Below are 57,671 nucleotides of genomic sequence, written 5' to 3' on the forward strand. Positions count from 1 at the left end.
TCATCATTTGGTTCATATTGTTCATTGTTCATTCACCTCTAATTTAGAATTAGTGTTCATCTTTAATGACAACCAGATCTTCGCCAAAAAGCTTTACCGCTTCTTCCACCCAAGGAGGGCGTGAAGCTTCGGATGCGCCTCCCGGATCCTCCGGCTGCAGCTGGAACGGCTCGCCGCTGCCGGACTGGTCTTTAGCAGCGCCAGACGGCGCCGCGTGCCACTCCTTCATTAACGTTGTGGCCAGCTTATACGGCGCACCAAGCACCTCTTGCATTACCCGCTCGATAATTTCGCGGTTAGCAGGCTTTTCGGTCGTTTCCCGGTGCATCGTGTTTTTGAACGCGACGAGCACCGTTCCATCGGCAGATGAGACGGGCTCTCCGTCAACGAGCCAAGCATGGACGGTGATTTTCGCTTCTTTGACGCGGTGGAGCACTTCGCCCCACTTGGCTCGTATCCTCGACGTGTCCTGGCTGTTCGCAGCGGCCAGAAACGGCTCCAGCTTCACAGCGGCGCGCATCATGCCTCCGCCGGAACCAAAAGCGCCGCCCCTGCTGGAAATGGCGCTCCGCTGCGCCCCGCCGCGGGCCGATGCGCCTCCTGATGGGGCAGGAGCTGCCTGGCCGCCTTGCACGGCAGTTCCGCTTTGGGCGAGCTGCTCCAGCTTCCGCTCCAGCGCATCCACCTGCTGCCGCAGCCGCTGCACTTCGCCGGAAGGCACTCCCGCCGCCGCGGAAGCCGCTGCCGCTTCCACCCGTGATGCCTCAACCGCTTCTCCGCTATCGGCGCATAACTTCATTAGCGCTACTTCAAACAGCGTCTGCGGCTGAAGGGCATGCTTCATCTCCGTCTGGTAACGGTTAAGCGTATCGATTAAGCGGAACAGCCTGTCGGCGCTAAACGCATCGGCCATGGCGCGGAAGCGCCCTTCATCCACTACGCGCTCAGTCATTGCGCCGCTGGACGGGGCAAGCTTGAGCACAAGCAAATCGCGAAAATAATAAATTAAGTTTTCCATACATTTGTCGGCACTTTTGCCGGCTTGCATCAGTTTCTCCACAAGCGGGAGCGCCTGGCCGACATTCCGGTCTTTGACCGCTTCCGCCAATTCATAAAACTGGTCCGCCGCAAGGCCGCCGGTTACTTCGACAGCACCCTCCAGCGTAATACGGCTGCCGCCAAAAGCAGAAACCTGCTCCAGCAGGCTGATCGCATCACGCATGCCCCCTTCGGACAAACGGGCGATATACTGAATGGCATCCTCATCGGCATCAATATGCTCATCCTCGCATATTTCAAGCAGGCGGGATGTTTGCTCAGGCAGCGAAACCTGCCGGAAGTCAAAGCGCTGGCAGCGGGAAATAATAGTTGCCGGAAGTTTGTGGGGCTCCGTCGTAGCCAATATAAAAATGACATGGCCCGGCGGCTCCTCCAGCGTCTTCAGCAGCGCGTTAAACGCTTCCGACGTGAGCATATGAACTTCATCTATTATATATACTTTATACCGAACTTCGGAAGGAGCATACCTGACCTTCTCCCGAATATCGCGGATTTCGTCAATCCCCCGGTTAGAAGCGGCATCTATTTCGATAACGTCCATCAGATGGCCGGCTGTAATTCCGCGGCAGGCATCGCATTCATTACACGGCTCTACAGCAGGGCCGTGCACGCAGTTGACAGCTTTGGCCATAATTTTGGCTGCAGTCGTCTTGCCCGTTCCTCTCGGACCGTTGAACAAATAAGCGTGCGCAATGCGCTGCTCCCGAATTGCGTTCTGCAACGTCTGAATAATATGCTGCTGGCCGACCATATCCTGAAACGTCTGCGGACGCCAGGCACGATATAATGCGATATGTGTCACGCGGACCGTTCCCCTCAACTCTTGTTATTGGCGGGCCTGAACCCTCATTGTTCTATTATACAATAGATAGGTATTGTTATAAAAACATTAGTTTCGAAATGAAACCGGCGTACAACAGCGGCATAAGCAATCACGGTGTAAAACAATAAAAAAACGTCTGGCAGCATCCCGATCATATGATCCCGGCGCTCCAAACGTTATCTTTGTGTGTACTCTTAATACCGTGCACCTGCTCTTGATTCAAGCGATCCAGGCGGCATCTTTGCACCCTAGCTCGAGTCAGGCACTCCCCCGGCACATGAACTAACTTGCTTACGGCTGCTTCCTTCCGGACCTGACCGGGTTCACAAGCGTCCATTGCGGAGGACCCGACTGTCAACACTATTCGCAAATGCCAGACCCTACATCGGCATGACCTCAAGCAGGAATTCAACCTCGCTACAGCGGATTGCGAGTTACAGGGCACCGCTACCTCCCCATCTAGCACGGCACAGATAAGTATAGCGGATTCAGGACGAATTCGCAACCAAAGGAAAGAAATAACCGGACAAGCCGTATTTTTACTTCTTGGCGGTTACATGCACATGATAGCGCGGCATGTTGAACTGCACGATCTTGTGCACCTTTTCCCCGAGCAAGCGGACGTTCTCGTCAGACATAGACGGGTCGGCTTTGACGTTCACATAAAGATCGGCGCCGTTGAAGTTTAATCCGAGATGCTTAATGCCTTGAACCGGCTCCAATACTTGACGGACCATTTTCCCGTCGCTTTTTATATTCAAATACGAAAAGCTATTGGGCAAATTCGGATTACTGTTCGAAAGCCCCAAATAGCCGTCATGCCCGTAATTGTTTGCATGCGGATGTGAAGCGTCTTTGCCGCAGCCGATTATGGATACAAGAAGCACCGCTGAAAAGCCCCACAGCAGGAAGCGCAGCTTCCAGCGGCTTCTCCGCTGCATTCGTTTGGTGTTAAACATATAAAAAACCTCCCTTTAACCATAGGATGGCTAAGGAAGGTTCTTGTATTCTGCCAATTGAAGGCAAAATATCGTTTGTAACTATTAGATGCCGTATTTCTTTTTGAAACGATCGACACGGCCGCCAACGTCCACAAATTTTTGCTTACCCGTAAAGAACGGATGGCAAGCGGAGCAAATTTCGACACGCAGGTCTTTTTTGATCGAACCTGTTTCGAAAGTGTTGCCGCAAGCGCAAGTAATCGTGGAAATGTGGTATGTCGGATGAATAGCTTCTTTCATCTCGTTCACCTCTTTCTGCCCTGAATCACATGCGGACCCAGAGTTCAAATAACACATAAACGGATTATAGCATGCCCTGCTCTGCAAATGCAATGACATAATCCATTGGAAAAACAGGGATTTGACGCCTGCAAACAGCGCCTGATTCGGTTATTTCCGGCCGGCTCCGGCCGCAAAGGACGGCGGCAAATGCGTAAACGAGCCAATAACAACATCCGGAAGCTCCTGGCGGTAAATGTCCAGCATTTGCTTCATGCCGTAAATTTCGCCCTGCGCTTTCGGAATAAGGGACAGATAGCTTTCCGGGTCAATGTTCAAGTTCCGCATTTGAATCATTCGCAGCCCGGTCCGCTTGGCAAAGCCAATCATCGCTTCAATCTCTTCTTCACGGTCGGTTACGCCCGGGAAGATCAAATAGTTGATCGATGTGTATACCCCTTTGTCTGTGGCATATTTCAGCGAACGCTCCACATTGGACAGGTTGTACGCTCTTGGCTTGTAATAGGCATTGTAATGCTCGTCAATCGCACTGATGGTGCTGACGCGCATCAGGTCCAGCCCGGCATCTACGATAGCGCGGATAAAATCGGTCAAACCCGCGTTCGTGTTAATGTTGATGAATCCCATATCCGTCTGGCTGCGGACACGGCGCATCGCTTCCACAATGATCTTCACCTGCGTAGACGGCTCGCCTTCGCAGCCTTGTCCAAAGCTGATAATGGCGTCCGGCGTCTGCAAATGCTCCAGCATAATTTCGGTCACTTCATCCACCGTCGGCTTAAAATTCATCCGCGTCTGCGGCGCCGGGAATCCGCTGTCGTCCGGCTGCTCCGAAATACAGCCAAAGCAACCGGCGTTGCAGGAGTACGATACCGGAACGCCGCCTTCCCACCGCTGCAGGAACGTATTCGAGGAGGTCAGGCATTCGTAGCCAAGCGCACAGTTGGACAAATGTTTATACAGCCGGTTCTCCGGATATTTGTTCAAAAGCCGTTCTACTTGCAGCCGGACTTCATTGCGGTCGCAGTTCAGCGGATCCCATTTGTCCGGGTTGTCGCTTTGTTCCGCCGCCACATAAAACCGGCCGTCTTTCCAAACTACCGAAGTGTAGCCAAACAGCGGGAATTTTTCATTTTTATCCGTTTTGACGTAACTTGGCAAAGCAAGCCGGGTAAAGCCTTGCGGCAGCAAAGCGCCAACCGCCTGCACATTGCCCGGGAGCACTTGCATCTCGCCGGTGTCCGGATTCAGGCCAACCGGCCGCGTATGCGGCAATCCGACCAGCGTTGCACCGCTCGGAAGCGGTATAAGCTCCTCATCCATCAGTTCGATAATCATGTCGCCGCTCCGGCCAAGGGCGATCATATCGGGATGATCAAATACGTTGCCGTTTTCGTCGGCATATACGAGGTTCATGCTGCTTGTTCTCCTTCCAATACGGCGCCTGTCCGCATTATTTCGTGCGAGGAGCCGTACGCCGCCCTTGGGTTCCGCTGCTGCTGCTGCTTCGAACCGCTGGACGTTCTGTTTTTTGTTCTTCCGATGTGTCAAGTGACATCAAAAATTCCTGATTATCTTTTGTTTCTTTCATTTTCTTCAAAAATCCGTCAACAAATTCAATCGAGTCGTTCATGCTTTTGCGAACGGCCCATAGTTTATCCAGCTCTTCTTTGGTCAGCAGCATCTCTTCCCGGCGCGTGCCGGATCTGCGGATATCAATCGAAGGGAATATACGGCGTTCCGCCAGCTTGCGGTCCAAATGAAGCTCCATATTGCCCGTGCCTTTAAATTCTTCATAAATAATGTCATCCATCCGCGAACCCGTCTCAATAAGCGCAGTAGCCAGAATGGTCAAGCTGCCGCCTTCCTCTACGTTGCGGGCTGCGCCAAAAAAGCGCTTCGGACGATGAAATGCCGCCGGATCGATACCGCCGCTAAGCGTACGTCCCGATGCCGGTACGACCAGGTTGTAGGCTCTTGCCAAACGTGTAATGCTGTCGAGCAGAATAACGACATCCTTCTTATGCTCCACAAGGCGCAAAGCGCGCTCCAGCACAAGTTCGGCCACTTTGATATGATTTTCCGGCAGCTCGTCAAAAGTGGAAGCCACCACTTCGCCTTTTACCGAACGCTGCATATCCGTTACTTCCTCCGGACGTTCGTCAATAAGCAGCACAAACAGCTCAATATCCGGGTTATTCGTCGAAATGCTGTTGGCGATTTCTTTGAGAAGCAATGTTTTGCCCGCTTTAGGCGGTGCAACGATAAGCCCGCGTTGTCCTAACCCTACCGGGGCCAGCAAATCCATAATTCTCGTGGAAAGTTTGGAAGAAGCCGTTTCAAGTACAAGTTTCTTTTGCGGATATAGAGGAGTTAATGCGGGAAAATGTAACCGTTCTGCAGCTAAATCAGGATTGGTGCCGTTAACCGCGTTTACTTGCAGCAAGCCGAAATATTTTTCATTTTCTTTCGGGGCACGGCATTTGCCGGAAACAAGATCGCCTGTACGCAAATCAAATCGCCTGATTTGGGAAGCGGAAATATAAATGTCCTCTTTGCTCGGCAAATAGTTGATAGGCCTCAGGAATCCAAATCCTTCCGGAAGAATGTCCAGCACGCCTTCCATAAACATAAGGCCGCCTTGCTCAGCCTGGGCTCGCAAAATAGCAAAAATCAGTTCTTTTTTCTTCAATTGACCGTAATAAGGGATCTGGTGCTGCTTCGCCAGCTTATACAATTCGGTCAACTTCATCTCTTCCAGATCACTGATCTGAAGATCCGTCATGTTCTCACCACTTTATTCAGTTTTCAAAGCTAATCGATTCATTCATTGTCAACAGCTTTGCCGGAATTGGCGCCGCCTATTCGTCCATAGACGGCGCTGCCGGCGCATAAATGTTACCCTTCGCGCCAAACCTCGGCTCCGAGCAGCTGCAAGTTTTCGACCAAATTATCGTAACCGCGGTCGATATATTCGACGCCGCTCACTTCGGTAACGCCTTCTTTCACTGTAAGGCCCGCTACAACAAGCGCAGCTCCGGCTCTTAAGTCGGATGCGCGTACCGCCGCCGCGTTCAGCCGGCTGCCTTCCACAATAGCGGAACGGCCTTCCACGCGAATGTTGGCGCCCATGCGCACAAGCTCCGGCACATGCTTAAACCGGTTGCTGTATACATAATCGGTCAAAATGCTGACGCCGTTTGCTTGAGTAAGCAGGCTCGTCATCGGCGATTGCAGATCCGTCGCAAAACCCGGATAAACAAGCGCCTTTACGTCGATTGCCGAATATTCCGGCCGGCCGATAATCCGAATCGCCTCATCCAGCTCCTCGACATGGACACCCATCTCGATCAGCTTGGCGGTCATGGCCTCCATATGCTTCGGAATGACATTGTCAATCAGCACGTTGCCGCGGGTAGCCGCTGCTGCGATCATATATGTGCCTGCCTGAATCCGGTCCGGAATAATGGAATGGCGGCAGCCATGCAGGCTGTCGACGCCTTCAATCCGGATCGTCTCGGTACCGGCGCCTTTAATTTTTGCTCCCATTGCATTAAGAAGTGTCGCTACATCTATGATTTCAGGCTCTTTTGCCGCATTTTCAATAATTGTGGAGCCTTTGGCTCTGGAAGCCGCCAGCATAATGTTAATCGTTGCGCCTACACTGACAACGTCCAAATAAATTTTGGCGCCGCGCAGCTGCTTGGCAGAAATATGAATGGACCCATGGTCGTTCTTGACCGTAGCGCCAAGCGCTTCAAATCCTTTAATATGCTGATCAATCGGACGCGGTTCAAAATTACAGCCGCCGGGCATGCCGATGGTCGCTTCACCGAAACGTCCAAGCATAGCGCCCATTAAATAGTAGGAAGCGCGAAGCAGCTTCACTTTGCCGTTAGGCATTGGCCTTGACTGCAGGTCGGACGGGTCGATGCGCATGACATCTCCATCCCATTTGACGACTGCTCCAAGCTCTTGCAAAATCTCGCTGTAGACCGCCACATCGCTTAGATGAGGCAAATTATCGAGCACAACTTCCGACTCCGCCAATAACGCAGCCGGAACGAGCGCAACCGCGCTGTTTTTGGCACCGCTGATTTGAACGGTCCCCTGCAAAGGCCGTCCGCCTCGAATCATCAATTTCTCCATCAGTATATATCCTCTCGTGTTTTGGAAGAGAAGATAGGAAAAACCGCCGCGGCGATCAGGCTTGGCCCGTTCGCCGGCAAGTGGCGGTTTGCTATCCTGCGCTCCGTATGTTACGCCTGGTTGCTGCTTCCGAACAGACGGATTTTTTCTTGAACGACCGCTTTCATCGCTTCGCGTGCCGGAACCATATATTTACGGGGATCGTAAACATTGCTGTCCGCCGAAAGTATTTCGCGAATCGCATTCGTGCAAGCGACCTGATTCTCCGTGTTCACGTTGATTTTGCCTACGCCTGCTGCAATGGACAGGCGAATCGCTTCGTCAGGAACGCCGGAGCCGCCGTGAAGAACAACCGGTACCGGAATAGCATCCGTTACTTTTTGAATAATGTCATAATGGATTTTGGGCTCGCCTTTATACATGCCGTGAGCTGTGCCTACTGCGATAGCAAGACAGTCTACACCGGTTTCTTCATAGAAACGGATAGCTTCTTCCGGTTTCGCCAGAGCCGCATGCTCCTCATCCACACTAATATCATCTTCTACGCCACCGATCGTACCGAGCTCGCCTTCAACCGATACGCCCATTGCATGTGCCGCTTTAACCACTTGTTTCGTAATCGCAATGTTCTCTTCGAGACTGTAATGCGATCCGTCAAACATAACGGAAGAAAAGCCGGCACGAATACATTTCATCGCCATTTCATAGCTGCTGCCGTGATCCAAATGCAACGCAATCGGAAGCCCGGATTGTTTAGCCGCCGCTTCGGCAATTGCAACCGTATATTCGATACCCATGTACTTCAAAGCGCCTTCGCTGACACCAAAAATAAACGGCGATTTCTCTGCAATAGCCGCTTCTGTGATCGCTTGAGCAAATTCCAGGTTGTTCATGTTGAACTGGCCCACTGCAAATTTACCTGCTTTGGCTTTTGGCAAAAACTCATTCATAGATACGAGTGGCATAGTTGGTCCCCCTAGTAATCTTAAATATCAAGCCTGTCTCGGACTTGTCATTCTGAGTCATTATACCACATCGGTCCATACAATGGTAAAGCTGTTTTACCCGTTCCAAATGCAGTGCGGGCAGGCCTTAAGGAGCTTTTGTGAAAAGGAAACTATGCCCGAAATTATACCTTGCTTCCGTTCTTCAGCAGGCGGTTATGAGCCAATTCTAACGAAAGACTAACGATCCTCATAATCAAAAAAGCGGGGTCCTTCAGGACCCCACTGCAAAGCGATTATTCGAGCTGTCTCCGCCAAGCTGCATATTTACGGCAATACGCATCTCGTCAATATCGAACGGTTTTGTAAAATGCATCAAAGCGCCTAAATCCGTCGCTTCTTTGATCATATCCAGCTCGCCGTAAGCCGTCATCATAATGACTTTGATATCACGGTTGATCGCTTTGATATGCTTCAAAATCTCCAATCCGTCCATTCCCGGGATTTTCATGTCAAGCAAGACGAGGTCCGGAGAATGCTCCTTGACGATCTCGAGCGCAAGCCTGCCATTTGCTGCTTGAAAAGTATTGTACCCTTCGCTGCTGAACACTTCCATCAACAGCACGCGGATCCCGTTCTGATCGTCAACAATCAAAACTTTTTTCTTATCCAACAGTTCATACCTCCCGAGAACCGGCCCGGCCATATGTGCGCAGGCCCGCTTCTTCCATAATCATTTATTTATTCGCGAAAAGAGGGTTCGAATCCTTCTTCTTCCAAATAAAAAATGATAATCGAAAGAAATTCGTTTAAACGCCGGCGATGCTACTCGGATAAAGTAAGCGCCGCGCGGACAAAACCACGGAACAGCGACTGCGGACGGTTCGGACGCGATGTAAACTCCGGATGGAATTGAACGGCAAGGAACCAAGGATGTTCCGGAAGCTCAACCATCTCGACAAGACGTCCATCCGGGCTTGTACCGGAAATGCGAAGGCCGGCTTTTTCCACTTGCTCGCGGTATTCGTTGTTGAACTCATACCGATGGCGATGGCGTTCGTACACCAGCTCGCTGCCGTATTCGGTAGCAGCCAGCGAACCCGGTACGAGCTTGCACGGGTACAGGCCAAGGCGCATCGTGCCGCCCAAGTCTTCGATGTCCTTCTGCTCCGGAAGCAGGTCGATCACCGGATACGGCGTCGACGGGTTAATTTCCGAACTGTTGGCGTTGCCCAGGCCAACGACGTTGCGGGCGTATTCGATAACGGCAACCTGCATGCCAAGGCAAATGCCGAAGAACGGAATTTTGTTCTCGCGGGCATAACGGATCGCCGATACTTTGCCTTCGATACCGCGGTCGCCGAAGCCGCCCGGAACAAGCACGCCTTGCACGCCTTGCAGCATTTCGCTTACGTTGTCGTCCGTCAGCTCTTCCGCGTTCACCCAGCGGATCTGAATATCGGTATCATTGTCGATGCCGGCATGGCCAAGCGATTCGACAATACTGAGATAAGCGTCATGGAGCGCTACATATTTGCCTACAATGGCAATTTCCACCGTTTTGTGCAGCGATTTGACGCGCTCGACCATTTTGGTCCATTCGGTCATATCGGCCACAGCTTGCGGCAGCTTCAAATGATTGCAGACGATATCGTCCAGCCCTTGCGCCTGCAGCAGAAGGGGCACATCGTACAACGTCGAAGCGTCGATGCATTCCACAACCGCATTCGCGTCAATATCGCAGAACAAGCCGATTTTGCGTTTCAAATCTTCCGACAGCGGGTATTCGGTACGGCATACGATAACGTTCGGCTGAATGCCGATGCTGCGAAGCTCTTTTACGCTGTGCTGCGTCGGTTTCGTTTTCACCTCGCCGGCCGCTTTAATAAACGGAACCAGCGTTACGTGAATGTACATCACGTTGTCGCGGCCTACGTCGCTTTTAATTTGGCGGATGGCTTCAAGGAACGGCAAGCTTTCAATATCGCCCACTGTTCCGCCGATTTCCGTAATGACAACGTCAGAGCCCGCTTCTTTGCCTGCACGGTATACGCGTTCTTTAATTTCATTTGTAATGTGAGGAATAACTTGAACCGTTCCGCCCAAATATTCGCCGCGGCGCTCTTTGGAAATAACGTGCGAGTACACTTTGCCAGTTGTAACGCTGCTGTTTTTGGAAAGATTGATATCAATAAAACGTTCATAGTGACCAAGGTCAAGGTCGGTTTCCGCACCATCATCCGTTACAAAAACTTCGCCATGCTGGTAAGGGCTCATCGTCCCCGGGTCAACGTTAATGTAAGGGTCGAATTTCTGAATCGTTACTTTCAAGCCTCTGTTCTTGAGCAAACGTCCAAGCGAAGCCGCCGTTATTCCCTTGCCTAAGGAAGATACAACGCCTCCAGTTACAAAGATATATTTCGTCACTGTGCAGAAAACCTCCATGCTTCTATAATTAATGTTTAGGTTTGCCCATTTGTATCGCAAACATGGATCTATTCACGCAGAATACAGTGTCCATATTATGGATAATTACCGGCCAACATAGGCCATACAAACAAAAAAAGTGACACCCGTATTGAGATACGGGGCACTTTCGTAAGTCGCCTATATCATACTATTTGTTAACCGAATCTTAAGCCCATGCTATAGTTTACCCTCGGCCAGCAGGTCGTGTCAAGCATGAAACGGCGTACTTCTTTAGCAGAAATGGACGCCGTTTCCTGTCTTATCCGTAAAAAAGGTTACCGTTCCAGTTCTTCGTCTTCGTCGGTATCTTCTTCATCCTCTTCGTCCGAATCAGCGTCCTCTGCATCCTCGTCGTCCTCGATGTCTTCATCATCAATGACAACCTCTTCGTCCACTTCTTCTTCCTCTTCGGCATCTTCGAAGATATCTTCGCTGTCTTCGTCGTAAGAATCGTAATCTTCTTCATCCGCCGTGTACGTTTCTTCTTCATCATCCGCGTACAGATCTTCATCATCGTCTTCATCGTTAATGATACGCGGACGCTTGGAGTTCGCGATCGGATCTTCGGAGCGTTCTACCGGATACCAGCGTTTCAAGCCCCACATATTCGACCCGACGCAGGCAAAACGGCCGTCGATATTAATTTCAGTATATACGTGGGCAATCACATCATTAAATTGCGCTTCGCTCAGCCCGCGTATTTTAGCGATTTCCTTAATGAGATCGCGGTAATAAAATGGTGTATTCGCTGCTTTAAGCACCTCGAACGCCAGGTCAACCATCGGCATCTCTTTCACTCGTTCAGGATCGAGCTTCAGTGCATAATTGCTGCTGCTCATACGGACACTTCCTCTCTTGCCAATTATGGTGGCGTACAGTTCCATCATTCACTTTTTCACCATATAGTAAAACCTATTTCTATTGAAAAAGCAAGCCGGACAGCCCTACTTTCCAAAAGAAAACGGACAGTTGCTGAAGCCCCGGACAAACGCCAAACCGGCGCCTCCATCCGCATGAAAAAAAGCGAAGGGTCGTCCCTTCGCTTTGACTGTATCCGCCCGGGTAGGGCATTTGCATGCCTCCGGGAATGTAAGAACCCCTAAGAGCTCTTAATCCATCGTATGTATATATGCCCTTTTTGACACGGTTTCACGCCTAATTATTGAAAAAAAGGCAAGTTGCTCATACCGGCTCGTCGACCCTCTCATACAATACTGAAGCAATGTCCGTCGGGAGGGAACGACAACTTGGATATGCACGCTTTTCTCCGCTGGCTGCAGGATACCGTTGCACAAACCCTGCCCAATACGCAGAGGCGCATTATTCGTTTCCAGCATACTGGCGACTACCGACGCTTCCTGCAGGATTGGGCGGACATGAAGTCGAACCGCAAAGACTTAGAACGGTCTCTCGCTTCCATTAAAGCTATGCCTATTATTCGCGGAATTTCCTGCCCTTGCCCGGCCTGGAAACGCCCAGCCCGTTCCAAGGGGACATCGTTGTTGAGCAAGACAGGCGGATTGCCGTCCATTCATCGCCGCAAAAATCGTTAGCAACCCTCGACAGAGGCATTCCTTGGGGAATCCAGCAAATTAAAGCGCCTCAAGTATGGGGAACCACGACCGGCCACCGCGTCAAAGTCGGAGTGATCGACACCGGCGTGGATTTTAACCATCCGGACCTTAAGCATTCGCTGTCCAGGGGCATTAACTTGCTGAACCGCAGTATGCTTCCCCATGATGACAACGGCCACGGCACGCATATATCCGGCACAATTGCTGCGGCCAACCAGCTGAACGGCATGATTGGAGTAGCGCCCCGCTCGCTTATTTATCCGGTAAAAGCTTTTGACCATAACGGCAGTGCTTATGTTTCCGATATTATTCTCGGCATCGAATGGTGCGTTCGCAACCGCGTGGATGTCATCAATATGAGCTTTGGCATGAAAACCCGCAGCAAAGCTTTGCTGAACGCGGTTACGAACGCCCACACCGCCGGGGTTATTATCGTCGCATCGTCCGGCAATGACGGCAAACGCCGTTCCATCGATTATCCCGCCCGTTATCCGTATACCATATCCGTCGGCGCTACGAACCGCCTGCGCCGCATCGCCCCGTTCAGCAATAGAGGAAGTTATATTGATATGTATGCTCCGGGCGATAAAATCACTTCCGCCTGGCTGCACGGCAAATACCATGAAATGAGCGGAACGTCGATGGCCACCTCGCATGTATCCGGCGCCATCGCTCTGCTGCTCTCCTATAAGCCGGGGCTGACGCCCAACGAAATCAAAGCGATTCTGAAACGTTCGCTTGTCCCGCTCCGCGGCGCCAAAAGCAGGCGAAGCGAAGGAGAAATCGACGTTGTTCGTATGATACAAGCTGCAGACCGTTATTAGGCTGCAGCTTGTTTATTGTGAACTGCCGCTAATCAATGGCGCGAATCCTTTTGGCAAACAGCAGTAAAACCACAAAGTAAGCGATAACGATAAAGCCACATACGAGCAGCAGCTGCGTAATGGCAACGCCTTGCGACAGCAAGAAGGAGGAACAGGCGAAGGACAGCGGGACAAGCCCGCCGGAAACCGCCGACATCATGGACATGACACGCCCCATCATATGCGGCTCCGTCTGCTGCTGGATCATCGCCGAGACCGGAATGCTTCCGAACGTAATAATAGAACCAAGGACGGCAAACAGCACAACATGCTGCCATAACTGGACGGCGCCGCTTAACAGCACCATTACTGCGCCAAGCAGCAGCAGCTGGCCTAATATAATAACGCCGCGCCTTCTTTTAGGATTAAGGAGGCCTACCGCAACCGCACCGGCAATCATACCGATAGAAATCGCGCTTTCCAGAAAGCTCAAGTCAACGGAACTGCCCTGAAGCACATCGCTCGCGATAAGAGGAATAGACAAGCTTCCGGGACCCGCAATAACAAAGTTGGTCACAACATTCATCAGCCCCAGCGACAGCAGCACAGGGGCCGCCTTGACATAACGGAAGCCTTCCGCCAAGTCACGCAGCGGCGATGAGGAAACTTCCCTCGATGCATCCGCCCCGGGATACGTATCCGCACAAGCAGCAAACCGCCCAGCAAAATCATACCGCCCGATAGCAGAAACATAACCGGATAGGACAGCCAGCTCAGCAGCAGTCCGCCAATCATGGGGCCGATAACGACAACAGCCTGATTGCCTGTCTGGATGAGCGAGTTGCCCCGGAGCAGCTGCTCCTTGCCCAGCAATGCCGGTATAAGCGACTGCATAGCCGGCCCGAACAAAGCATCGGCGACGCCGAATAAAAAGGCGAACCCAAGCAGCGGGTAAATCTTTAAATAACCGGCGTAAGCAAGCCCTGCCATCATAAGCAGCAGCACCGATTTAGCCATTATCGACAGTGCGAGAAGGCGCGTTTTGCTCATCCGGTCCGCAAGCGCCCCGCCAACCAGCATAAATATAAACCGGGGCAGCGTTGTCGCCATCATCACGATGCCCAGCCAGGAGCGCTGATGAAGCTCGTTGAGGACATACCAGCTCTCGGCCAGCATATAAGCAGAGAAAAACAAACCGGATAATAAACTGCACAGCCAAATTTGCACAAACGCCGTGTTGGCGAACAGACTTGGCTTGGCATAACGTACACTTGCAGCGGGTTGAGGCGCGGAAGCTGTCATTCTTTCTCATCCTCCCTGAACGGAACGGCTGCCTGGCGGCTGCAAGCTATCGCTTGGAATGGTCCGCGCCGCCTAGTTTCCGGTTTTCTTCAAAATAAGGTTCGTCAATCTCGAACGCAACGGAAGACATATAGTAGAAGCGCCCATCCGGCTCTTCTTCCATATCTTCCAGCTCCTTAAGCAGCTCCCGGTATTTCATCAGCCACCGGATAAAGGTATCCTCCGACACTCTAGCCTCCAATTGCATCGTAAGGCGCGGCTGATGCTGAACTTCGGCGCGGTTGATAAACGCTTCCTCCGGCGCTGTCATGGCACGGGTTGCAGCACGAGACAACGTATTCAGCATCATGTTCCGGTTATAGTTCTCGATCGATTCCGATTGCGGAATCAGATGCTCGCCGGGACGGAAGCTGTACGCCACCGCTTTGTAAAACTTCTGTACGATGCCGCCCAGCTCTTCTTTCCTTGCAACACGTATAAATCCGGTGTTCTCCAGCTCCGTCAGCGCATAGTGCACCTTGGACCGCGGCACCTCCAGCAGCCTGGCGAGCTGCTGCCCGGTATACGACTGCTCGATCAGCAGCGTCAGCAGCTTCGAGCGGAACGGGTCGCTTACTGCTTTCAGCTGCTCGAATGATTCCATCACCATAACCGCCTGCTGCTTAAAATCCAGTTCCTCTGCTTCGCTCATCCCAATACCTCTCCTTCGTTTATATCCGTCACTCGAGTTAATTTTTTAACTTGAGTATATTAAATCACCTGAGTCCGCAAATGTCAACCATTTAATGGCAATGTGCATAAAAAAGGCGGGCGCCACTTTGCAACGGGCAGCAAAAAAAGCCCGCCTGCCGGTTAAACCGGCAAAGCGGGCTTTTCAAACATATCTTTTATAAAATAAAATGCTGCGCATTACATCCGTTCAGGGGCGGATACGCCGATCAGGCGAAGCACGTTCGCAATCGTGATGCGGACTGCAGCGAGCAGCGCCAGACGGGCACTCGTCTGCGCCTCGTCTTCGGTAATGACGCGTTCCGCTCTATAGTAGCTGTGGAACTGCGAAGCCAGCTCGTATACGTAGCGGATGATCCGGTGAGGCGCATATTGAGCCGCTGCATCTGCAATTTCCTGCGGCAGCTCGCCGAGCTTGCGAAGCAGGTCGAATTCCATCTCCGACGACAGCTTGCTGAAGTCGATGGCCGACACATCGGCAAGCCGGATGCCCTGCTCTTCCGCTTGGCGGAATACGCTGCAAATGCGGGCATGCGCATATTGCACGTAAAACACCGGATTTTCGTTCGATGTCGAAATCGCCAGGTCCATATCGAAATCAAGATGCGAGTCCATGCTGCGCATCGTAAAGAAGTAACGAATGGCATCGACGCCAACCTCTTCCATCAGATCCTGCATCGTTACCGCTTTGCCGGTCCGTTTCGACATTTTTACCTTTTCGCCGTCCTGGAACAGGCTGACCATTTGCGCAATAAGCACAACCAGCTTGTCCGGGTCATTCCCAAGCGCTTCCATCGCCGCTTTCACACGCGGAATATAGCCGTGATGGTCGGCGCCCCAAATGTTGATCATCCGGTCGTAGCCGCGGGCGTATTTATCGCGGTGGTAAGCAATGTCCGGCGTCAAATACGTATACGATCCGTCATTTTTCACAAGGACGCGGTTTTTGTCATCGCCGTAAGGCATCGTCGACAGCCATGTTGCGCCTTCTTCCTCGTATACCTGCCCTTTCGCCTTCAGCGCGTCCAGAGCGGCTGTCACTTGTCCGTTCTCGTACAGCGACGTCTCGCTGAACCATACGTCAAACGCAACGCGGAACTTGCCGAGGTCGCGTTTGATTTTGTCCAGCTCCCTCTCCAGCCCGTACTGGCGGAAATACGTAAACCGCTCGTCGTCCGGCAGCTCCAGCAGCTTGTCGCCTTGCTCTTCTACGAGCTGCTTGGCAAAACCGATGATGTCTTCGCCGTAATAGCCGTCCTCCGGCATGTCCACCTGCTGGCCAAGCGCCTGGCGGTAACGGGCTTCGATCGAACGGGCCAGATTCGCCACCTGGTTGCCGGCATCATTAATATAATATTCACGGGTCACCTCATACCCGGCAAAATCAAGCACATTGCATAGCGCGTCGCCAACAGCTGCGCCGCGGGCATGTCCAAGATGGAGGTTGCCCGTCGGGTTCGCGCTGACGAATTCGACCTGAACGCGTTCCCCTTTGCCGGCGTTTATACGGCCATAGTTATCGCCTGCCGCAAGCACTTGCCCGATTACCGGATACAGGTAGCTTTTGTCCAGGCGGAAGTTAATAAAGCCAGGGCCGGCGATTTCAGCCGACGTAATGCCCGCTTTGTCCTTGTCCAAATGGGCAATAATCGTCTCCGCAATTTGGCGCGGGTTGCGTTTCGCCAGCTTCGTCAGCTGCATCGCCGCGTTTGTTGCCAGATCGCCGTGCGCTTTATCTTTCGGCACTTCCAGCACAAAGCTTGGCAGCTCTTCACGTGCGGCAAGCCCTCCGGCCACAGCCGCCTCCGCAATGGCTTCCTTCAGCTTCTCGTATAGTTGATCCAGTACACTTGTCGTCATTGTAATTCGGTTCCTCCTTGAATGTCCTTTTCCTGTAAAGGTTCGATGTGAAGCCGGAGTTCAAATCGACCCGACAACGTTTCCCCTACCCAAAGCTTATATTTCCAATCCAGCGTAAAAGGCGGCGACGGCAGCTCTTCCTTCCCGGAAGGCGTCACCGCAAGGCGGCTTGTTGCCGTCTCCATCTCAAACGCAGTAAATGGCGAACGGTAAAAGCCCCTTGTCCTTACGCCCCGCACAAACAGCTGCTCCGATTGAAGCGCTCCTCTTCGGACAAGCGACAGCTCGCCCGGCCGGTAACGGATGAGCGAACGGACGCTCTCCACCGGCGCGCCGCTGTCCGCCGCTTCTGCAGGCTCCTCGTAACGGATATAAACCGACTTGTCCTTGCGAAACCATTCGCCCGTATAGGTCTGTACGTTAGCCGCACCGTCCGCTTTGCTGATCAGCTTGATGCGGACTTGTTCTCTGTCAGACATTGCTCCTGCTCCCAATCGTCGTTCGTTATTGTTCTGTACTAACTATATACAGGTAGCACCGTAATTTCAACGATTGCCGCCGCTTTCCCGCTAATCCATTAAATAAGGAAGAACCTGTTTCCATACTTCCAGCCGGTCTTCGAGCGAACGCATCGCCGGTGTCGGAATAGGGCTTGTCGACGGCAGCTTAAGCAGCGCCAAATGGCTTAAAGCCGCTTCGTTCTTGAAATATTTGCGGTACGTGTCATACGCCTTGCTTCCATTAAATGCGAAACAGCGCAAGCCGGGATACTGCCGGACAAGACCCGGCAAGTCATTAGGCCGTTCTTCACGGATATTCATATCGAGGCTGCCTTCGCGGACGCATGATTCGATGACATCAAATACAGCCAGCCGGTGCTCCTGCAAAAAAGCAAGCCGTTCCTCGTATACCGGACTCGGCTCCCCGGCGCCAAACAGCGCGTACACAAGCGGCCATAAATAATTGCGCGGATGCCCGTAAAATTGCTTGTGTTCCAGCGATTTGACGCTTGGAGCCGTCCCTAAAATGAGCACCTTGGCACGATCGTCAATAACCGGCTCGAAGGAATGAATGCGCACAGCCAATCCAGCTCCTTATTCGATAACAGATCTCCTGCCTGTTTCTACTATATAGTGTGGTCACGAATGTACAGCCCAAATCCCGGCTGGCCAAATAAATAGCCAAAGCCGCCTCGGCTTGCATCGCCCGGCGGCTTGGCTATATTAGGACTTCACGAGATTTTCCACAAATCTCGGGAGCACAAAAGCCGCTTTATGCAGTCGCGGCGTATAATAGTTCGTTTCTATTTCCGGAATAGCCGTTTCATCGACTTCAAGCGGATCATATTTTTTACTGCCCATTGTAAACGTCCAGAGGCCGCTTGGGTATGTCGGGATATTGGCGCAGTAAACGCGTACGATCGGAAATACTTCCTTCACATCGCGGTTAACCGTCTGGATCAGATCCGCTTTGAACCACGGATTGTCCGTCTGCGCGACAAAAATGCCGTCATCCTTCAGCGCTTCGTAAATGCCCTGGTAGAAGCCCCGGGTAAACAGGTTCACGGCCGGGCCAACCGGTTCGGTGGAATCCACCATAATGACATCGTATGTATGCTTATGGTCATGAATATGCATAAAGCCGTCGCCTACCAGCACTTCAACCCGCGGATTGTCCAATTCGCCTGCAATACTCGGCAAATATTTTTTGGAGTATTCGATGACTTTTCCGTCGATATCAACAAGTACCGCCTTCTTCACGCCCGGATGCTTCATAATTTCGCGGATGACACCGCCGTCGCCGCCGCCGACTACCAGCACATGCTCCGGATGGGGATGAGTGAACAAAACCGGATGGGCGACCATCTCGTGGTAGACGAATTCATCCTTGACCGTGGTCATCACCATACCGTCCAGTACCAGCATCGTGCCGAACTGCTCGGTTTCGATCACATCCAGCTGCTGAAATTCCGTCTGCTCATGCACATACGTTTTTGTAATCTTCGCCGTAATGCCGAAGGTGTCGGTTTGTTTTTCGGTATACCACAGTTCCATCTCGATAATCCCCTTTCGGTCAATCGTTCAACCTGTATTATAGTCAAACGAAAGTTAAAAAGCCAAGCGCGGGCTAAAATCCGGCGCAAATAAAGCATATGCAGCTGCCGCACGGAACAACTTCGCCGAATAAACTCAACCACCTTTTTCCATACTACTAACAACGAAGGTTTATTAAGCGAAGGGAGCCGCTGCCGATATGAACAAAAAGCCGAAATGGCCCAAATTGCGCCGCGCTTATCGATTCCCCCTCATGGCCGAGCATCTGCTGCCGCAGCTGTACCGGCTTAAAAAATGGTCGATTCGCGCTTCCGTTCTGCTGGTTGCGGTTATGGCCGCTTTTGCCGGACTGCTGCTCTTTCTGAAGCTGCAGTCGCTGCCTGCCGCTTCCATCAGCCAGACATCGCAGATGCTCGATCTGCAAGGGCAAGTGATCGACTCCTTCCATTCCGCCGAAAACCGCCGCTCCGTGGAGCTGTCCGCCGTCTCGCCGTATGTCGTTCAGGCGACGCTCGCTATCGAGGACAAACGGTTCTACGACCATAACGGCTTCGATATGAAAGGGCTGGCCCGCGCCATTCTGGTCGATCTGAAAAGCGGCGCCGCCACGCAAGGAGCCAGCACGCTGACCCAGCAGCTCGCCCGCAATTTGTATTTGTCGCATGAGAAAACATGGCAGCGCAAGCTGAAGGAAGCGATGTACACCGTTCAGCTTGAAATGAACTATTCCAAAGATGAAATTATGGGTATGTATTTAAACCAAATTTATTACGGCCACGGCTCTTACGGCATTGAAGCCGCCTCGGATATGTATTTCGGCAAGCATGCCTCCGAGCTGACGCTGGCGGAAAGCGCCATGCTGGCCGGCATCCCGAAAGGCCCGAAATATTATTCGCCTTATTTCGATATGAAAAACGCCAAGGACCGCCAGCGTACGATACTGAACGCGATGGCCGAGCAAGGCGATATAACAAAAGCGCAGGCGGACGCGGCGTATGCGGAGCTGCTCCGCTTCAAGCCGCTGCATCAGGACAGCCAGGACGGCTTTGCTCCTTATTTTCGCGACTATGTGCGGAATTATGCTGTCGAGAAGCTGGGGATAGATGAGAATTTATTGAATGAAGGCGGGCTGCGCATTTATACAACGCTGGATTACGATATCCAGAAGGCGGCTGAAGAGGCCGTGTTAAACGGCATTCCCGGCAATTCGGAGCAGCAGGCGGCGCTCGTTGCCATTGATCCGCGCAACGGCTACATTAAAGCGATGGTCGGCGGCCGCAATTATACGGCCAACCAATACAACCGGGCGCTCGCCAGTACGCGCCAGCCCGGCTCCTCCTTTAAGCCTGTGCTTTATTTGACCGCCCTTCAGCAGCAGGGCATCACGCCGCTCACGCGCATTAAAAGCGAACCGACCACCTTCACGTACGATGAAGGGCGGTCAACGTATGAGCCATCGAATTACAACGATAAATACGCCAATGATCTCATTGATATGCGGGAAGCGATCAGCAGCTCGGACAATATTTACGCCGTCAGCACGTTGATGAATGTCGGCGCGGACAAAGTGATCGAAACTGCACGCAAGCTGGGAATGACAAGCCCGATGCAGGCTGTGCCGTCCCTGGCGCTAGGCACGTTTCCGGTCAGCCCGTTCGAGATGGCTTCGGCGTTTGCCGTATTCGCCAACGGCGGCCAGCGTTACGAGCCGGCGGCGATTCTTCGCATCGAGGACCGGGACGGGCATATATTATATGAAGCGAAACACCAGGACCCGGTGCAGGCCGTTGATGCGGCACATGCCTATGTGCTGACCAATCTAATGCAGAGCGTGTTCGAGGAAGGCGGCACCGGCTCGCGTGTAGCGGGGCTGATTCACCGCCCGGTAGCCGGCAAGACGGGCACAACCGCCACCGATGCATGGCTCGTAGGCTATACGCCGGAGCTGGCGACAGCTGTATGGGTCGGCTACGATAAGAACCGCAAGCTAAGCGTCGCCGAAGCGCATCGCGCCGCACCGATTTTTGCCCGGTTTACGGAACAGGCGCTGGCGAATGTGCCGCCCAAAATGTTCCCGATGCCGGAAGGCGTCATTTATACCTATGTCGATCCGGCAAGCGGCAAGCTGGCGGCAGAGGACTGCCCGAACCGGCGGCTGGAAGCTTTTGTGCAAGGAACCGAGCCGACGGAAGTATGCGGCAGCGCAAGCAGCAGCGGAACCGGGGATTCCGGCACGGACGAAGCCCGTGAAAGCCAGAAGCGTACCTGGTGGAACCAGCTCAAAAATTGGTGGAGCCGCTAGGCAATGAAGACACTTCTGTCAATGCCAACACCCAATTTTGTCTTTTTTTTGAGCAAAATATGAAAATTCTTTGAACAAACGAGCCATATTGTGATATGATATGGATAAGAAAGCACTTACAAACATTTGTTAGGAGTGTTCCAAATGGCTGACAAAACTGTATCCATAAGCAGCAAGCAATCCGCAAAGCCTAATGTCAAACGGCTTGTCACAATGACAACGATTGCCGCGTGGACGGTTCTAAGCGTCGGCATCGTACTCTGCTTATTCAACCTACATGACTTTAACGATCGCAATGTCGGGCTGATGATCGGGATCGGGTTTCTAATAGCAAGCGTATTTATTTATACGCTGGGCATGGGTGTTAATATGGTTGACGCTTACGCAACTAATAAAAAGAAAGAAGACGACGGCACAGAGGAATAAGCCAATATTTCCTGTTTTGTCAAGTCTATTTTTTCCAAAGTCAAGACGATTTCATGTCAGCCCTCCAACATGCAATCAAAAGAATCTGGTTATGGCAAAACATCCTTATAATGACATGAAACCAGGAAAAGCAATTTGCACGGTTATTGCCTGAATATTACGACAAACACCGCCATTTTTTTAAAAATGGACGGTGTTTTTTTCTTTAAATAGGGTAAACTTCCTTATATTTTCTATGCTAAATTTTACAGTTGTCTAACCGGTGAACTTTCTTTTACGGAATTAGGAACAATTGTTGACGTAATTGTTAATCAGGCAGTTTTACGGTTAAGATTCTGCTATCGTAGTGTTAAGAGTTCAACAAGGAGTTGAGGAAATTGTGAGACGGTATTTACGTGTGTTGACACCACTGCTCATTATGGTTATGGCTGTTATGCTTTCGGGCTGCAGCGGGCAGTACCTTGTTCTTGATCCAAAAGGTCCAATTGGGGAGTCACAAAGAGACTTGATTTACATCTCCGCTATACTTTGCGCTGTTATTCTGGTCCCGGTATTAATTATGACCGCCGTCATTGTTTGGCGTTATCGGGAGAATAATAAAAAGGTAGCGTACAAACCGAAATGGGAGCACAGCACGAAGCTGGAAACACTCGTGTGGGGCGTTCCGACGGTTATTATCATCATCCTGGCAGCTTTCACGATCAAATACACGTATGATTTGGAGCCTTCCAAAGCGATCGCTTCCGAACATGAGCCTGTAACGATCGAAGTCACTTCGCTGGATTGGAAATGGCTTTTTACGTATCCGGATGAAGGCATTGCGACAGTGAACTACTTGAAATTCCCTGAAGGCGTACCGATTCGGTTCCATCTGACGTCAGACCAGGCGATGAACTCGTTCTGGATTCCGCAATTGGGCGGCCAGATCTATACGATGTCCGGCATGGCGATGACGCTTTACCTGCAAGCCGACGAAGCTGGGGAATATTATGGTTCCGGCGCTAACTTCACAGGCGAAGATTTCTCCAAAATGACGTTTAAAGCTGATGCCGTTTCGAACGAAGATTACAACGCTTGGGTACAACAAGTGAAGAGCAGCTCCCCAGAGCTGACCATGGACGGCTACCACAAGCTTGCTGAAAAAGGAACATCGGATGAGCAATCGTTCTCCTCGTTCCCGAAAGGCCTGTTCCAACAAATCGTCATGCAATATATGAACGGCAGCGACATGCCGATGCATCATGGCAATTCCGAATCCGCCGGCTCCGACAAAGACATGGGCGACATGGATATGGACGGAATGGATAAAGACATGGACATGGGCTCATCCGAGCACGCAAACCATTAATTAAATATGGAAGGGAGGCCCTGAACTGTGAATGATTTTTGGAACTTTATGTTCGGCACGTTTTTCATCACCGGCGATCCGCTCATTCTCGGGGCTCAAGTATCTATTGGGTTAGTAAGCTTGGCGGCTATTTTCATCGTCACTTACTTCAAAAAATGGAAATGGTTATGGACGGAATGGATTACAACCGTTGACCATAAAAAAATCGGGATTATGTACATCCTGGCAGCTATTCTGATGTTGTTCCGCGGCGGCGTTGACGCCTTGCTGATCCGTACGCAGCTGGCATTGCCGCATCTGGAATTTCTGCATGCGGGCCACTATAACGCGATTTTCACGACTCACGGCGTTATTATGATCCTGTTTATGGCGATGCCGTTTATGTTTGGTCTCTTTAACATCGCCGTACCGCTTCAGATCGGCGCACGCGACGTTGCGTACCCGTACCTGAACTCCCTTAGCTTCTGGCTGTTCTTTATCGGTGCGATGCTCTTCAACATCTCGTTCGTAATCGGCGGTTCGCCGGATGCGGGCTGGCTCGCTTATCCGCCGCTCTCCGAGCTTTCGGGCAGCCCTGGCATCGGCCAAAACTTCTACATCTGGGGTATTCAGATTTCCGGTATCGGTTCCTTGGCTTCGGGTATCAACTTCGTAGCTACGATCCTGAAAATGCGTGCTCCAGGCATGAAACTGATGAGAATGCCGATGTTTACTTGGTCCGTTCTGGCTTCGAGCCTTACGATCATGTTCGCATTCCCGATCTTGACGGTAACCATGGCTATGCTGTTCCTTGACCGCTTCCTCGGCGCGCATTTCTTTACGCTTGACGGCGGCGGCAATCCGATGATGTATGTCAACCTGATCTGGATGTGGGGTCACCCTGAGGTGTACATCGTTATCCTGCCGGCGTTTGGCATATTCTCGGATATCGTTTCAACCTTTGCGAAGAAAAAGCTGTTCGGCTACAAATCCATGGTATTTGCGCTCATGTCGATCAGTATTTTGTCATTCTTTACATGGCTTCACCACTTCTTCACGATGGGCTCCGGCGCCGACGTCAACGCGTTCTTTGCAATTACGACGATGGTTATCGCGATCCCGACCGGTGTCAAAGTGTTCAACTGGCTCTTTACGCTGTACAAAGGACGCATTAACTTCTCGCAGCCGATGCTGTGGACGATTGCGTTTATCCCATGTTTCGTTATCGGCGGCATGACCGGCGTTATGCTTGCCGTTGCGCCGGCTGACTTCCAGTTCCACAACAGTTACTTCCTGATCGCCCACTTCCACCAAGTGCTGATCGGCGGCGTCGTATTCGGCTACTTCGCCGGCATGTACTACTGGTGGCCAAAAATGTTCGGCTTCAAGCTGGACGAAAAAATCGGCAAATGGGCTTTCTGGTTCTGGAATATCGGTTTCTATGTGTGCTTTATGCCGCAATACGCGCTTGGCCTTATGGGTATGACCCGTCGTTTCAACAACTACGATACCGATCTTGGCTGGCTGCCGCTTAACATCGTTTCGACGGTGGGCGCCTTCATTATGGGCCTCGGCTTCCTGTTCCAAATTTGGCAAATCGTATATAGCCTTAGAAACCATAAGAAAGAAAAAACCGGCGATGCTTGGGATGGCCGCTCGCTGGAATGGTCGATTCCATCTCCGGCTCCAATGTACAACTTTGCTCGCTTGCCGCAAGTAAGCAGCCAAGACGAGTGGTGGGAAGAGAAAGAACGCAGAGCTGCAGGCGTACCTGTAGAACCTGCGCAACCGCTCGAGCCTATCCATATGCCGAAAAACTCCGGAATTCCGTTTATCGCGTCCATCTTCTGGTTCATCTTTGGCTTCGGTCTTGTATGGGACTGGTTATGGATGGCAATTCCTGGCTTCATCGGTATCGTTGTTACCTTGTTCGCCCGTTCCTTCAGCTTCGACACGGATTATTACATCCCTGTAGATGAAGTACGGCGTTCGGAAGAAGCCGCGTTAAAGGGGGCTAAATAGAATGTCACAAGCTGTATCTCATGGCTCGCACGGCCATGGTCATGACGACCACGGGCATCACGATCAAGAGTCTTTGAAAGTATTTGGTTTCTGGCTGTTCCTGATTACCGACGTTCTGTTGTTCGGTACTGTATTCGCAACATATATCGTCCTCCATCACAATACTAATGGAGGACCAACGCCTAAAGAGCTGTTTGAAATGCCGGGCGTTATTTGGGAGACATTTATCCTCCTGACTTCCAGCTTCACCAGCGGTCTTGCTGTGCTGCAAATGCATAAAGGCAACAAAAAAGGGCTGATCGGCTGGCTGATCATTACCGTTCTGCTTGGTCTTTCGTTCTTGACGCTGGAAATTACCGAGTTCGTCAACATGGCGAATGAAGGTGCTACGATCTCGACAAGTGCGTTCCTGTCTTCGTTCTTTACGCTGGTCGGAACCCACGGTCTTCACGTAACGGTAGGTTCGTTCTGGATTATCGGCGTTATTATCCAGCTGGCCCGCCATGGCATTACGGACGTAACGAAACGTAAAGTCACCATTACAAGCTTGTACTGGCACTTCTTGGACGTTGTCTGGATCTTCGTCCTGACGATCGTCTATCTGTGGGGGTGATGTAGGATGTCGAACCATAACGCGCACTCGAACCATGGGCATGACGCTCACGACGAAGGCCACGGCTCTCTGAAATCCTACGTTTTTGGTTTCGTGCTTTCGATTGTTTTGACGATTATCCCGCTTGTTGTCGTCATGAACGACCTGATGAGCCACGATGCAACGTTCGTGCTCATCCTGATCATGGCGGTACTGCAGTTTGTCGTACAGCTGTTCTTCTTCATGCATTTGCGCGAAGAGAAGAAACCGGCTTGGAACGTTATGGCGCTTATTCTCGGCCTGATCATCGTCATTACGATCGTTGTAGGCTCGGTCTGGATTATGCACAACAACTACATGGGCTAATCAGCCGCTGTAACATAAGGAGCAGTTCTCCGCCATTGCTATGGCGCGGGGCTGCTCCTTTTTTGGATACGAACTAGTCGGAAGTAATCCGGCTAAAGCGGAGAAGAGCGTAATGCGGCTCCAGGCAAGCAGAACGATGCACCAACGCAGAAAAGCCTCACACCAGCTGCAATGAGCTGATGCGAGGCTTTTCTGCGTTGGTTCTACCGCTGTTCGACTTTCATGCCTTCCGGAACCATCAAGCTGAGCATGGAGCGCAGCCCGCTGTCCGACAAACGGCCGCCGTCATGTGCAATAGTTCCGACCGTAACATACATAGCCGAGCCAATTACGTTTGCTTGCCATAATGGCTGGCTGGACGGATCAAAAGGCTTCCCGGAACGGTATTGCACTTGCCCCAGCAGCTGCACCTGCCGAAGCTGCGAAGTTTCGACCTGTAAAGGAATAAAAGATTGCACAATAATCTTCGTAACCCCTTCCGGTACCTGTACCGGTTTGGATTCAATCATAGCCGAACGTTCTGTCGCCATCACCTCGTTGCGGATTTCATCCAGTATCCCTGTTGACGACAAAGCCGCCGCAAATAAGCTGCCCGCTCCTAATACCGCTACAAAAAATATGCTAAGCCAGTCAAACCGGATCATCGTCTGCGCGCGGCCCGACAGCTTCACATAAACAAGCAGCTCAATGCCCAGCATTATAAATACCAAAGGCGCTACCCACAGCAGCATATCGTATGCCTCGGCATCAATCACGAGCGACAGAGCAAGGGCGGTGCCGATTAACAGCAGCGTCACCCCCATCGACAAGGAGCCTACCCGCCAGCTGCGCGCCTGCATCTGCGCCGTCTGCGCCTGCACCTCATCCATTCGCTTCTTCCTCCTCCTGGCTGCGATAAGCCGCATCGTCCGTTTTGCCTCCCAGCAGCAGGCGCAGCCCGATCACAATCATCAAAAAGGCTGCAACCGCCGTCGGGATCATATATTTGATCTCCAAGTAATAATGAATCCAGCTGACATCATATTTGGCTGCAATTTCAGCCGCTACGCGGTCCAGCAAATAGTACAGGCCAAAACCAAGCAAGCCGATGCCCAGCCATTTCTGGTAAGGCACCAAAGCCGACACAAGCGGCTCATCCACCTGCGCATTCCGCTCATAACGGGAGATTTGCTGAATAGCGTCAAAGAAAGCGAAGCAGATAATTAGCGGAATCATAAACAGAAACAATGTCAGCCGCAGCGAATCCATTAAATATACGGCAATGAGAAACCCTGCCATAAGCTGCAATCCCCGTTTTTGCAATCCCAAATACAGATGGCCGGCGCCGGGAAAAAAGGACAGCATAAGCGCCAGCACCCTGTTTTTGCGGCCGGATGAAATATGCTCCTCCAAATCGGCGAATATCGCCCGATCCTCCACCGGTTCGCCGCGCTGCTTGCGGTCCAGCTGCTGTACGGCATCAAAGATGCTGTAAATCCACAAAATCGGCAGCACAAGCAGAAACACAAGCAATGCGCCGGCGTCCATCACAACCGCCAAAAACACAATGACCGCAAACAAGCCAAAAAATGAAATCATAAAGGTGATGCCGCGCTGCGTCAAACCGTTCGCCATATGGCCAAGCCCCGGGATAAACGACAGCATTATAGTGTTTGATTTCTCCCGCTGCCGGGCAGCCGAATAATACGGATCCGCTGCTGCCGGGTCGTCCGCCATCGGCCCTGCAGCCGGCATATGCCGGTTATCGTTTCTCGTAAGGGCGTTGCCTGAAACCAAGCTAATGATCATATCCAGCATATTGATGCCCCAGATCATACAGGCGAACAGAAACAATAATCCTTCCGGCTCATTAAAGCCGTGCCCGGAAAAAACAAGCAGCACGAGCAGCCCAAGCGGAAAAAAGAATCCGCCGCCGTAAAATAATGTCCGGACCGGGCGGCCTAAATAAGCATGGCCGGCCCCCGGAATAAACGCGAGTAAAAACGCGACAAGAGGGTTTTTATACATAGGTATTCCTTCCTTTCTTTAGTTACCGCTTATTAAACCGGGCGGCTTCGATGCCGTCCAGCCAAGATACTGTGCGATCCATCAGCTGCGAGGACAAGGATGAGCCGGATGGGGCAATCGGCGTTTGCTCCGTCAGCTTTTGAGCCGACTGCCGGTCGATGCTGGCGAGCCGGCTGGAAAATCCGCTCATCAGGCCTGCGCCGACGAGCAGCAGCGTCACAACGGCAGCCGCCGAATACTGCACGGCCGGCAGCTGCCACCATGCCGAGCGGCGGCGCGGCTTGCGCCTTGCCGCACCGGTGCTGCGCTTGCCGCCGCGTGCCGCCGGTGCGGCCGGCTTCGCCGCGGCTGCGGCACGTTGCTGCGCCGCAAGCCCGGCTTCGCGCTCCAGCTGCCGCACCACGCGGCGCGCCATCGCGGCCATGTCCGGCAGCGCAGCGCCGCCGCGGCGCGCCTCTTCGCCCGCGCCAGCCGCGCCGCGCCTGATGTGCAGCTCCGCGTTCGCGCCCGCCGCTCCGCCGCTGCGCGCCTCTTCGCCCGCTCCTGCCGCGCCGCGCCCGATGTGCAGCTCCGCGTTCGCGTTCGCGCTCGCCGCGCTGCCGCTCGCCGCGTCCAGCGCAGCAGCCTCTACCGCTTCGCCGTACTGCATCAAGCATCCTTCGCAGGCCGCCAAATGGCGCTCAACGGCATCGCGTTCGGTTTCCGTCAGCCGGTCCGCCACATAATCGGCCATTCTGGCCGGGTCCACATGGGCTTCGTATAAACCATCGCGTTCGGTTCCGCTCATTCAAAGTCCTCCTTCTGCCAATGCTTCTTCATCCAGCTACGTGCGCGGTACAGCCTCGACTCTACGCTTTTTCGCTCAAGTCCGGTTTCGCCCGCGATCTGCTCGTACGATTTATCTTCTATATAATAGGCCACAACAACTTCCTTGTACGTTTCCGGCAGCTCTGCAATCCGAAGCCTCATCCGGTCCCGCTTCTCCCGCTCCAGCACCTGCTCTTCCGTTGTTGGCAGCAAACCGTGCCTGTATGCAGCGGATTCCTCCTGGGCAGCCTCATCCCCCGCGTCCATATCCGGCCTGCGGGCTTTATAACGTTTGTAATCAATCGCTTTGTTAACGGCAATGCGGGTCATCCACGTCTTCAGCCCTTCATTGCGGTATGCCGGGAGGGAGCGATAAATTTGCAGCAGCACTTCCTGCGTCACATCTTCGGCATCCTGCGGTGTGCGCAGCACTGCAAATACCGTTCGATAAATATACGGCCCATATTCCAGCACAAACGGCTCATACGCCGCCGGCCCGCCTTCCAATATTGACCGTACCAGCTGTTCCTCTCGAATCTCGCTCCCCTCCCTTCCACATCAATAGACGTCTCTTTTCCGCCTTTACCCTGCACCTTCGCGCAAAAAATATTTTCCCGCTTATGGATAACCCCTATTCGAACGCAAAAAAAGACGCCCACAAGCGGTCTCAACTGCTCATGAAGCGTCTTTATATGAAGCTAATTTGCGGATGCTGCTATTCGGCCTAAAGCTTAAACCTCCAATGCCTGCTTCAGCTCATCCGTAGAGTTGTCCCACCACTCCGGGTTATGCTCGACAAGCAGCTTGCGCAAAGCGGCTTTCTCGCCCGCATCGAGATCGTTCAATAGAATACGGCGTTTCAGCGAGTAATCCAGCTTGTTCACATGATCCGCAAGAATTTTCCATCCGCGGCGCGCTTCCGTATCGATCAGCATTTCGCACGCGGTTGCGCCGGCATAATACGAGCCGTTCTCATTGCGGTCGACCGCCACCCATACGATCCAGCATTTGCGGCCGTTTGGCGTGTCCTCTTTGTTCGGGCTGAACTTGATGCCGCGTTCGATTTTGCTTTTGGCATGCATAGCGCCTACATCAATGTAAGCTTCGCCGTTGTCGATCATGACGCAGGCGACCTGGCTAAGGTCGATCGAGCCGGCCCCGAAGCCTTTATGTTGTTTGTTGCTCACGACGTTGAGCGACAATGATCTTTTTTTCTCCGGCTGTGCCGGTTCTTGTCCTTGCTGTTCCATGGATTCACACCTTCCCCATACAATAATTCCATTTTAGCTAATAATCTTGGAAAAGCAAACATATACATGCTGTAGATGCTTGTCAACGGGAGGGAATCGTTCAATGACTCCACGCTACGTCAAACGAATCGTGTTCATAGCGCTTTTGGTCTTTCTGCTCGGCCTATCGCTCCAGCAAGGCTTCAAACAGGCTTGGCAATCCCAGTATACGTATGCTTTCTCTCCTGATGCCGCGCCCGCTGCGAAGACTGCTGCCTCCGAACCGGCCAAGCCCCCGGCGGTCCCTGCTCCAGAGCCGATCTCTCAGCCACAGCCGGTTGCGCTGAGCAAACGGGTGACGGAATACCACATCAATGTCAATCTGCAGGAGGACCCGATGCTGCTTACCGGGGAGCAGGATGTGACTTGGACAAACCCGGGCAAAAAAACGGTGTCCGAGCTATATTTTCACCTGTATCCGAACGCCTTCGAATCGGACAACACCACCTTTATGAAGGAAACCGGAGGCATTTTGCGCGAGGATCACGCCACACCAAACAGCTATGGCTATATGAAGATGCTCACATTAACAACCGAGCAGGGCGAAAGCCTGCTGCCCCGCCTCCATTATGTGCAGCCGGACGACGGCAACAAGGACGATCATACGTTGGCCAAGCTTAAGCTGCCCGATCCTGTAGCGCCCGGCAAGTCGGTCACGCTCAAAATGAGCTTTGAGGTGAAGCTGCCGGAAGTTTTCGCGCGGATGGGCTACTCCGGCGATTTCGTCATGGCCGGTCAATGGTTCCCTAAGGTGGCCGTTTATGAGACAGCCGGCACTCGGGGCCGGACAAGCGAAGGCTGGAACGTCCACCAGTACCACGGCAATTCGGAGTTTTACAGCGATTTCGGCATTTACAGCGTACGGATCGGCGTTCCGGAAAATTACAAAGTAGCGGCAACCGGCTTCCAGACCAAAACTTCCGAGACAGCTAACGGACGGAAGTATTACCAGTATTACGCCGACGATGTTCATGATTTCGGATGGTCGGCTTCGCCCGACTTCGTATATGCCGAAGACTCCTTATCCACTCCGAACATTCCCGGCGTCAAAATCAAGCTTTATTTGGACCCGTCGCAAGCGGGCCTCCAGGACCGGTACATGCATGCCGCTAAGTCGGCGCTGACGAAATATGCGCAGTGGTACGGGGAATATCCGTATACGACGCTGTCGGTTGTCGTGCCGCCGGCCGGAGCCGGAGGCGCGGGGGGCATGGAGTACCCGACGCTCGTGACTGGGCTCGCAGCGGATCAAACAAATCCCGGCTATGAGCTGGAACGCACTGTCGTCCATGAGATCGGTCATCAATATTGGTACGGCATGGTCGCGTCCAACGAGTTTGAAGAAGCGTGGCTCGACGAAGGTTTTACGTCCTATGCCGAAGACAAAGTAATGGAGAGCGAATACGGCGTTATCCCGAATACGCCGCTGGAAGCCAGCTATATGACTTCTCCGGCTTCGCTTACGCAGCCTTCCTGGGATTATAAAGGCAGCGATCAATATGCGGAGAACGTCTACATGCGCGGCAAGCTGGTGCTGCGCGGCATCGAACAGCAGGTTGGCGATAAAACGATGCAAAAAATTATGCGCACTTATTTTCAAAAATTTAAGTTCAAGCATCCTTCTACCGGCGATTTCGAACGGGTTGTCGAACAGGTGACCAAGCAGAACTGGGGCAATTATTTCAGCCATTATGTACAAGGCAGCCAAATGGCCGACTACGCCATCGCATCCGTCTCGACACGGCCGATAGCGCAAAACGGCAAAACAATGTATGAGTCGTCCGTCCTGATTAAAAACAACGGCGGCATCGGCGGGCAGATCCCGGTGATCCTCCAGTTTGCCGACGGCACGGTCATGCCGAAGGTGTGGACCGGCGAAGAATCGCATATTCAATACGATGTAGTCCAAAGCGCTCCGCTCGTCTGGGCTGCCCTCGATCCGCAAAATACGAACGTGCTGGACAACAAGCATATCAACAATTTTATGCTGGCCGATGTCTCGGATAAAACCCGCACCCGATGGGATCTCGGGACTGCCAAGGTGATTGAAGGCATCATCCATCTATTAGGCTGGTAAGGGAGGCGGCAGACCAAATGAAAACCTACTTGAAGCAAGGCTGGCGGCTGGCTGTCAAACATATGTATATCATCGTTTTTCTGTTCATCTATCAGCTGATTTGGGGGTTTTTCCTGTACCGGTACCTGGATTCCGCCATATCCCCGCTGCTGCAGCGCTGGCCGGCGGAATCGCCCTCCCATTCGGCAGTTCAGCTATTCCTGTCAGAAGCGCAATTCCGGCTGCTGAAGACCGATCTGGCTACCCCTTATTTATGGACGCTTGGCGGCCTGCTCGCCGCCCGGATGCTCATGACGCCCGTGCTGAACGCCGGGCTTTTCCACTCGATTCATTATGCGAAAGACGACAATAGCGGCACCCGCTTCTTCCAGGGCATAAAGAAATCGTGGAAAAAAATCGTGCTCCTGTATGTCATTCAAGCCGCGCTTGCCATTGCGCCCGCCTTCTGGCTGCTGCCGCGGGGGTTCAAGCTGCTTTGGACCAGCAGCTCCATACAGGAGCTGCTTAGCCAGGCTTTGCCTTGGGCAGCGGCATGGCTCTTATGGGGCTTTGCGCTTCACCTCATTTCGCTTGCCATGCAGTTCGGCGCCGTATCCGGCGCCGGCCCGTTCAAAGCGCTGGGCCAAGCATTAACCCGGCTCATTCCATACCTGGCTGTAACGATAGCGATGTGGGGCATCTCCGCTGTCTGCGGGCTTCTGTTGACCGGCGTATCGCTCATTTGGGCAGGGCTTATCGCACTTATTCTTCATCAAAGTTATTCCTTCATCCGGACGCTGCTCAAAGTATGGACGGTTGCTTCTCAATATGAATGCCTGCAAGCGAAGGAAGCGTCATAACGCCGCTCGCAAACTCAAAAGCTTGCAATCTGAGAAATTTTTAATCCTATTCTCATAAAAGCCGCTCTTTCGGCAGAAAGAGCGGCTTTTTTCGCGTGCCTGCTTTAAACCCGGCTTGTCCCGCCCGCATACCTCCTCTTTGATTTACATAGAACATAGAATCAGCCGGAAGAATGCTAGCTTGAAATAACCGTAAGCCTTGATAATATAGGCAATTTGTCCCTTTTCCCGCATAACGGACAAACATTCGACACCGGCCAGCACAAGTTCTATTTGAGGATGGCGATAGAGGCAAAATGAGGACAAAAACGATGTTTTTCAGCCAAAAGACTACATGAGAATTATTAAAAATCAGCAAAAAAAGGAGGAGATGCTGGAAAATAAACGAATATTTATCCCTAAGATTTTCTAAAACTAGCCTAATTTCCGTTTTTGGAAAACGGGGGAACCACCTTGGGTGAATTGATTTCGACGCTATGTGCTTCCATTGTCATATGCGTCTTGGGAATCATAGGGGACCTTCAAACCGAACCCCACAGCTAACCTCGTCGGCATCGGAAGGAGTTTCATCATTGAAGAAGGTAACTGCAGTATTAGTTGGACTCGTGCTTTTGCTATCATTCCAGGTCGGCACGATGTTCGCAAGCTCCAAAATGGACGGCATTGTTGCGAATGTCGTCGGCACTCCGTACCTGTATGGCGGTACAACAGTGAAAGGCTTCGATTGCTCCGGTTTTACCAACTATGTGTTTGACCAAATGGGCATTGACCTTCCACGCACCTCTGCATCGCAAGCAGAAGCAGGTACAAAGGTTGCGCAAAGCGATCTTCGTCCTGGCGATCTCGTGTTCTTCAACACGAATGGCCGCAGCATTTCCCATGTTGGCATCTATGTAGGCAACGGCCAGTTTGCACACGCCTCCAGCAGTAAAGGTGTAATGATCAGCAAGCTGAGCGAGTCCTACTACCAAACGCGCTACGTAACTGCTCGCCGTGTCATGAGTGACGACGTATTCGCGAAATATGCTGACAATAACTAAGGTCAAGCCGGGTACCTGAATGCGGTTCAGTATCCCGCTTGCCGGCAAAAAGCCGCAATGGTGCTTGTTCCTCAAGCCTCCATTGCGGCTTTTGCTTTAACCGGCTGCTCGCCATTACTTATCTCGTTTATAGAGCTGCCTAGAAGCGCAAACTTCATATACGAGTTAGACCAGATAACAAGGAGAAAACCCCTATGCCGCATATCAAATCCCAAAGCCAGCCCTGCGAGCCGCAGCTGACTGTTGTCCCGATGGACGCAGCCCACGCCCGGCACGTTTGCAGCTGGCGGTATGAATCCCCCTATAACCTGTACGGCTGGCCGGCGTGGGAGCAAATGGAGCGCGATGAGTTTGAATTCGGCAGCGCAGCCATTCGCGAGTCACAATATGTGTCGATTGTTACCGATAAACAGGAACTGGCCGGCTTCGGACAGCTCTTTCCGATGGCCGGCGTAACCCGGCTAGGCATGGGGCTTCGCCCGGACTTCTGCGGCCAAGGGCTTGGCGCACAGCTGGCGCTGCTCCTAGCGCATGAAGCGTTGAAGCGAAAGCCGGATCACGAAGTTGATCTGGAGGTGCTGACCTGGAACGAACGCGCAATACGCGCTTACACGAAAGCCGGCTTCCTCATAACCGATACCTATTTCCGGCCGACACCGGAAGGCGAAGCGGAATTTCACTGCATGGTGTTCCAGCCGCAGCACTGCCGGCCCGAATAACCACAACGCGCCGGATATCCGGCGCGCCGCTTTTCAGTCCCGGCCCGTTCCGCTCGGTCAGATGAGCCGGACAACATGGGATACATTGTCGCCTTGCGTCACTTCAATGACATGCCGTTTCGGATGGTACGTCACAATTCCATCGCCTACCGCAATCGACGTTTCTTCGCCCAAGCCAAAAAACACATCATCGGCGAGCGCTTCCATCACTTCGCTTTTCTCCGCATCAGCAAGCGCCTCCCATTCGCCCTTCTCCATCTCAAAAAACGTATAGCTGCGGTTTATTCCGCTGACCGCATCGGTCAAGTCTTTTAAAATATCCGCGTATTCTCTTGCATGTCTTACTCCCATGTGCATTCCGCCTTTATTCCAAATTTCAAAGCTTCTATTACCATTGTAACGCATTTGCCGGATTTTAACGCTCTCTAGTGCATTTCCTCTCCCGCTCTAATCTCTCGGCCCTCCGATGACGATAATAAAAGAAGTAGAGTTTTGTCGAAATCATGTGCCAAACGGGGTGTATTATGGAAAAATCAACAATTATCGGTGTAGTGCTGGGGGTTTCAGCGCTGTTAGGCGGCATGGTGCTCAAGGGGGCTGGTTTAGGTAATTTATACAATCCTGCTGCTTTTGTCATTATTATTGTAGGAACAGCCGCTTCGCTTTTTGTCGCCTTTCCGATGTCAGAGATCAGCAAATTTCCGAAGCTGCTGAAAATCGCGTTTTCCAACCAAAAGCTGATGCCGCGCGAGCAGCTTATTCAAAATTTTATGGAATGGGCGTCCATTACCCGCCGCGAAGGCCTTCTGGCGCTGGAAGCCAAATTAGATGACATTGACGATGCTTTTCTGAAAAACGGCATGCGGATGATTATTGACGGCAACGACCAGGATTTTGTCCGGGATGTACTGCTCGAAGATATTTCCGCAACGGAAAACCGCCACAAAGCCGGGTCGCTCATGTTCTCGCAGGCCGGCATGTATGCGCCGACGCTTGGCGTGCTGGGGGCTGTCGTTGGTCTCATCGCCGCACTAGGGGATATGAGCAGCATGGAACATTTATCCCATGCGATCGCCGCCGCCTTCATCGCGACATTGCTTGGCATATTTACCGGTTACGTGTTGTGGCATCCGATTGCCAATAAGCTGAAACGAATCTCGAAAAAAGAAATCGAGCTCCGCCTCATGATGGTAGAAGGCTTATTGTCCATCCAATCCGGCGTCTCCACCATTGCGATCAGCCAGAAGCTTACCGTCTATTTGACGCCTACCGAACGCGATCAGATGCGCGAAAAGGAGGATGCAGCCTTTGAGCAAAAAGCGCAGACACGAGGAGCATGATGACGATCATCCAAACGAGTCGTGGCTTCTTCCTTATTCGGACTTAATGACGCTGTTGCTGGCTTTGTTTATAGTACTATACTCGATGAGTTCCGTTGACGTGAAAAAATTCGAGGAAATGAGCCAAGCCTTTAAAATTACATTCAATAACGGCAACGGGCTGCTGCAGAACCCTTCTGTTGTTAAAGCCGGCGAGGATCCGGAGAAGAAAAAACAGGATGCCGATGACCAAGATAAAAAAAACCAGCAATCGCTGGCCAAGCAAGAGCAAGAAGATTTGGAGAAGCTGAAGAAGCAAGTGGATGAATATATTAAGTCGCACGGGCTGACCTCCGATTTGGCGACAAAGCTGAATCAATCGCAGCTGATGATTACCATTAGCGACAAGGCGCTGTTTGCATCCGGCAGCGCGGAGGTGAAGCCGGAGTCGCGCTCGCTGGCGAACGCCATCTCCACAATGCTGCAGAACTATACCGACTATGAAATCGTCGTGTCCGGCCATACGGACAACCAGCCGATTTCGACGCAAGCCTTTAAATCGAACTGGGATTTGAGCTCTTCGCGCGCCATCCGGTTTATGGATATATTGCTGCAAAATCCGAAGCTGAAGCCGGAGCGCTTCAGCGCTATTGGATACGGCGAATACCGGCCGGTAGATACCAATGATACTGAAGCCGGACGTGCCAAAAACCGCCGCGTCGAAGTGTCGATCCTGCGGAAATATGTCGACCCGGACAAAACGGAAGACCTGTCCGCCAACCCGGCAAAATAATGCGCAAAACCTATGAACAAAAGCAAGCGCCGCCCCGAAGGGCGGCGCTTGTATGCGTGATGGCGGCGAAAGCGCCTGAGCGCAGGCGCAGCTTGTGTCCGGCTGCGCCTCGCAGCCAAAATCCCGCTGGCGGCAACAAAATGGCGGCTTATCGTCGCCTGGCTGTAACCGCAGCGGGACTGTTATACCGGCAAAATGAATAACCGGGCCGTTACGCGTTCGGATGGTAGTCAAGCGTTTGAAACAACGTTTGTTTCTCCTGCTCCGTTAAATCGCGCCACTTGCCATATGGCAATTCCCCAAGATGAATATTCATCACACGAATGCGGCGCAGCTTACGAACATGGTAGCCAAACGCCTCGCACATCCGGCGGATTTGCCGGTTCCGGCCTTCGGTCAAAATAATCCGAAAGGTGCGGTCCGCAACTTTCGTCACCGTACAAGGCAGCGTCATACTGCCCAATATTCGCACTCCTTCGGACATTCCTTTCAGAAACACCGGAGTGACCGGACGATCCACCGTCACCACATATTCTTTCTCATGGCGGCCTTCCGACCGCAATATCGGATTCACAATATCGCCGTCATTCGTCAGGAGAATGAGCCCTTCCGAATCTTTATCCAACCGGCCGATCGGGAATATCCGTTCGCGATGGCCGACATAATCCACAATATTGCCTTGCACATGCGCTTCTGTCGTGCTCGTGATGCCTACCGGCTTATGCAGCGCCAAATAAACATGTTTTTTCTGCTCCCCGATTGGTTTGCCGTCAACCCGGACATCGTCTCCAAGCTCCGCTTGGCTGCCAAGGACAGCCTTCTGCCCGTTAATCGTTACTCTTCCGCCCTCCACCAGCTTGTCCGCCTCGCGGCGGGAGCAATACCCGGTTTCGCTTATAAACTTGTTAATACGCAGCTTTCTTCACCCCGTTGTTTGCAACCGTCCCCTGGCTTCATGGACGGCCTGCTTCAATCCTTATGCTCCTAGTATAGCGCCAGTCCTCTTTTCTTTCAAAGCAGGCAGCATAATGGCAACGGTTGTGCCGACCTGAAGCTGGCTCTGAATATCCATAGTGCCGTTATGGCTCTGAATAATGCGGTGGCTGATCATCATCCCGAGTCCGGTTCCGCTTTCTTTGCTCGTTACAAACGGCTGGCCGATTTTGGGCAGCATATCCTCCGGAATGCCCACCCCTTCATCGGTAATGGTCACCGCAACAAGCTGTTCCGGCTTCAGCGCAATATGGATATGGACATTGCCGCCGCTCGGCATAGCTTCAATAGCGTTCTTGAGCACATTAATAAAAACTTGCTTCAGCTGGTTTTCTTCACAGGAGACGATACACGCCTGATTCGTAAACGACGTCTTGAAAATTACATTCCGAAGATGCGCTTCGCTCTCCAGCAGCGACAGCACCTCTCCGAATACGGTCCGCACGTCTTTTGATGTAAACCTAGTCGCTTGCGGCTTCGATAAAATAAGGAACTCCCCGACAATCAAATTAATCCGGTCGAGCTCGGATAACATCAGATTAGTATGCTCCGGATTCATTTGGCTCGTTTGCCGCTGGATTTGCAGGAAACCGCGAAGCGTAGTCAGCGGATTGCGGATTTCATGCGCAACCCCGGCTGCCAGTTCTCCTACGATGGTCAGCTTCTCCGAACGTTTTAACAGCTCCTCCATTTTGTTGCGGCTTCTCATATCGCGCGTAATGGAAGCGAACCCTTGTATCGTGCCGGACGAATCACGGATTGCCGATGTCGATACGCTGACCGGAATAATTTCTCCGGACTTCGACATTCGCTCCGTCTCCTGCGCAGGCAAAACCTTGCCTTCCATCAGCGATTGTATAATCAAACGCATTTCCATCCGGTGGTTTTCCGGTACAAGCTGCAAATGCTGGCCAACCGCTTCCTCTGCAGAATATTCAAACAGCTTCTCGAACGCAAGGTTCACCTGTATAATGACGCCATTCAAATCCGCAACATGAATCGCATCGCTGGTATGATTAATGAAGGACTCCAAATATTCTTTCATCTGGCGGTTTTCCTCAAACGCTTTGCGCAGCTTGTCCATATAAATGCTCAAATTTTGTGACATCGCATTGACTTTAAGCGCCAGCAAACTAAATTCGTCATGGCCTTTCACTTTAATCACCGACTGAAACCGGCCAAGCGAAACCTCGTTTATTTTCCATATAATTTGTTTGATTGGCCGGAGCATCAGCGCCGCCATCAAATAACTGCAGGTCAGCACCACTGCCAGCGTTATGCCGTAATAAATGAAGGAGCGGTTGCGCCGATCCGTCAAAATGTGGTTCAGCGGCGTTGTATCGTATACAATCATCAATACCGAAGGAGCCAGCTCGGAACTGCTGTAATAGCTTTTGACATAATTATGCCCGTCCATCGTGAACTTTCTTGTGACGTATCCATTCGCTAATGCGGCATGGCCGTACGCTTGGTCCTCCTTCGTTTCCCTAAAATGATGAAAAGCCTCTTCATCGCTGGCATATGCAGCAGTCCCGACGGTTTCATTCGACGGGTTGAAAATGACAAATTCTTTAATGTACGGCTGCATGCCTTGTACAATTCCTTTGATGATGGCTTTCATCTCTTGCCTGGTGGCCTCATTCTCCTTCTGATCAGCGGCGTACACAAGCGCCAATTGCTCCGAAGTTTGCTTGAGCATCCGGTCGTTTTCGTGCCAAATGTTGCGATTTACAAAGGATTCATTCAAAATGGTGAGAAATACAAACACCACCATAATTAATAAAGAAATGCTGATCGTAAACTTGGTCTTAAACGACATGTTATGCACATCCTTTGAATGGGGCATCGTCTCAGCATGGGCAAGCATTTTCCGTTCAGATAATTCTATTAAAACAACTTGCGCACAAGTTGTTCACATAATCAACAATTTACCCACAGCATTTATGGTAAAATGTGCGTAAAAACGTGGATAACCCCAACGTTACCCACAGAGTTATCCACTTCGTGTTAACAATCGATCATTTGTTCGTTGGACAACCGATTTATTTGTACGGGTAAAACATAAAAATTGGAGGATTATCGAAAGATGTATAGAGAGCAAGAAGATCAGGCCTGGATGCATGAAGCCATTGCAGAAGCGCGTAAAGCCGAGCAATTGGGTGAGGTCCCTATAGGGGCTGTCATTGTGCGAAACGGAGAGATCATCGGGAGAGGTTATAACTTAAGGGAAACCAAACATGATCCAACCGCACACGCCGAACTCGTCGCTATTAAGGACGCCTGCGAACGAATTGGCGCTTGGCGCTTGTTGGATTGTACGCTTTATGTAACGCTTGAGCCTTGTCCCATGTGTGCAGGCGCGTTAGTTCAATCACGCGTGAAACGTGTGGTGTATGGCGCTCACGACCCGAAAGCCGGATGTGCAGGCACGTTAATGAATTTGTTGCAGGAACCGCGGTTTAACCACGAAACAGAGCTAACAAGCGGCGTGCTGCAGCCTGAATGCTCCGCTTTGCTTACGGACTTCTTCCGCAAGCTTCGAAAACGGTAATATCATCTATTATACGTTAATGATATTTGCTTTTTTCCAATTGTTGCAGGGCAACAATAAGCTCGTCAGCTTCTTCGCTAATGGCCAGCACCTCGGGATCCGTCAGACTGCCGCGAGCCTCTGCCATTTCATGAAGCTTCAGCCGCAGCGATTGTAGTTGTTTGAGCAGTTTTTCTTTGTCCATAGCTCGCTTTGGCGCTCCTCATCTTCACTCATGTGGTAATGTACTTATTATACGCTTTTGGCGTCTTGGTGTTTGTAAAAATCTGTCGACAATGGGCGCTAATTTTCAATTATTTTTCGACAAAGATAGTTGTTTTCCTTTATATATTAGTTCTTTTTACCTAGTAAATTAATTCCAAGTTCTATCGCCATTAGCTGAAAATATGGGTATATTAGTGGAATGACTTTATGCAAGGGAGATTGGCATGAGAAACAGACCATTATTTATCCATGCGGCCCGTATTCTGCTATGCAGCATATGGATCGCCGCACTGCTTTTTCCCGGCTTGCTCGCAGCGGGAAGCGGCAGCGCCCATGCAGCCGGGAAAACAATCGTGATGGGCACATCCCCCGACTATCCGCCATATGAAAATGTGGATGCGAAAAACAGCGGGGAAATTGTCGGGCTTGATATCGACATCGCAAAGGCAATAGCCCAAAAATTAGGCTATACCCTGGAAATCAAAAGCATGGACTTCAACGGCCTTATTGCTGCGCTGCAGACAAAACGGGTTGATTTTGTCATGTCCGGCATGTCGGCCACAGAAGAGCGCAAGCAGTCCGTTGATTTTTCCGACGTGTATTATTTGGCCCGGAATACCATCATTTCCGCCAAAAGTGACGGTTATACGACGCTGGAGCAGCTGGAAGGCAAACGAATCGGCGTACAGCTGGGTTCCACGCAGGAAGCTGCGGTGAAGGATGTTCAAGATGCCACGCTCGTAAAGCTGAACAAAATTACCGACCTGATCCAGGAGTTGAAATCCGGCCGGATTGATGCTGCAATCGTGGAGGATGCCGTAGCTGCCGATGTAGCGCAAAGCAATCCGGATTTTGCCGTGAACTATTTACCGCCGGGCAGCGACGGTTATGCGATTGCTTTTCCGAAAGGTTCCGATCTGACGGACAAGTTTAACCGTGAGCTTGAAGACATGAAGCAATCCGGCGAGCTGGACAAGCTGACGGACAAATGGTTTGCTGCTTCTTCCGATAAGAAGAAGAGCAGCGATAAGTTCCTCGATTTTGGCATTTTGAAAGGTTACGTTCCTTACATGCTGAAGGGCATTTATGTGACACTGCTCTTTACGATCGTGTCAGCCTTGTTTGGTTTTGTATGGGGCTTTATTCTGACGCTGTTCAAGCTGTCGCGTATTTGGCCGCTGCGCTGGTTCGCTACCGCCTATACTTCGGTATTCCGCGGCACACCGTTGCTGCTGCAGCTGTTTCTTATTTATTTCGCAACGCCGCAGCTTACCGGCTACGATATTTCTACGTTGATGGCAGCCGGGCTTGCATTTGGCTTGAACTCGGCTGCGTATTTATCCGAAACGATCCGCGGCGGGATTATGTCTGTCGATAAAGGACAGCGGGAAGCGGCAATGGCGCTTGGCATCCCGTCCAGCCTGACGATGGTGCGCATTATTTTGCCGCAAGCGGTTAAATCGATTTTACCGGCTTTGGTGAACGAGTGCGTGGCGCTGATTAAAGAATCGTCGCTGGTGTCGGTCATCGGTGTACAAGATATTTTGCGCCGGGCGAGCGTGATTCAGGCTACGGAATACCGCGCATTTGAGGCGCTGCTGTTTGCCGGCGCGATCTATTACGTGCTGGTGCTGATAATGACTTCGCTTGCGAAGATGCTTGAAAGGAGGCTGCGTCGCGGTGATTAAAGTCGAACAGCTGACCAAATCCTTCGGCAAACATGAGGTGCTGAAAGGAATTACAACGACCGTGGACAAGGGCGAGGTTGTCGCGCTGATCGGGCCGTCCGGCTCGGGCAAATCAACCTTTCTCCGCTGCTTGAATTTACTGGAGAAGCCGACTTCCGGCTCGATTACGATTAACGGACAGGTCATCACAGACCCGCGGGCAGATATCGTCCGCATTCGCCAGGGCATCGGCATGGTGTTCCAGCATTTTAACCTGTTCCCGCATTTGACGGTAATCGACAATATTACGTTTGCGCCCCGCAAAGTCAAAGGCGTCCCTGCGGAGCAAGCACGTCTGGCCGCGCTGGAGCTGCTGCGCCGGGTTGGCCTCGAAGATAAAGCCGAGATGTATCCGGCCCGCCTGTCCGGCGGCCAAAAACAGCGTGTAGCGATTGCCCGCAGCCTGGCGATGGAACCGGAAATTATGCTTTTTGACGAGCCGACGTCCGCGCTGGACCCAGAAATGGTCAAAGAAGTGCTGAACGTTATCCGTGATTTGGCACAAACCGGCATGACGATGATGATTGTGACGCACGAAATGAAATTCGCTCGAGAAGCGGCCGGCACGATTTATTTCCTGGACCAAGGCCAGCTTGTCGAAAAAGCTGCGCCATCGGCGTTCTTCAGCTCGCCGCAAAGCGCGAGAGCGAAGACGTTCCTGGAACAGGTGCTGTAGCGTGTAACGCCCACTAAGCAGGGCTGTGCTTAAGCCGTGCGCGATAAGTGTCTGCACAGCCCTCTTGCAGCTTGCCTGCAGCGGAAAAACAAACAAAGCCCGAAGGCCGTCCATCAACGGACAATCCTCCGGGCTTTGTTTGTTTTATTTGGGAGGGAGACATGGATTTATTTGCATCATCCCTGTCCTCCATGATAAAATAATATCCGATGCGCGCCCGTAGCTCAGCAGGATAGAGCGACAGTTTCCTAAACTGCAGGTCGTACGTTCGAATCGTATCGGGCGCGCCATTTATCGTAAACCTTGTTCTTGCAAGGTTTTTTGTTTTTTTATGGACAATTAGGACTCACAGTTTCCTCCAGGGAAATGAGTAGACTGTTGTTCCTCTTTGACCAAGCCCGCAGGCTCGTTCCCTCCGATAGTCAATGGCAGCTTAAACAAGAATAAACAGTCGAAAGGAAAACGTTATTGTCATTGGACGAAACGAACATCTATTAATTCCCCTACTACTCTCCCCTCCCAATTCAGCATCCCTGAACCGAGTAAGTTATCTGCAATCGAAAAACATTTTGAAATTCATATTCTTTCTTGGGGTGGCGTTGAAGACTGAGACCGCCTAACAAGGTTATTCACCTTCAGAGCGTTCATCCACCGTATGAGTGCAAACCGGCCGGGGTGCCGGGCCGGACCGACTGAAACATGAATCTGCAAGCATAAAAATGCACCCCCTACACTGTCATTGGAGATTTTCCAATGGCCATTATAAGGGGTGCAATTCAGTTCGGTTATGCACAGGGAACTTTCCGATTGTGGACGGATTGCCCTCAAACCGCAAAACTGCGCTTATCCACATGTTGATAATGCAAATGAAGCGAAACCGCTCAGGTTTGTGGATAGCGAGTAAGGGGACAGAGCAAGCTACTCTTCTTTAAACAGCAATAGATAAAGGAAATAAGGCCCTCCGATAAACGCAACCATGATGCCTGCCGCAATGCCGTCCGGCTCCCAAATATTGCGCCCGATCGTGTCAGCCAGCAGCAACAGCCATCCGCCGATCAGAATGGATATCGGTAAAAAACGCTGGTGCCTTGGACCAACCAAAGCCCTCGCAATATGCGGCGCCATCAGGCCGATAAAGGCGATGCCGCCCGTAACCGACACGGCCGCAGCCGCCAGGGCAACAGCTGCCAGCAGCAGCAGAATGCGGTCTTTGCGAATGGCTACGCCTGCACCAACGGCGGAATGCTCGCTTAATGAAAACAAATTAAGCGCTCTTGATTTGTACAACGCGTAAGGCACCAATATGACCAGCCAAGGCAGCAAGGCCATAATAAACGGCCAGTCTACCCCCAGACGCTGCCGGCGAGCCACTTGGAAATGAAATCTACTTTGGTGCGGTCAACCGAAGACATGAGCACGATCATCACGCCGGATAACGCCAGCGAGAAGCCGACGCCGGTAATGACCATCCGGATCGGCTGAATGCCTTCGCCCCGTGTATACGAAAATGCATAGATCAGAAAAGCGGTTGCCACCGCTCCGGCAAAGGCCATCAGCGGAATGACATAAACAAACGTATCGACGTTAATCGGCGCAAACAGGAAGTATACCGTGACGCCAACTCCCGCACCCGCATTAATGCCGATGATTCCCGGATCGGCCAGCTCATTACGGGTAATCCCTTGCAATAAAGCGCCGGACAACGCCAGCGCCATGCCTGCAAGCAGCGTAATGAGCATCCGGGGCAGCCGGACCGAAAACAATACGAAATGATCTTCGAATGTTCCATGGCCCATAATCGTCGGGATAAGCCGGTCCAGCGATACGGGAGACGCTCCAATGCCGAGGCCGATCACAAATGTCGCCGCAATAAGAAGCAGCAGGAACACCACGATAACCGGCTGCTTGCGAAGAAATGTAAGTTTGATCATGATACCGAGCGCACTCCTTTACGGACGATAAACAAAAAGAACGGCAAGCCTATAATCGCGACGATCGAAGCAACCGGCGTCTCGAATGGAACGTTGATCATCCGGCCCAGCGTATCGGCAAACACCATAAACGTGCCGCCCGCAATCGCGGACAGCGGCAAAATCGTACGGTAGTTCGTTCCGGCCAGCGTCCGGATCAGATGCGGAATCATTAAGCCAACAAACGCCAGGTTGCCGACGAGGGCAACGGCTGCGCCCGCCAGCAGCGTAATGAGCACGTACAGGGCAATTTTAACTTGTGTCGTCCGAAGCCCCAGCCCCACCGCAACGTTCTCGTTCAAGCTGAGGATCGTCAATTGCCGGGATAATAAAAGCGAAGCGATGACACATGCCACGATAACCGGAGCAATCGTTGTGACTTGGCTCCAGGTTGTGCCAACCAGCCCGCCGGATGTCCACATGGAGACGCTTTTGGCTATCTTATAATGAAGGCTGATCGCATCAGCCACCGCGCCAAGCAGCGCCGAAACCGCAGATCCCGCCAGCACCATCCGGAGCGGCGACACTTTCCTTTTACGTAAAGAAGCGATGCCGAAGACGACCATCGCGCCAAATGCAGCACCAATAAAACAAGCGCACATCGTGCCGAAATACCCGGTTCCGGGAATAAGCGCAAATGAAATCGCCAGCGCTGCATTCGCGCCTGCAGTCAAGCCCAGGAGCCCGGGATCGGCAAGCGGGTTGCGGGTCAAGCCCTGCATAATGGCGCCCGCCACTGCCAAGGCAGATCCGACCAGGACGCCCCCTACCTCGCGCGGCAGCCGAAGCTCGCGGATGACGGAAATATCTTCGCCCGCAGCGTGCGGATTCGTGAGCGCGCTCCAAATATCGGATAACGATACGTTTTTGGCGCCCAACATAACGGCTATGGCGAACATCACGACAAATAAAACCAAGTTGAGGAACAGTTGGAATGCAAAAGAACCTGCCGGCTTAAACGAAAACAGTCTATTCATCTCGATCATCCGTTCTTTCTCTGCTTGCAGAAAAAGGAACGCAAAGGCGTCCCTCTTTCTTCATGTAGCGTGTAATGGTTATCTAACTTAACGATTAGTTCCCCAGCAGCGATTTCGTAATGAAATCAAGCTGATAGTCCAGCGACAGCGAATCGTTGAAATAGAACGTCGTAGCGTCTACTTCAAATACACGGTTGTTTTTAACGGCCGGAATATTTTTGTAAGTGGACGTTTGTTGGAAAGAAGCATCCCCTGCCGGGTCTTTGCTGTAAAAGACGTAATCTCCCATGTACTGCGGCAAAATCTCCAGCGACAAATCATAATAGCCGTCTTTCGCCGTCATTTCTTTAACTTTATCCGGCATCTTCAAGCCCATCGCCTGATAAATGATTTCCGTGCCGCGTCCCCAGCTGTCGCCGAAGGTGTAGAGCGATTTAGCATCGCCTTCAATAACGCTGACTGTGCTGTCCGCGCCGATTTTAGCTTTGATTTGTTCGCCTGCTTTTTGGGCGCGTGCTTTAAAATCAGCGATCCAGTCGGATGCTTTTTTCTCTTGGTTAACGGCTTTGCCGATCTCCAGAATCTGCGTCAAATAGTCCACTTTGTTGTACGTGTACGTCACAACCGGAGCAATTTGCTTCAATTTATCCACGTTCTTAATATCCGTCATCGCGATGATCAAGTCAGGTTTCACATTCAAAATGCTCTCCACGTTCTCGTCGGAAACCTCGGCAACGTCTTTCAGCTGATCTTTAAAATTCGGGTCTGATTTCGTCCAGGAATCTACGCCGACCAGCGGAACGCCAAGCGCCAGCAGGTTTCCTGCATAGCCGGACAGGGCGACTACGCGCTGCGGATGCGCGGGAACTTCGATCGGACCGCTTTCAGACTGGTACGTTATGGTGCCGGAATCGCTGCTGTCCGCAGCATCACTTGGGCTTGGGCTTGTACTTGCATTCGGCGAGCTGTTCGCGCCGGATTTCGAATTTGCCTGGTTGCTGTTGCCGTTACCGCAGGCGCTCAGCACTAGAACAAGGCTGATTAATAGTAAGAACAATGATTTCTTCATGGATGATACTCTCCTTCTTGATCTCTTTATGCAATTGATAATCATTATCACAATTCGACTAACTAGTAGTCTAATTTTTTACAACCTTTTTGTCAACCCTAAATTACCAAAAAAAAGCGCAGCTGCAATCCATAGATGGACTGCAGCTGCGCTTTCACGCGGCATTGGCATAATTCTTACTTCTTGACGCGTACGGACGCAAGTGTTGCATGGTCCTGAACGGCGACCGCTCTGCTTTTGGAGATGCCGATTCGCTGTGCGGTGTAAATGCCGGTATGCCCCGAGAACAAATAACTGACCAAGCAGCCCAAAAACAGGTACACGGCGCCGTCAGCGCCAAACAATTCGATCCCCATAATAAAACAAGCAATCGGCGTATTGGTGGCGCCACTAAAGACGGAAATAAAGCCTACTGCCGCCAGGAAGGCGGCCGGCAAGGAGAACAGATGGGCCAGCGCGCTTCCAAGCGCCGAACCGATGACGAATAAAGGCGTCACTTCGCCGCCTTGAAAACCCGCTCCCAGCGTCACCGACGTAAAGACCGTCTTAAGCAGAAAATCATAGCCGTGAACGGTTCCGTCGAACGATTGCTGAATAAGCGGAATGCTTAAACCAAGATATTCCCTTGTGCCAAACAGGTACACCATACCGATTATCAGCAAGCCGCCGGCAAAGCTTTTGGCGACCGGATTTTTGATCAGTTTCGTGAACCATGCTTTGAGCTGGCGAGTCAGCTCGCTGAAAAGCAGCGCAGTCAAGCCAAACATCATGGAGGCTAACAGCACCTTGAGCAGCAGCGGCATACTGAAGCCGGGCACTGCCCCCATCTGATAACGCAAATGGTGAATGCCCCAAGCCGCTGTCATTTTGTCGCCTACAAAACTTGCGATAAAACAAGGGATCAGCGCTTCATACCGGATAACGCCGATCACCAGCACTTCAAGCCCAAACACCGCACCCGCAAGCGGCGTGCCGAACACCGAGCCGAACCCGCTGCTGACCCCGCACATTAATAATATTTTGCGGTCGATCGCGTTAATCCGCAACATTTTGCCGATCCATTCGGATAAGCTCCCGCCCATTTGGACCGCTGTGCCTTCACGCCCTGCAGATCCGCCGAACAAATGTGTAATAATCGTCCCCGCAAGCACGAGAGGCGCCATACGGAGCGGAACACTCCCGCCGCCTTCATGGATTTGCTCCAGTATAAGGTTATTACCTTTGGACGCGTCTTTGCCAAACTTCCAATAAACGAAGCTGACCAGCGCACCGCCGGCAGGCAGCAGCCACAGCAGCCATGCATGGGATACTCGCGCATCTGTCGCCCAGTCCAGGCTCGCCAGAAACAAGGCGGATGCCGAGCCGGTAAATACGCCGGCAAGCCCGCCCAATACGAGCCATTTGATGACAAAACCAGCCATTCCGATATGCGTCCACTTCGCGGCATAACTTCTGTACTTCTCAGACTGGTTTTTAAAAAATGCAGTCAAAATCCGTCTCCCCTTCCTATTTATACAAAAAAATAAAAAAAATCCTACCAGCTCAAATAAACTGGTAGGAGTCATTAGCACAAAGGCGGTTAACGGCGAACTCCATCGCCTGTTCAATTGTTAGACAAAGTATAGCCTTCTTGCCTTTCTTTGTCAATATCAGCCGGCAAGCCGATTAAGGCGAAGCCGCGGAAGCCGCTTCCTTCTTTGTCCGCGGCATGATGCGTTTGAACAGCAGCCGCAGCAGCGGCGGAACGGCAAAATAAATAAACCAGGTGCGGAAGATTTGGTAGCAGCTGACGATGGCGACATCGGCGTTAATTTCCTTCGCCATAATGCCCATCTGATCCATGCCGCCCGGCGCCATACTTAGAAAAGCAGTCGAGGACGAGACGCCGTGCATCTTGGTCAGCAATACGCTCAGGCCAATGGATCCCGCAATGAGCACAAGCCCGCTAAGGAATGAGAAAAGCATAAATTTCAGCTTCAGATTGCCGGGACGGAGCAGCAGGCCGACATAAGTGCCGATCATAAGCTGCGCCGCATCCAGCAGGCCGGCTGGTAGCGCAGGACCGTGTACACCGGACAAATGCAATATGGCTGTCGAGATCATCGGCCCAAGCAAATAAGCCGACGGGAAACGGATTTTGGCCGCAAACCAGGCGGCTGCGACACACACTGCTGCAAACAGCAGCACATTCGGGAACAAGTCCCCCCATGCCGCCTGCGAACCGGAAGCGGCTGCTTCAATCGCCGAATGCGAATTGCCGAACAGCGGGCTAAACACCAGCAGCGGCACACAAAAAATGATCATCAGCAGCCGCGACACTTGCAGGAAAGTCATGACCGTCAGGTCAATGCCTTTCGTTTCCTCGGCTAATATAATCATTTGCGACAAGCCGCCGGGGATGCTCCCCATAATGATGGTCGGCAGCGGCTGTCCGGTCAGCTTAGAGACGCAGAAGCCAATCAAGCCGCTGAATATAAGCAGCAGCGCCGTCATGAGAAACATGGATGGCAGCTGATGGCCCATTTCGGCAAGCGTGCTTTGCGTAAACGTCAGCCCGATGGAATACCCGATCATGATCATTGCAATATTGCGTACAAAACCTGGCCATAGCGGTTTGGATACTTTCCGCAGCGCTCTCGCGCCAATAAGGGTAAATACCATCGGCCCCAGCAGCCATGGCAGAGGAGCATGAATGAGCGAGAAAACCGCTCCCCCTGCCAAAGAAACGGCCAGAGTGATGAGAAACCGGATCACGACAGTTCAGCCAGCTCGTTGATTTGACGTTTAACGTCCTTTTGAATCCATCCGCCATGATAGCAGATCACATGTTCAATATCGAAGTTTTTGAATTTTTTCAGCGATTGCAGCGCTTGATCCCAGTTTGGCGTAAACGGAGGGTTCGGCCCAATCATTTGGCCATCCTCATTCGCGATCGTCGCATCGCCGGTAATAAGCGTTTTGCTTGGCGCATGGTACAGGCTGATATGGCCCGGCGTATGGCCTGGCGTATGAATAACCGTCAAGCCGCCCGCAATTGGCAATATTTCGCCGTCCGCAACAGTGCGGTTCACGTTCTCGCGGTTTGGCTGAAGGAAGGTTTGCACATAAGCATTGCGGATATCCTCCGGAAGCTGCTGGAGCATGCCGTCAAGCCGCTCGCGCGACATTTTGAACATCGGCTCCGTGCCGTCAATCGCCCCTTTATCATCCGGATGGGCATACACCGGCAGGTCTGCGCCTTCAGCAGCCAGAAATTGCGGAAAACCGCCGATATGGTCAACATCCTGATGTGTAAAAATAATCGACTGCAGCGTCTTGCCGTCAAGGCCGGCCTGTTTCGCCTGCTCATATATCGCTGCAGCGCTGCCCGGCATACCTGTATCAATCAGCGTCCAGCTTTCTTTATCGTACACAATGGTCGGGTGAATCGTCGATTGACCCAATTGTAAGTCCAGCATGATAATGCCTTCTGCGATTTTATGCATCGTTGTTGCGCCATGTGTCCCGGCCTTATGCGGCAACAGGGCAAATGGCTACCTCCTTTAAGGGATGAATAGTTTAAAACCTGCGAGTTCATTATAGAACTGATCGGTTTTCAGTGTCAATGCATGTCGTTGACGCCCCCGAGTCTCATGTCAGAATAGGGGAAGGTGATCGATATGGAAGATGCGAAAAAAACAAAAATATTGGACACGGCGATTTGCCTTTTCCGCGAAAAAGGCTACAGCGCTGCATCCATGCAGGATATCGCTGAAGCATGCGGAATGGCAAAGGCCAGTATCTACAAGTTTTTTTCTTCAAAAGAAGAGCTGTTTACAGCCGCCTTTGTCGCCTGCCACCAGACCATGCTGGAGCATGCCGTCCGGCTCGATGACGAAGGGACGCTGCTGAACTTGACTCCTAAACAAAAACTGCAGCGGAAAATTGAGTTCCAATTGCAGTACACAGTGGACAACCACCTGTTTATGATTGACTTCAAAGAACTCCCTATCGCCACAAATGAGCATTTTATCGCTGCTTGGAAGCGCAAAAAAGCTGCCCTGCAGGCATGGCGCCGGGAACTGATTCTCGAAGCGTACGGCGAAAGGATCGAGCCATATATTTGGGATGTCGTAACGTTATTCCGCGGCATTCTGCTTGAGTATTTGTCATACGTCAAGCAGCGGGTTATCGCGCTGCCGATGTCGGAGCTTGCTGCTTTTATTGTTGGCCGCCTGGACGCGTTAACCGATGATTTTATCCGGACAGCGCCTGCCCCGGTCATTGACAGCAGCAATGCGCATTTCAATTACTTGAATCCGAGCAGTGCTCCTGCCCGCCAGGCTACGATAAGCCAACTGATTGCGCTGCTCGACGACGATATCCGCAAGTTGTCCAAACCGGAGCAGACCCGCGAAGAGCTGCTGAACGTATCTGCAAAGCTTGGCCAGGAATGTGCCCGCTTAACCCGCGATACTACGCTGATTCGGGTACTCGCCTCTTATTTGAACGCCGTGCCGGATCTGCGGCCGCATATTCGCCAGCTTCATTATTTGTTATCCGACCATTCTTAATACGGATGGTCTGTTCTGTAACGCACAACCAGGCTGATGCCGGGTTGTGCGTTTTTTGGTATGAGCGGCCGGGACGCGGCGCTTTGCGGTTGTCCAGCAGGCAGCTGACAAACAGCCAGAAGGCGGCAAGCTGGTTTTCGTTGACACTGAGAATCGTTATCAACTATAATAAAGCCAGCAAACCAATACGGAAAGACGATTGGGAAAGAAGGTTCGGGAATATGAGCGAGCAGCTGGAATTATATGATGTGACGATTATCGGCGGCGGACCCGCCGGCATGTATACGGCTTTTTACAGCGGAATGCGCGATTTGAAGACGAAAATTATTGAAGCCCGCGAAGAACTGGGCGGACGTGTGCTGATCTATCCGGAGAAGATGATTTGGGATGTCGGCGGCCTTACGCCAACGCTCGGCAAAAAGCTCATAGAGCAGATGGTGCAGCAGGCCAAAACGTTCGACCCGACCATCGTGCTGGGCCAGCATATTACCGGGCTGGAACGCCAAGCCGACGGCACCATAATTCTGACTGCGGCAACAGGCGAACGCCATTGGACGAAGACGGTTGTTCTCGCAATCGGTTACGGCATTCTGGAGCTGGCGAAGCTGGAGATTGAAGGGGCGGACCGGTTCGAAGTGACGAATCTTCATTATACCGTGCAGGAGCTTGAAGTGTTCCGGGGCAAAAGAGTGCTCATCTCCGGCGGCGGAGACTCCGCGGTCGATTGGGCAAATGCGCTCGTGCCGATCGCATCCAGCCTGACCGTCGTGCATCGCCGCGACCAATTCGGCGGCCATGAACGCAATGTCGCGAATATGAAGGCATCTTCGGCCCAAGTGCTGACGCCGTACAAAGTGGATTCGCTGCACAGCTCCAACGGTTTGGACATTGACCGGGTTACCATTTCGCATACCGAAACGGGAGAAACCCGTCAGATCGAAGTGGATGCGGTCATTGTAAACCACGGGCTGCGGTACAATTTTGGCCCGGTGCGGGAATGGGGCCTTGATATGGGCGATTGGCATGTGCATGTGAACAGCAAAATGGAGACGAATATTCCGGGTGTATTCGCGGCGGGCGACTTTGTGAAGCATGACAGCAAGGTGCATCTCATTGCCGGCACGTTCACTGACGCGGTTAACGCGCTCAACAGCGCCAAGGTGTATCTGGAGCCTGAAGCCGATCCCGTGGCGTATGTATCCTCGCACAATGCGAAATTTAAAGAAAAAAATAAAGCGCTGGGCGTCGTGGAAGAAGAAGTGCACTAATCGAGTGCGGATACGATGCTTGAAAGCCCGGTCCCTCCGCTTCAATAGCGGGAGAGCCGGGCTTTTTTTGAATCGGCAGATATGGAGCTTCCATCCCCGGACAAGCTGATTGTAAGCGGAAACAAGAGTAGAATGCGAGCAAGACAGTCATACGTGGAAAAACATCATCGAAAGCTTTTATTTTTCGCATAAGATGGGCTTGGAACGTTTTTTTTCGCCCTCCAACCGTTTTGACAAGCTTTTTCGCCGTATGATAATTTATTTGTATAGCCGTTTAACGGGACGTGGCTCAGCTTGGTAGAGCGCTTGCTTCGGGAGCAAGAGGTCGCAGGTTCAAATCCTGTCGTCCCGACCATACCTAACAACAATCTGCAGTCTTTGGACTGCAGTTTTTTTATTTTTTCACTCAAAATGTATTAACCATATAATTGGGATCCGTCAATTCCCTCTGAAATAACTCGACTTCCTTAAAACCAAACAACTGCGTTAAAAACGTTGCTGCAGTATTTCCCTCCGTCCCTTTATCCGATCTTGAAACGTTTGCTTAGATACACCAACTTTCTCGGCGTGTTAAGACCATGCAAGCGATAATTAATGATAAAAAATAAAACTTTAGTAATAGTGAGAGAAAAAGATTTTCAATACGTTATATAAAGTGTGCACGATTTTATGAAAAGAGGAGCGTCGTCTTGCTAACTAATGAAAATAACTTTATACAGAGATTAAAACAACAAAAAGAAGATGCATTGGATTTTATAGTAGATAGATATTTACCCTTAATAAGGGGAGTGACTTATAAAGTTCTCTCCCCTCTCGAGGACGATGGATTAATAGATGAATGTATTAACGATATTTTGCTTTCAATATGGAACAATTCAAAAAAATTCCATGGAGGCTCTATTGACTTTAAAAAATGGATATGTGCTATCGCTAAGTATAAATCTATTGATTACTACAGAAAGAGTAATAAGAAAGTGGAAATTATCAAAGATGTTATTGATTTGAACCATGAAAAATCAGCAGAAGATGAACTGATAATTATGGAAGAAAAAACAGAACTCATTAAATTAATCAATCTTTTAGAACCTATGGATAGAGATATTTTTATGATGAAGTTCTTTCTCGGTATTAAAACGGAGGACATATCTTTGAAACTCGGTTTAACCAACGCTTCGATTGATAATCGAATTTACAGAGGGAAAAAGAAACTATATAACAAAGCAAAGAAGCATGGTTTGAGAGGTGGTGTATTATGAAGGATATTTATGAATTATTACTTGAGATGGATATAGATGAGAATGAGTTTGAGGAAATGGAAGTATCTGAACTGTACAAAGCCAAAGTAAAAAGAACATTAAAAGAATCGATAAAGCAAAAGAAAAAAATAAAGGGATGGAAAATGAATATTGCTTTAGCTGTTATTTTAATCGGTTGCTCATTTACTGGATTCGTATTAACATCCCCTGCTTATGCTGACAGGGTTCCAGCTATATTAAATATTTTTAGATTTTTGGATAATGGAAGCACAGGCGGTCTTTATGAGGAGTACAAAAATTATTCCAACGAGATAAACTCGACAGAAGTAAGTAATGGCATTGAAATTACAATTAATGACGCAATTTATGATGGAGAAACAGTATCCATAGCATACTCCTTAGAAAGCAATCAGGATTTAGGTGATGCCCCTTATTTATTTGGCTTATTAGATATTAAAGGGTCAGATGGTAGTGCGGGTAGTAATCGAATTTCTAAAGTTAATGAAAATAATTACGTAGGTTTAATGACTACTACTGGTTTTCATCTGAAGGAAAAAGACAAGGTAAATATAAAATGGAATATACAGAGCATAACGATTCAGGACAGCAAAGAAAAAATAAAAGGAAAGTGGAATTTTGCTCTTGCGTTAAAAGCAACTGAAAGCCATACACAATTGGTTAACCGTAGTGCGGAGCATGATGGATTAATCGCAACGATAGATAAAATATCGGTCGCACCGATGTCCTTTATCGTTTATTACGAGCAAGTCGTTGACGAGAAGGTAAGAAGAAAATGGGATGGGGCAGATGTTGATCTAGAAGTTAAAGATGATTTAGGAAATCATTACTCAGGTAAAAGTAATGGAGGATCAGGCGATAGACAGGGCTATAGCATGAGTTGGAGTAAAACTTTCGAAAAATTAGATCAACACGCAGCGAAGCTTATTATAACTCCACGGATCAGACTTTATAAAAACAAGTCTGGTAATCATGGCTCTTTAGAAATAACGAGAGAAGGGCTTGAATCAAAAGAAATTCCTTTATCGAACAAATCAGACAAAAGTGAACAAGAATTTGTGTTAGATGACATTATTATTGACTTAAAGAATTAACGCATCGGTTATGCGTATTTAGTACGGTAGGGTAAGGCGCCAAATTCAAAAATGCGGCAGTATGACGATGGGGAGAGTCAGGCCTATGACGTTTAAAAATACAGCGTATTTTTTCATGGTTCCTCCTTCTCCCGGCTTCCCTGTATTTTTATTTTATTCGGCTTATATTATACCATTAAATGGAATATGTTTGAACGCTCCGCTCTTTACAGCCCTTGCGACCAATAAATGAGCACCGGCAAATAGACGAAACTGGCCACGGTGGTGAGGGCGACGTTGACGGCCACGAGCTCTTGATCGCCGCCGTATTTCTCCATAAGCACTACAGCGTTTATCGCGGAAGGCATGGACGACTGCACGAACAAGACGGACGCTTCGAGGCCGTGCAAGCCCAGCATCCGTATCGTGATCCATGACAGGAACGGCACACCGAAGATGCGCATGGCGACAGCAATCCACAACTCGCGGCGGCGGAAACTGCTTCGCCAGTTGGTTTTGCGCAGCTGCATGCCGAGCAGGAGCAGCACGACCGCAGCGTAAGCGCCGCCGATAAGCTTTAAGCCGTCATGCAGGCCTGAAGGCAGTGGAATGCCGAAGAAGTACAGCGCCAATCCAACAACAGCGGCGTAGATGAGCGGGTTGTAAGCCATTTTGGCCAGTGCCTGCTTGGGACTGAAGGCGCTTCGTGAAGCAATATAAAGCCCCAGCGTGTTGACGAGAATAATGTGCAGCACAACGTTCGTGACGCCGATCGTAAAGCCGGCCGTGCCGAAAGCAAGCAGCAGCAGCGGCAGTCCATAGTTGTTGGAGTTGGCGAATATCGTGGTCATCTCCATCGCATGCTGCGACGGGGCGCTGAACCTCAGCAGCCTGCCGGCGCCAAACGCAGCGGCCCAGCACAAAACGGTCTGAATGATGGTGAACAAGAGGATATGGCCAAAAAACGAATGATGCAGGTCGCTGTCGGACAACGAGCTGACAATCAAGCAGGGCGAAAGCACAAACAAGCTCAAATCGGCGAGTATTTTCGTATCCGGCGATTTATATTTTTGAAACAGGCAGCCCAAAGCTACTGCAATTAAAATCGGGATGCTCACCGAGCCAAACAGGGAGATGTAGGAATGATTCATGCAAGGATCTCCTTCCGCCAAATGCTGGGATTCCCCTTAGTTTAAAGGCAGCAACGTCATTGTTCCAATATATAAATACTATTTCATTGATAGTTACATCCTATAATGATACTGGGAGAAGCGGCCATAGGGCAGCCGATCGTATACCGATCCCGCTGCCCCCGCGAGCCTTCCGTCCGCCGGCTTCAAGCCGCTGATTACCCTTTGGCATATCATACGGCATATGGTCCCGCTTCTACAGCTCCAACGCCTGCCGAACCATAATGGCCGCGCCTGTGGCGACGGCATCCTCCCTCAGCTCGCCTTTGGTAAAGGAAGGCTCGTATTGCGGATAATAATATGTGTTTTTGCGGGCTACCTCGACCGCCGTTTGGTAAAACAGCTCATGCGAATTCACTAATGCGCCGCCCAAAATAATTTTCTCCGGATGAAAAATGTTGATCAGATTCGCCAGCCCAATACCAAAATAAGCCGCCGATTCTGTAAACAGCTCTTTCACAAACGGGTCCTCCCCCGCCAATGCTTTCAGCAGCACATCATAGCTGATGGCATCCGGCGGAACGTTATACCGCTCAGCGAGATCCGACCTTCCCAGCTTCGCCTGCATAACCGCTTTGCGCAAAATCGACTCTACGGATACATAAGTCTCCAGCGCGCCATAATTGCCGTACTCGCCGAGCCGGTCGCCCCCGGCCTGTATAATCATTTGGCCGACTGCTCCCTCCATGTCGTTCGTGCCGTGAACAAGCTGACCGCCTGACATCATCGCGGAACGGATGCCCGCTCCGGCATGGACATACAGCATATGCTGCATGCCCGCATAACGGTGCGCCCACTGCTCGCCGAGCAGCGCCGTATTCGCGCCGTTCTCGAGCATCGTGCGGAAGCCTGTCTTCTCCTGCAGCATTTGGCAGATCGGCACATTCGTCCACCCCGGCGCGGCAAAATGAAGCGGATTGACGATGACGCCCTGCTCCCGGTCGATCGGGCCAACTGCGCCAATGCCAATGCCGATGATTTGCTCCGGCCGAATTTGCAAATCGTTCTGGAACGACTTCATATAATTTGCCGCGTGCGTAACGAATTGCTCCGGCGTCATCCCTTCATCCATTCGCCAGTGGACGATAGAGCGGGCGTTCATCTGCATATCGAATAAGCCGAGGCTGGAAACAACCCGGGATATATCAAGCCCGAAAATATAGCCGTACCCTTGATTAACTTCATACAGTATCGGCTTGCGGCCGCCTTTTGAC

General features: G+C 51.4%; 52 protein-coding genes, 2 tRNA genes, 1 other RNA gene, 3 pseudogenes and 2 riboswitches (2 of these 60 only partly in view). Of the genes and pseudogenes, 23 read left to right on the forward strand and 35 right to left on the reverse strand.

The window, feature by feature from the left end; translation table 11 throughout:
- The 12 genes from ET464_RS14055 to rpoE form a co-directional block, all read right to left on the reverse strand.
- Nucleotides 1-25, reverse strand: the beginning of a protein-coding gene (locus tag ET464_RS14055) for a YbaB/EbfC family nucleoid-associated protein (RefSeq protein ID WP_129441901.1). It extends 287 nt beyond the left edge of the window; 25 of the gene's 312 nt are visible here — the first part of the coding sequence; the start codon lies at nt 23-25; its stop codon lies off the left edge, out of view.
- 24 nt (nt 26-49) lie between these two features.
- On the reverse strand, nt 50-1,861 hold the full coding sequence (gene dnaX / locus ET464_RS14060; protein ID WP_129441903.1) for a DNA polymerase III subunit gamma/tau: 1,812 nt from the start codon (nt 1,859-1,861) through the stop codon (nt 50-52).
- 221 nt (nt 1,862-2,082) lie between these two features.
- Nucleotides 2,083-2,350, reverse strand: an RNA gene (gene ffs / locus ET464_RS14065) — signal recognition particle sRNA large type.
- A gap of 71 nt (nt 2,351-2,421) precedes the next feature.
- On the reverse strand, nt 2,422-2,841 hold the full coding sequence (locus ET464_RS14070; RefSeq protein ID WP_129441905.1) for a hypothetical protein: 420 nt from the start codon (nt 2,839-2,841) through the stop codon (nt 2,422-2,424).
- An 84-nt stretch (nt 2,842-2,925) separates the two neighbouring features.
- Nucleotides 2,926-3,123, reverse strand: a complete 198-nt coding sequence (rpmE, locus tag ET464_RS14075; protein WP_129441907.1) for a 50S ribosomal protein L31 — start codon at nt 3,121-3,123, stop codon at nt 2,926-2,928.
- Nucleotides 3,124-3,273: 150 nt separating this feature from the next.
- Entirely contained in the window at nt 3,274-4,539 is a 1,266-nt protein-coding gene (locus ET464_RS14080; RefSeq protein WP_129441909.1) for a radical SAM family protein, read from the reverse strand.
- A gap of 37 nt (nt 4,540-4,576) precedes the next feature.
- Nucleotides 4,577-5,908, reverse strand: a complete 1,332-nt coding sequence (gene rho / locus ET464_RS14085) for a transcription termination factor Rho (RefSeq protein ID WP_129441911.1) — start codon at nt 5,906-5,908, stop codon at nt 4,577-4,579.
- Between the two features lie 113 nt (nt 5,909-6,021).
- On the reverse strand, nt 6,022-7,272 hold the full coding sequence (locus ET464_RS14090; protein ID WP_129441913.1) for a UDP-N-acetylglucosamine 1-carboxyvinyltransferase: 1,251 nt from the start codon (nt 7,270-7,272) through the stop codon (nt 6,022-6,024).
- Between the two features lie 110 nt (nt 7,273-7,382).
- Nucleotides 7,383-8,237, reverse strand: a complete 855-nt coding sequence (gene fba / locus ET464_RS14095) for a class II fructose-1,6-bisphosphate aldolase (RefSeq protein WP_129441915.1) — start codon at nt 8,235-8,237, stop codon at nt 7,383-7,385.
- Nucleotides 8,238-8,490: 253 nt separating this feature from the next.
- Nucleotides 8,491-8,889: a response regulator gene (locus ET464_RS14100; protein WP_279630098.1), complete on the reverse strand. Its 399-nt coding sequence runs from the start codon at nt 8,887-8,889 to the stop codon at nt 8,491-8,493.
- 152 nt (nt 8,890-9,041) lie between these two features.
- Nucleotides 9,042-10,643 (reverse strand): CTP synthase, encoded by a 1,602-nt coding sequence (locus ET464_RS14105; protein ID WP_129441920.1) that lies wholly within the window; start codon nt 10,641-10,643, stop codon nt 9,042-9,044.
- Nucleotides 10,644-10,960: 317 nt separating this feature from the next.
- The gene (gene rpoE / locus ET464_RS14110; protein WP_129441922.1) at nt 10,961-11,524 is read right to left on the reverse strand and encodes a DNA-directed RNA polymerase subunit delta; all 564 of its coding nucleotides are present in this window, start codon (nt 11,522-11,524) and stop codon (nt 10,961-10,963) included.
- Between the two features lie 408 nt (nt 11,525-11,932).
- Here rpoE and ET464_RS14115 point away from each other — a divergent pair.
- Nucleotides 11,933-13,083: pseudogene (locus ET464_RS14115) on the forward strand (S8 family peptidase).
- 28 nt (nt 13,084-13,111) lie between these two features.
- On the opposite strand, the pseudogene ET464_RS20905 reads toward ET464_RS14115, so the two are convergent.
- The 6 genes and pseudogenes from ET464_RS20905 to speE form a co-directional block, all read right to left on the reverse strand.
- A pseudogene (locus ET464_RS20905) lies at nt 13,112-14,364 on the reverse strand (MFS transporter).
- A gap of 46 nt (nt 14,365-14,410) precedes the next feature.
- On the reverse strand, nt 14,411-15,055 hold the full coding sequence (locus ET464_RS14125; RefSeq protein ID WP_129441927.1) for an ArsR/SmtB family transcription factor: 645 nt from the start codon (nt 15,053-15,055) through the stop codon (nt 14,411-14,413).
- Nucleotides 15,056-15,273: 218 nt separating this feature from the next.
- Nucleotides 15,274-16,953, reverse strand: coding sequence for an arginine--tRNA ligase (gene argS, locus ET464_RS14130; RefSeq protein WP_129441929.1), 1,680 nt, complete (start codon nt 16,951-16,953; stop codon nt 15,274-15,276).
- A complete protein-coding gene (locus ET464_RS14135) occupies nt 16,950-17,432 on the reverse strand; it encodes a YwiB family protein (protein ID WP_129441931.1) in 483 nt (160 codons plus the stop codon). The genes argS and ET464_RS14135 overlap by 4 nt, the downstream gene beginning before the upstream one ends.
- 90 nt (nt 17,433-17,522) lie before the next feature.
- Nucleotides 17,523-18,032, reverse strand: coding sequence for a DNA-deoxyinosine glycosylase (locus ET464_RS14140; RefSeq protein WP_244226542.1), 510 nt, complete (start codon nt 18,030-18,032; stop codon nt 17,523-17,525).
- Nucleotides 18,033-18,176: 144 nt separating this feature from the next.
- The gene (gene speE / locus ET464_RS14145; protein WP_129441935.1) at nt 18,177-19,007 is read right to left on the reverse strand and encodes a polyamine aminopropyltransferase; all 831 of its coding nucleotides are present in this window, start codon (nt 19,005-19,007) and stop codon (nt 18,177-18,179) included.
- A gap of 199 nt (nt 19,008-19,206) precedes the next feature.
- Here speE and ET464_RS14150 point away from each other — a divergent pair, with 199 nt between their 5' ends.
- The 6 genes from ET464_RS14150 to cyoD all read left to right on the forward strand — a co-directional run bounded on the left by ET464_RS14150 (nt 19,207) and on the right by cyoD (nt 26,042).
- Entirely contained in the window at nt 19,207-21,309 is a 2,103-nt protein-coding gene (locus ET464_RS14150) for a transglycosylase domain-containing protein (protein WP_129441937.1), read from the forward strand.
- A gap of 144 nt (nt 21,310-21,453) precedes the next feature.
- Nucleotides 21,454-21,735, forward strand: a complete 282-nt coding sequence (locus tag ET464_RS14155) for a hypothetical protein (RefSeq protein WP_129441939.1) — start codon at nt 21,454-21,456, stop codon at nt 21,733-21,735.
- Between the two features lie 379 nt (nt 21,736-22,114).
- A complete protein-coding gene (cyoA, locus tag ET464_RS14160; RefSeq protein ID WP_425271731.1) occupies nt 22,115-23,083 on the forward strand; it encodes a ubiquinol oxidase subunit II in 969 nt (322 codons plus the stop codon).
- 48 nt (nt 23,084-23,131) lie between these two features.
- Entirely contained in the window at nt 23,132-25,084 is a 1,953-nt protein-coding gene (locus ET464_RS14165) for a cbb3-type cytochrome c oxidase subunit I (protein ID WP_129444416.1), read from the forward strand.
- A 1-nt stretch (nt 25,085) separates the two neighbouring features.
- A complete protein-coding gene (gene cyoC, locus ET464_RS14170; RefSeq protein WP_129441941.1) occupies nt 25,086-25,697 on the forward strand; it encodes a cytochrome o ubiquinol oxidase subunit III in 612 nt (203 codons plus the stop codon).
- 6 nt (nt 25,698-25,703) lie between these two features.
- Nucleotides 25,704-26,042, forward strand: a complete 339-nt coding sequence (gene cyoD / locus ET464_RS14175) for a cytochrome o ubiquinol oxidase subunit IV (protein WP_129441943.1) — start codon at nt 25,704-25,706, stop codon at nt 26,040-26,042.
- 203 nt (nt 26,043-26,245) lie between these two features.
- Here the strand turns inward: cyoD and ET464_RS14180 are convergent, their stop codons facing one another.
- The 5 genes from ET464_RS14180 to ET464_RS14200 all read right to left on the reverse strand — a co-directional run bounded on the left by ET464_RS14180 (nt 26,246) and on the right by ET464_RS14200 (nt 30,106).
- Nucleotides 26,246-26,911: a hypothetical protein gene (locus tag ET464_RS14180; RefSeq protein WP_129441945.1), complete on the reverse strand. Its 666-nt coding sequence runs from the start codon at nt 26,909-26,911 to the stop codon at nt 26,246-26,248.
- On the reverse strand, nt 26,904-28,049 hold the full coding sequence (locus tag ET464_RS14185; protein WP_129441947.1) for a hypothetical protein: 1,146 nt from the start codon (nt 28,047-28,049) through the stop codon (nt 26,904-26,906). Before ET464_RS14185 ends, ET464_RS14180 begins: the two co-directional genes overlap by 8 nt.
- Before the next feature lie 22 nt (nt 28,050-28,071).
- Nucleotides 28,072-28,836 (reverse strand): zf-HC2 domain-containing protein, encoded by a 765-nt coding sequence (locus tag ET464_RS14190; protein WP_129441949.1) that lies wholly within the window; start codon nt 28,834-28,836, stop codon nt 28,072-28,074.
- Entirely contained in the window at nt 28,833-29,363 is a 531-nt protein-coding gene (locus ET464_RS14195; protein ID WP_244226543.1) for an RNA polymerase sigma factor, read from the reverse strand. The genes ET464_RS14190 and ET464_RS14195 overlap by 4 nt, the downstream gene beginning before the upstream one ends.
- 224 nt (nt 29,364-29,587) lie before the next feature.
- The gene (locus tag ET464_RS14200; RefSeq protein ID WP_129441953.1) at nt 29,588-30,106 is read right to left on the reverse strand and encodes a YwhD family protein; all 519 of its coding nucleotides are present in this window, start codon (nt 30,104-30,106) and stop codon (nt 29,588-29,590) included.
- Between the two features lie 103 nt (nt 30,107-30,209).
- Between ET464_RS14200 and ET464_RS14205 the strand changes: the two genes are divergently transcribed.
- The 4 genes from ET464_RS14205 (at nt 30,210) to ET464_RS14220 (ending at nt 34,820) form a co-directional block, all read left to right on the forward strand.
- The gene (locus tag ET464_RS14205) at nt 30,210-32,222 is read left to right on the forward strand and encodes a M1 family metallopeptidase (RefSeq protein ID WP_129441955.1); all 2,013 of its coding nucleotides are present in this window, start codon (nt 30,210-30,212) and stop codon (nt 32,220-32,222) included.
- Between the two features lie 17 nt (nt 32,223-32,239).
- The gene (locus ET464_RS14210) at nt 32,240-33,061 is read left to right on the forward strand and encodes a hypothetical protein (RefSeq protein WP_129441957.1); all 822 of its coding nucleotides are present in this window, start codon (nt 32,240-32,242) and stop codon (nt 33,059-33,061) included.
- Nucleotides 33,062-33,467: 406 nt separating this feature from the next.
- Nucleotides 33,468-33,630: riboswitch (cyclic di-AMP (ydaO/yuaA leader) on the forward strand.
- A 3-nt stretch (nt 33,631-33,633) separates the two neighbouring features.
- Nucleotides 33,634-34,101, forward strand: a complete 468-nt coding sequence (locus tag ET464_RS14215) for a C40 family peptidase (RefSeq protein WP_129441959.1) — start codon at nt 33,634-33,636, stop codon at nt 34,099-34,101.
- A 194-nt stretch (nt 34,102-34,295) separates the two neighbouring features.
- Nucleotides 34,296-34,820, forward strand: a complete 525-nt coding sequence (locus ET464_RS14220) for a GNAT family N-acetyltransferase (protein WP_129441961.1) — start codon at nt 34,296-34,298, stop codon at nt 34,818-34,820.
- 57 nt (nt 34,821-34,877) lie between these two features.
- On the opposite strand, the gene ET464_RS14225 is transcribed toward ET464_RS14220, so the two are convergent.
- Nucleotides 34,878-35,171 carry a hypothetical protein gene (locus ET464_RS14225; RefSeq protein WP_129441963.1) on the reverse strand — a complete coding sequence of 98 codons (294 nt, stop codon included), beginning with the start codon at nt 35,169-35,171 and terminating at the stop codon, nt 34,878-34,880.
- A gap of 173 nt (nt 35,172-35,344) precedes the next feature.
- On the opposite strand from ET464_RS14225, the gene motA reads away from it, so the two are divergent.
- From motA to ET464_RS14240, 3 genes are read left to right on the forward strand one after another with little or no spacing between them, the layout of a single operon-like run.
- Nucleotides 35,345-36,160 (forward strand): flagellar motor stator protein MotA, encoded by an 816-nt coding sequence (gene motA / locus ET464_RS14230; RefSeq protein WP_129441965.1) that lies wholly within the window; start codon nt 35,345-35,347, stop codon nt 36,158-36,160.
- Nucleotides 36,129-36,932 carry a flagellar motor protein MotB gene (motB, locus tag ET464_RS14235; protein WP_129441967.1) on the forward strand — a complete coding sequence of 268 codons (804 nt, stop codon included), beginning with the start codon at nt 36,129-36,131 and terminating at the stop codon, nt 36,930-36,932. Before motA ends, motB begins: the two co-directional genes overlap by 32 nt.
- Nucleotides 36,932-37,135, forward strand: a complete 204-nt coding sequence (locus tag ET464_RS14240) for a hypothetical protein (protein WP_129441969.1) — start codon at nt 36,932-36,934, stop codon at nt 37,133-37,135. The genes motB and ET464_RS14240 overlap by 1 nt, the downstream gene beginning before the upstream one ends.
- 8 nt (nt 37,136-37,143) lie before the next feature.
- Here the strand turns inward: ET464_RS14240 and rluF are convergent, their stop codons facing one another.
- Together rluF and ET464_RS14250 are read right to left on the reverse strand one after the other, a co-directional pair.
- Nucleotides 37,144-37,848, reverse strand: a complete 705-nt coding sequence (gene rluF / locus ET464_RS14245; protein ID WP_129441971.1) for a 23S rRNA pseudouridine(2604) synthase RluF — start codon at nt 37,846-37,848, stop codon at nt 37,144-37,146.
- 60 nt (nt 37,849-37,908) lie between these two features.
- Nucleotides 37,909-39,744 carry an ATP-binding protein gene (locus ET464_RS14250; protein ID WP_129441973.1) on the reverse strand — a complete coding sequence of 612 codons (1,836 nt, stop codon included), beginning with the start codon at nt 39,742-39,744 and terminating at the stop codon, nt 37,909-37,911.
- Nucleotides 39,745-40,011: 267 nt separating this feature from the next.
- Between ET464_RS14250 and tadA the strand changes: the two genes are divergently transcribed.
- The gene (gene tadA, locus ET464_RS14255; RefSeq protein WP_129441975.1) at nt 40,012-40,476 is read left to right on the forward strand and encodes a tRNA adenosine(34) deaminase TadA; all 465 of its coding nucleotides are present in this window, start codon (nt 40,012-40,014) and stop codon (nt 40,474-40,476) included.
- A 16-nt stretch (nt 40,477-40,492) separates the two neighbouring features.
- Here tadA and ET464_RS14260 read toward each other — a convergent pair whose 3' ends face one another.
- Nucleotides 40,493-40,660 carry an aspartyl-phosphate phosphatase Spo0E family protein gene (locus ET464_RS14260; RefSeq protein ID WP_129441977.1) on the reverse strand — a complete coding sequence of 56 codons (168 nt, stop codon included), beginning with the start codon at nt 40,658-40,660 and terminating at the stop codon, nt 40,493-40,495.
- 244 nt (nt 40,661-40,904) lie between these two features.
- Between ET464_RS14260 and ET464_RS14265 the strand changes: the two genes are divergently transcribed.
- The 3 genes from ET464_RS14265 to ET464_RS14275 all read left to right on the forward strand — a co-directional run bounded on the left by ET464_RS14265 (nt 40,905) and on the right by ET464_RS14275 (nt 43,373).
- Nucleotides 40,905-42,368, forward strand: coding sequence for an ABC transporter substrate-binding protein/permease (locus tag ET464_RS14265; RefSeq protein WP_129441979.1), 1,464 nt, complete (start codon nt 40,905-40,907; stop codon nt 42,366-42,368).
- The gene (locus tag ET464_RS14270; RefSeq protein WP_129441981.1) at nt 42,361-43,083 is read left to right on the forward strand and encodes an amino acid ABC transporter ATP-binding protein; all 723 of its coding nucleotides are present in this window, start codon (nt 42,361-42,363) and stop codon (nt 43,081-43,083) included. The genes ET464_RS14265 and ET464_RS14270 overlap by 8 nt, the downstream gene beginning before the upstream one ends.
- Before the next feature lie 213 nt (nt 43,084-43,296).
- A tRNA-Arg gene (locus ET464_RS14275) sits at nt 43,297-43,373 on the forward strand.
- Nucleotides 43,374-44,001: 628 nt separating this feature from the next.
- Here the strand turns inward: ET464_RS14275 and ET464_RS14280 are convergent.
- From ET464_RS14280 to ET464_RS14305, 6 genes and pseudogenes are all read right to left on the reverse strand, one after another.
- Nucleotides 44,002-45,014, reverse strand: a pseudogene (locus ET464_RS14280) (FecCD family ABC transporter permease).
- Entirely contained in the window at nt 45,011-46,030 is a 1,020-nt protein-coding gene (locus tag ET464_RS14285) for a FecCD family ABC transporter permease (protein WP_129441983.1), read from the reverse strand. Before ET464_RS14285 ends, ET464_RS14280 begins: the two are co-directional and overlap by 4 nt.
- 94 nt (nt 46,031-46,124) lie before the next feature.
- The gene (locus ET464_RS14290; protein WP_129441985.1) at nt 46,125-47,099 is read right to left on the reverse strand and encodes an iron-hydroxamate ABC transporter substrate-binding protein; all 975 of its coding nucleotides are present in this window, start codon (nt 47,097-47,099) and stop codon (nt 46,125-46,127) included.
- A gap of 176 nt (nt 47,100-47,275) precedes the next feature.
- On the reverse strand, nt 47,276-48,520 hold the full coding sequence (locus ET464_RS14295) for a voltage-gated chloride channel family protein (protein ID WP_208543952.1): 1,245 nt from the start codon (nt 48,518-48,520) through the stop codon (nt 47,276-47,278).
- A gap of 127 nt (nt 48,521-48,647) precedes the next feature.
- A riboswitch (Fluoride riboswitch) is annotated at nt 48,648-48,708 on the reverse strand.
- Nucleotides 48,709-48,764: 56 nt separating this feature from the next.
- Nucleotides 48,765-49,853 (reverse strand): AbrB family transcriptional regulator, encoded by a 1,089-nt coding sequence (locus ET464_RS14300; RefSeq protein WP_244226544.1) that lies wholly within the window; start codon nt 49,851-49,853, stop codon nt 48,765-48,767.
- Nucleotides 49,850-50,557, reverse strand: a complete 708-nt coding sequence (locus ET464_RS14305) for an MBL fold metallo-hydrolase (protein WP_129441989.1) — start codon at nt 50,555-50,557, stop codon at nt 49,850-49,852. Before ET464_RS14305 ends, ET464_RS14300 begins: the two co-directional genes overlap by 4 nt.
- A 201-nt stretch (nt 50,558-50,758) precedes the next feature.
- Between ET464_RS14305 and ET464_RS14310 the strand changes: the two genes are divergently transcribed.
- From ET464_RS14310 to ET464_RS14330, 5 genes are all read left to right on the forward strand, one after another.
- Nucleotides 50,759-51,652, forward strand: a complete 894-nt coding sequence (locus tag ET464_RS14310; RefSeq protein WP_129441991.1) for a TetR/AcrR family transcriptional regulator — start codon at nt 50,759-50,761, stop codon at nt 51,650-51,652.
- Nucleotides 51,653-51,873: 221 nt separating this feature from the next.
- On the forward strand, nt 51,874-52,920 hold the full coding sequence (locus ET464_RS14315; RefSeq protein WP_129444420.1) for an NAD(P)/FAD-dependent oxidoreductase: 1,047 nt from the start codon (nt 51,874-51,876) through the stop codon (nt 52,918-52,920).
- A 278-nt stretch (nt 52,921-53,198) separates the two neighbouring features.
- Nucleotides 53,199-53,275 (forward strand) — tRNA-Pro (locus ET464_RS14320).
- A gap of 334 nt (nt 53,276-53,609) precedes the next feature.
- Entirely contained in the window at nt 53,610-54,176 is a 567-nt protein-coding gene (locus ET464_RS14325; RefSeq protein WP_129441993.1) for a sigma-70 family RNA polymerase sigma factor, read from the forward strand.
- Nucleotides 54,173-55,288: a DUF4179 domain-containing protein gene (locus tag ET464_RS14330; RefSeq protein WP_129441995.1), complete on the forward strand. Its 1,116-nt coding sequence runs from the start codon at nt 54,173-54,175 to the stop codon at nt 55,286-55,288. Before ET464_RS14325 ends, ET464_RS14330 begins: the two co-directional genes overlap by 4 nt.
- Nucleotides 55,289-55,494: 206 nt before the next feature.
- Here the strand turns inward: ET464_RS14330 and ET464_RS14335 are convergent, their stop codons facing one another.
- Nucleotides 55,495-56,418, reverse strand: a complete 924-nt coding sequence (locus ET464_RS14335; protein ID WP_129441997.1) for an AEC family transporter — start codon at nt 56,416-56,418, stop codon at nt 55,495-55,497.
- Nucleotides 56,419-56,653: 235 nt separating this feature from the next.
- Nucleotides 56,654-57,671, reverse strand: partial view of an ROK family protein gene (locus tag ET464_RS14340; protein WP_129441999.1) — the 3' portion only. 176 nt of this gene lie beyond the right edge of the window; 1,018 of the gene's 1,194 nt are visible here — the last part of the coding sequence; the start codon falls outside the window, past its right edge; its stop codon occupies nt 56,654-56,656.

The sequence above is a fragment of the Paenibacillus protaetiae genome (assembly GCF_004135365.1).
GTDB lineage: Bacteria > Bacillota > Bacilli > Paenibacillales > Paenibacillaceae > Paenibacillus_AP > Paenibacillus_AP protaetiae.

Coding starts and splice junctions, on each gene's coding strand:
- motA (WP_129441965.1), top strand. CDS start 35,345: ATGGAAAAATCAACAATTATCGGTGTAGTGCTGGGGGTTTCAGCGCTG.
- argS (WP_129441929.1), bottom strand. CDS start 16,953: ATGACGACAAGTGTACTGGATCAACTATACGAGAAGCTGAAGGAAGCC.
- ET464_RS14335 (WP_129441997.1), bottom strand. CDS start 56,418: ATGAATCATTCCTACATCTCCCTGTTTGGCTCGGTGAGCATCCCGATT.
- ET464_RS14250 (WP_129441973.1), bottom strand. CDS start 39,744: ATGTCGTTTAAGACCAAGTTTACGATCAGCATTTCTTTATTAATTATG.
- ET464_RS14150 (WP_129441937.1), top strand. CDS start 19,207: ATGAACAAAAAGCCGAAATGGCCCAAATTGCGCCGCGCTTATCGATTC.
- ET464_RS14310 (WP_129441991.1), top strand. CDS start 50,759: ATGGAAGATGCGAAAAAAACAAAAATATTGGACACGGCGATTTGCCTT.
- ET464_RS14240 (WP_129441969.1), top strand. CDS start 36,932: ATGCGCAAAACCTATGAACAAAAGCAAGCGCCGCCCCGAAGGGCGGCG.
- ET464_RS14070 (WP_129441905.1), bottom strand. CDS start 2,841: ATGTTTAACACCAAACGAATGCAGCGGAGAAGCCGCTGGAAGCTGCGC.
- ET464_RS14155 (WP_129441939.1), top strand. CDS start 21,454: ATGGCTGACAAAACTGTATCCATAAGCAGCAAGCAATCCGCAAAGCCT.
- ET464_RS14205 (WP_129441955.1), top strand. CDS start 30,210: ATGACTCCACGCTACGTCAAACGAATCGTGTTCATAGCGCTTTTGGTC.
- ET464_RS14180 (WP_129441945.1), bottom strand. CDS start 26,911: ATGGATGAGGTGCAGGCGCAGACGGCGCAGATGCAGGCGCGCAGCTGG.
- ET464_RS14210 (WP_129441957.1), top strand. CDS start 32,240: ATGAAAACCTACTTGAAGCAAGGCTGGCGGCTGGCTGTCAAACATATG.
- cyoC (WP_129441941.1), top strand. CDS start 25,086: ATGTCACAAGCTGTATCTCATGGCTCGCACGGCCATGGTCATGACGAC.
- cyoD (WP_129441943.1), top strand. CDS start 25,704: ATGTCGAACCATAACGCGCACTCGAACCATGGGCATGACGCTCACGAC.
- tadA (WP_129441975.1), top strand. CDS start 40,012: ATGTATAGAGAGCAAGAAGATCAGGCCTGGATGCATGAAGCCATTGCA.
- ET464_RS14090 (WP_129441913.1), bottom strand. CDS start 7,272: ATGGAGAAATTGATGATTCGAGGCGGACGGCCTTTGCAGGGGACCGTT.
- ET464_RS14165 (WP_129444416.1), top strand. CDS start 23,132: ATGTTCGGCACGTTTTTCATCACCGGCGATCCGCTCATTCTCGGGGCT.
- ET464_RS14295 (WP_208543952.1), bottom strand. CDS start 48,520: ATGGCTGGTTTTGTCATCAAATGGCTCGTATTGGGCGGGCTTGCCGGC.
- ET464_RS14260 (WP_129441977.1), bottom strand. CDS start 40,660: ATGGACAAAGAAAAACTGCTCAAACAACTACAATCGCTGCGGCTGAAG.
- ET464_RS14285 (WP_129441983.1), bottom strand. CDS start 46,030: ATGAATAGACTGTTTTCGTTTAAGCCGGCAGGTTCTTTTGCATTCCAA.
- speE (WP_129441935.1), bottom strand. CDS start 19,007: ATGGAACTGTGGTATACCGAAAAACAAACCGACACCTTCGGCATTACG.
- ET464_RS14265 (WP_129441979.1), top strand. CDS start 40,905: ATGAGAAACAGACCATTATTTATCCATGCGGCCCGTATTCTGCTATGC.
- ET464_RS14125 (WP_129441927.1), bottom strand. CDS start 15,055: ATGAGCGAAGCAGAGGAACTGGATTTTAAGCAGCAGGCGGTTATGGTG.
- ET464_RS14200 (WP_129441953.1), bottom strand. CDS start 30,106: ATGGAACAGCAAGGACAAGAACCGGCACAGCCGGAGAAAAAAAGATCA.
- ET464_RS14290 (WP_129441985.1), bottom strand. CDS start 47,099: ATGAAGAAATCATTGTTCTTACTATTAATCAGCCTTGTTCTAGTGCTG.
- ET464_RS14305 (WP_129441989.1), bottom strand. CDS start 50,557: ATGCTGGACTTACAATTGGGTCAATCGACGATTCACCCGACCATTGTG.
- ET464_RS14220 (WP_129441961.1), top strand. CDS start 34,296: ATGCCGCATATCAAATCCCAAAGCCAGCCCTGCGAGCCGCAGCTGACT.
- rpoE (WP_129441922.1), bottom strand. CDS start 11,524: ATGAGCAGCAGCAATTATGCACTGAAGCTCGATCCTGAACGAGTGAAA.
- ET464_RS14225 (WP_129441963.1), bottom strand. CDS start 35,171: ATGGGAGTAAGACATGCAAGAGAATACGCGGATATTTTAAAAGACTTG.
- rpmE (WP_129441907.1), bottom strand. CDS start 3,123: ATGAAAGAAGCTATTCATCCGACATACCACATTTCCACGATTACTTGC.
- ET464_RS14190 (WP_129441949.1), bottom strand. CDS start 28,836: ATGAGCGGAACCGAACGCGATGGTTTATACGAAGCCCATGTGGACCCG.
- ET464_RS14135 (WP_129441931.1), bottom strand. CDS start 17,432: ATGTCTGACAGAGAACAAGTCCGCATCAAGCTGATCAGCAAAGCGGAC.
- ET464_RS14185 (WP_129441947.1), bottom strand. CDS start 28,049: ATGTATAAAAACCCTCTTGTCGCGTTTTTACTCGCGTTTATTCCGGGG.
- fba (WP_129441915.1), bottom strand. CDS start 8,237: ATGCCACTCGTATCTATGAATGAGTTTTTGCCAAAAGCCAAAGCAGGT.
- ET464_RS14330 (WP_129441995.1), top strand. CDS start 54,173: ATGAAGGATATTTATGAATTATTACTTGAGATGGATATAGATGAGAAT.
- ET464_RS14315 (WP_129444420.1), top strand. CDS start 51,874: ATGAGCGAGCAGCTGGAATTATATGATGTGACGATTATCGGCGGCGGA.
- rho (WP_129441911.1), bottom strand. CDS start 5,908: ATGACGGATCTTCAGATCAGTGATCTGGAAGAGATGAAGTTGACCGAA.
- ET464_RS14080 (WP_129441909.1), bottom strand. CDS start 4,539: ATGAACCTCGTATATGCCGACGAAAACGGCAACGTATTTGATCATCCC.